The sequence below is a fragment of the Pseudomonas sp. UYEF17 genome (genome assembly GCF_040546125.1).
In the GTDB taxonomy this organism is placed as follows: domain Bacteria; phylum Pseudomonadota; class Gammaproteobacteria; order Pseudomonadales; family Pseudomonadaceae; genus Aquipseudomonas; species Aquipseudomonas putida_Z.
This window is the reverse complement of sequence record NZ_JBEPNE010000002.1, coordinates 452,108-507,092: the sequence shown is the minus strand read 5'-3', so window position 1 is coordinate 507,092 and position 54,985 is coordinate 452,108. Positions and strand designations below refer to the sequence as shown.

The 54,985-nt window shown below is 64.4% G+C and carries 57 protein-coding genes (2 of these 57 cut by a window edge); 18 read left to right on the top strand and 39 right to left on the bottom strand.

All coding sequences use genetic code 11. The annotated features are described in order from the left end of the window. A protein-coding gene (gene ppc, locus ABIB24_RS05180; RefSeq protein ID WP_274079230.1) for a phosphoenolpyruvate carboxylase crosses the window boundary here: on the bottom strand, positions 1–2,158 show its 5' portion. The gene continues 470 nt to the left of window position 1, outside the view; only the first 2,158 of its 2,628 coding nucleotides appear in the window; it begins with the start codon at positions 2,156–2,158; its stop codon lies off the left edge, out of view. A gap of 282 nt (positions 2,159–2,440) precedes the next feature. Between ppc and ABIB24_RS05175 the strand changes: the two genes are divergently transcribed. The 3 genes from ABIB24_RS05175 (at position 2,441) to lptF (ending at position 4,489) form a co-directional block, all read left to right on the top strand. Beyond that, the gene (locus tag ABIB24_RS05175; RefSeq protein ID WP_025337943.1) at positions 2,441–2,782 is read left to right on the top strand and encodes a pilin assembly protein; all 342 of its coding nucleotides are present in this window, start codon (positions 2,441–2,443) and stop codon (positions 2,780–2,782) included. Between the two features lie 451 nt (positions 2,783–3,233). Then, positions 3,234–3,647, top strand: coding sequence for a DUF4398 domain-containing protein (locus ABIB24_RS05170; protein ID WP_274079229.1), 414 nt, complete (start codon positions 3,234–3,236; stop codon positions 3,645–3,647). A gap of 50 nt (positions 3,648–3,697) precedes the next feature. Further along, entirely contained in the window at positions 3,698–4,489 is a 792-nt protein-coding gene (lptF, locus tag ABIB24_RS05165; RefSeq protein ID WP_025337942.1) for a lipotoxin F family OmpA-related lipoprotein LptF, read from the top strand. Positions 4,490–4,735: 246 nt separating this feature from the next. Here lptF and ABIB24_RS05160 read toward each other — a convergent pair whose 3' ends face one another. From ABIB24_RS05160 to ABIB24_RS05090, 15 genes are all read right to left on the bottom strand, one after another. Then, a complete protein-coding gene (locus ABIB24_RS05160) occupies positions 4,736–5,062 on the bottom strand; it encodes a PA3694 family proteiin (protein ID WP_003252219.1) in 327 nt (108 codons plus the stop codon). Then, on the bottom strand, positions 5,059–5,982 hold the full coding sequence (locus ABIB24_RS05155; RefSeq protein WP_354316182.1) for an alpha/beta hydrolase: 924 nt from the start codon (positions 5,980–5,982) through the stop codon (positions 5,059–5,061). Before ABIB24_RS05155 ends, ABIB24_RS05160 begins: the two co-directional genes overlap by 4 nt. Continuing rightward, complete coding sequence (locus ABIB24_RS05150) at positions 5,954–7,231, bottom strand: flavohemoglobin expression-modulating QEGLA motif protein (protein ID WP_354316181.1); 1,278 nt, start codon at positions 7,229–7,231, stop codon at positions 5,954–5,956. Before ABIB24_RS05150 ends, ABIB24_RS05155 begins: the two co-directional genes overlap by 29 nt. A gap of 131 nt (positions 7,232–7,362) precedes the next feature. Beyond that, complete coding sequence (locus tag ABIB24_RS05145; RefSeq protein WP_003258915.1) at positions 7,363–7,911, bottom strand: hypothetical protein; 549 nt, start codon at positions 7,909–7,911, stop codon at positions 7,363–7,365. Positions 7,912–7,940: 29 nt separating this feature from the next. Next, positions 7,941–8,645, bottom strand: coding sequence for a TetR/AcrR family transcriptional regulator (locus ABIB24_RS05140; RefSeq protein ID WP_025337938.1), 705 nt, complete (start codon positions 8,643–8,645; stop codon positions 7,941–7,943). 205 nt (positions 8,646–8,850) lie between these two features. Further along, positions 8,851–10,353, bottom strand: a complete 1,503-nt coding sequence (lysS, locus tag ABIB24_RS05135; RefSeq protein WP_013971217.1) for a lysine--tRNA ligase — start codon at positions 10,351–10,353, stop codon at positions 8,851–8,853. 93 nt (positions 10,354–10,446) lie between these two features. Next, positions 10,447–11,542, bottom strand: a protein-coding gene (gene prfB / locus ABIB24_RS05130) for a peptide chain release factor 2 (protein WP_354316180.1) whose coding sequence is annotated in 2 segments (ribosomal slippage) — positions 10,447–11,469 and positions 11,471–11,542 — 1,095 coding nt in all. Because the reading frame shifts where the segments join, the coding sequence is not laid out codon by codon here. A 237-nt stretch (positions 11,543–11,779) separates the two neighbouring features. Further along, a complete protein-coding gene (wspR, locus tag ABIB24_RS05125; protein ID WP_085618259.1) occupies positions 11,780–12,784 on the bottom strand; it encodes a Wsp signal transduction system regulator diguanylate cyclase WspR in 1,005 nt (334 codons plus the stop codon). Between the two features lie 51 nt (positions 12,785–12,835). Next, the gene (gene wspF / locus ABIB24_RS05120) at positions 12,836–13,849 is read right to left on the bottom strand and encodes a Wsp signal transduction system protein-glutamate methylesterase WspF (RefSeq protein ID WP_075043960.1); all 1,014 of its coding nucleotides are present in this window, start codon (positions 13,847–13,849) and stop codon (positions 12,836–12,838) included. Continuing rightward, entirely contained in the window at positions 13,846–16,149 is a 2,304-nt protein-coding gene (locus ABIB24_RS05115) for a hybrid sensor histidine kinase/response regulator (RefSeq protein WP_354316179.1), read from the bottom strand. The genes wspF and ABIB24_RS05115 overlap by 4 nt, the downstream gene beginning before the upstream one ends. Beyond that, positions 16,146–16,808 carry a chemotaxis protein CheW gene (locus ABIB24_RS05110; protein ID WP_137163114.1) on the bottom strand — a complete coding sequence of 221 codons (663 nt, stop codon included), beginning with the start codon at positions 16,806–16,808 and terminating at the stop codon, positions 16,146–16,148. Before ABIB24_RS05110 ends, ABIB24_RS05115 begins: the two co-directional genes overlap by 4 nt. Next, on the bottom strand, positions 16,805–18,082 hold the full coding sequence (locus ABIB24_RS05105; protein WP_274079226.1) for a CheR family methyltransferase: 1,278 nt from the start codon (positions 18,080–18,082) through the stop codon (positions 16,805–16,807). Before ABIB24_RS05105 ends, ABIB24_RS05110 begins: the two co-directional genes overlap by 4 nt. Then, complete coding sequence (locus ABIB24_RS05100; protein ID WP_137163112.1) at positions 18,079–18,585, bottom strand: chemotaxis protein CheW; 507 nt, start codon at positions 18,583–18,585, stop codon at positions 18,079–18,081. The genes ABIB24_RS05105 and ABIB24_RS05100 overlap by 4 nt, the downstream gene beginning before the upstream one ends. A 5-nt stretch (positions 18,586–18,590) precedes the next feature. After that, positions 18,591–20,213, bottom strand: a complete 1,623-nt coding sequence (locus tag ABIB24_RS05095; protein ID WP_274079225.1) for a methyl-accepting chemotaxis protein — start codon at positions 20,211–20,213, stop codon at positions 18,591–18,593. Positions 20,214–20,604: 391 nt separating this feature from the next. Further along, positions 20,605–21,297: a tellurite resistance TerB family protein gene (locus tag ABIB24_RS05090; RefSeq protein ID WP_354316178.1), complete on the bottom strand. Its 693-nt coding sequence runs from the start codon at positions 21,295–21,297 to the stop codon at positions 20,605–20,607. Between the two features lie 216 nt (positions 21,298–21,513). Here ABIB24_RS05090 and ydcS point away from each other — a divergent pair, with 216 nt between their 5' ends. The 7 genes from ydcS to ABIB24_RS05055 all read left to right on the top strand — a co-directional run bounded on the left by ydcS (position 21,514) and on the right by ABIB24_RS05055 (position 27,710). Next, positions 21,514–22,665, top strand: coding sequence for a putative ABC transporter substrate-binding protein YdcS (gene ydcS, locus ABIB24_RS05085; protein WP_354316177.1), 1,152 nt, complete (start codon positions 21,514–21,516; stop codon positions 22,663–22,665). A 150-nt stretch (positions 22,666–22,815) separates the two neighbouring features. Then, positions 22,816–23,847, top strand: coding sequence for an ABC transporter ATP-binding protein (locus tag ABIB24_RS05080; RefSeq protein WP_274079223.1), 1,032 nt, complete (start codon positions 22,816–22,818; stop codon positions 23,845–23,847). A 1-nt stretch (position 23,848) separates the two neighbouring features. Next, a complete protein-coding gene (locus ABIB24_RS05075; RefSeq protein WP_274079222.1) occupies positions 23,849–24,760 on the top strand; it encodes an ABC transporter permease in 912 nt (303 codons plus the stop codon). Continuing rightward, positions 24,750–25,556 (top strand): ABC transporter permease, encoded by an 807-nt coding sequence (locus ABIB24_RS05070; protein ID WP_025337926.1) that lies wholly within the window; start codon positions 24,750–24,752, stop codon positions 25,554–25,556. Before ABIB24_RS05075 ends, ABIB24_RS05070 begins: the two co-directional genes overlap by 11 nt. A 17-nt stretch (positions 25,557–25,573) precedes the next feature. Next, on the top strand, positions 25,574–26,998 hold the full coding sequence (locus ABIB24_RS05065) for a gamma-aminobutyraldehyde dehydrogenase (protein WP_137163108.1): 1,425 nt from the start codon (positions 25,574–25,576) through the stop codon (positions 26,996–26,998). 128 nt (positions 26,999–27,126) lie between these two features. Then, entirely contained in the window at positions 27,127–27,381 is a 255-nt protein-coding gene (locus ABIB24_RS05060) for a type II toxin-antitoxin system HicA family toxin (RefSeq protein WP_075043950.1), read from the top strand. Next, entirely contained in the window at positions 27,378–27,710 is a 333-nt protein-coding gene (locus tag ABIB24_RS05055) for a type II toxin-antitoxin system HicB family antitoxin (RefSeq protein WP_013971202.1), read from the top strand. Before ABIB24_RS05060 ends, ABIB24_RS05055 begins: the two co-directional genes overlap by 4 nt. Positions 27,711–27,874: 164 nt before the next feature. Here the strand turns inward: ABIB24_RS05055 and ABIB24_RS05050 are convergent, their stop codons facing one another. Further along, the gene (locus tag ABIB24_RS05050) at positions 27,875–28,981 is read right to left on the bottom strand and encodes an NADH:flavin oxidoreductase/NADH oxidase (protein WP_274079221.1); all 1,107 of its coding nucleotides are present in this window, start codon (positions 28,979–28,981) and stop codon (positions 27,875–27,877) included. 781 nt (positions 28,982–29,762) lie between these two features. Here ABIB24_RS05050 and ABIB24_RS05045 point away from each other — a divergent pair. Continuing rightward, positions 29,763–30,026 carry a DUF3077 domain-containing protein gene (locus ABIB24_RS05045; RefSeq protein ID WP_025337923.1) on the top strand — a complete coding sequence of 88 codons (264 nt, stop codon included), beginning with the start codon at positions 29,763–29,765 and terminating at the stop codon, positions 30,024–30,026. Positions 30,027–30,207: 181 nt separating this feature from the next. Here ABIB24_RS05045 and recJ read toward each other — a convergent pair whose 3' ends face one another. Both recJ and ABIB24_RS05035 read right to left on the bottom strand, forming a co-directional pair. Beyond that, positions 30,208–31,917 (bottom strand): single-stranded-DNA-specific exonuclease RecJ, encoded by a 1,710-nt coding sequence (gene recJ, locus ABIB24_RS05040; RefSeq protein WP_274079220.1) that lies wholly within the window; start codon positions 31,915–31,917, stop codon positions 30,208–30,210. An 8-nt stretch (positions 31,918–31,925) separates the two neighbouring features. Continuing rightward, positions 31,926–32,468 carry a YaeQ family protein gene (locus tag ABIB24_RS05035; RefSeq protein WP_013971198.1) on the bottom strand — a complete coding sequence of 181 codons (543 nt, stop codon included), beginning with the start codon at positions 32,466–32,468 and terminating at the stop codon, positions 31,926–31,928. 133 nt (positions 32,469–32,601) lie between these two features. Between ABIB24_RS05035 and ABIB24_RS05030 the strand changes: the two genes are divergently transcribed. Further along, complete coding sequence (locus ABIB24_RS05030) at positions 32,602–33,801, top strand: CaiB/BaiF CoA transferase family protein (protein WP_085587608.1); 1,200 nt, start codon at positions 32,602–32,604, stop codon at positions 33,799–33,801. Between the two features lie 20 nt (positions 33,802–33,821). Then, on the top strand, positions 33,822–34,697 hold the full coding sequence (locus ABIB24_RS05025) for a TIGR02285 family protein (RefSeq protein WP_274079219.1): 876 nt from the start codon (positions 33,822–33,824) through the stop codon (positions 34,695–34,697). A gap of 285 nt (positions 34,698–34,982) precedes the next feature. Here the strand turns inward: ABIB24_RS05025 and ABIB24_RS05020 are convergent, their stop codons facing one another. From ABIB24_RS05020 to ffh, 12 genes are all read right to left on the bottom strand, one after another. Then, complete coding sequence (locus tag ABIB24_RS05020; protein WP_025337919.1) at positions 34,983–35,264, bottom strand: DUF3509 domain-containing protein; 282 nt, start codon at positions 35,262–35,264, stop codon at positions 34,983–34,985. 79 nt (positions 35,265–35,343) lie between these two features. Then, positions 35,344–35,763, bottom strand: a complete 420-nt coding sequence (locus ABIB24_RS05015) for an ANTAR domain-containing protein (RefSeq protein WP_137163105.1) — start codon at positions 35,761–35,763, stop codon at positions 35,344–35,346. A gap of 216 nt (positions 35,764–35,979) precedes the next feature. Continuing rightward, positions 35,980–37,389: a threonine synthase gene (thrC, locus tag ABIB24_RS05010; protein WP_010952565.1), complete on the bottom strand. Its 1,410-nt coding sequence runs from the start codon at positions 37,387–37,389 to the stop codon at positions 35,980–35,982. Between the two features lie 58 nt (positions 37,390–37,447). Beyond that, entirely contained in the window at positions 37,448–38,752 is a 1,305-nt protein-coding gene (locus ABIB24_RS05005; RefSeq protein WP_046616085.1) for a homoserine dehydrogenase, read from the bottom strand. An 83-nt stretch (positions 38,753–38,835) separates the two neighbouring features. Further along, positions 38,836–39,579 carry a thioredoxin fold domain-containing protein gene (locus ABIB24_RS05000; RefSeq protein ID WP_025337916.1) on the bottom strand — a complete coding sequence of 248 codons (744 nt, stop codon included), beginning with the start codon at positions 39,577–39,579 and terminating at the stop codon, positions 38,836–38,838. A 152-nt stretch (positions 39,580–39,731) separates the two neighbouring features. Beyond that, positions 39,732–40,628 (bottom strand): site-specific tyrosine recombinase XerD, encoded by an 897-nt coding sequence (xerD, locus tag ABIB24_RS04995; protein WP_046616083.1) that lies wholly within the window; start codon positions 40,626–40,628, stop codon positions 39,732–39,734. Positions 40,629–40,786: 158 nt separating this feature from the next. Continuing rightward, positions 40,787–41,194, bottom strand: a complete 408-nt coding sequence (locus ABIB24_RS04990) for an acyl-CoA thioesterase (protein WP_025337914.1) — start codon at positions 41,192–41,194, stop codon at positions 40,787–40,789. A 94-nt stretch (positions 41,195–41,288) separates the two neighbouring features. Then, positions 41,289–41,639, bottom strand: a complete 351-nt coding sequence (gene rplS, locus ABIB24_RS04985) for a 50S ribosomal protein L19 (protein ID WP_003252148.1) — start codon at positions 41,637–41,639, stop codon at positions 41,289–41,291. Between the two features lie 42 nt (positions 41,640–41,681). Then, positions 41,682–42,434 (bottom strand): tRNA (guanosine(37)-N1)-methyltransferase TrmD, encoded by a 753-nt coding sequence (trmD, locus tag ABIB24_RS04980; protein WP_003252146.1) that lies wholly within the window; start codon positions 42,432–42,434, stop codon positions 41,682–41,684. A 3-nt stretch (positions 42,435–42,437) separates the two neighbouring features. Then, positions 42,438–42,974, bottom strand: coding sequence for a ribosome maturation factor RimM (rimM, locus tag ABIB24_RS04975; RefSeq protein ID WP_013971190.1), 537 nt, complete (start codon positions 42,972–42,974; stop codon positions 42,438–42,440). 5 nt (positions 42,975–42,979) lie between these two features. Next, on the bottom strand, positions 42,980–43,231 hold the full coding sequence (rpsP, locus tag ABIB24_RS04970) for a 30S ribosomal protein S16 (protein WP_003259424.1): 252 nt from the start codon (positions 43,229–43,231) through the stop codon (positions 42,980–42,982). Between the two features lie 258 nt (positions 43,232–43,489). Continuing rightward, positions 43,490–44,866, bottom strand: coding sequence for a signal recognition particle protein (gene ffh, locus ABIB24_RS04965; protein WP_013971189.1), 1,377 nt, complete (start codon positions 44,864–44,866; stop codon positions 43,490–43,492). A 324-nt stretch (positions 44,867–45,190) separates the two neighbouring features. Here ffh and ABIB24_RS04960 point away from each other — a divergent pair, with 324 nt between their 5' ends. From ABIB24_RS04960 to ABIB24_RS04950, 3 genes are all read left to right on the top strand, one after another. Continuing rightward, entirely contained in the window at positions 45,191–46,000 is an 810-nt protein-coding gene (locus ABIB24_RS04960; protein WP_025337912.1) for a cytochrome C assembly family protein, read from the top strand. Between the two features lie 9 nt (positions 46,001–46,009). Further along, on the top strand, positions 46,010–47,215 hold the full coding sequence (locus ABIB24_RS04955; protein WP_274079218.1) for a transporter associated domain-containing protein: 1,206 nt from the start codon (positions 46,010–46,012) through the stop codon (positions 47,213–47,215). Positions 47,216–47,489: 274 nt separating this feature from the next. Beyond that, a complete protein-coding gene (locus ABIB24_RS04950) occupies positions 47,490–48,791 on the top strand; it encodes an MFS transporter (RefSeq protein WP_054573205.1) in 1,302 nt (433 codons plus the stop codon). 114 nt (positions 48,792–48,905) lie between these two features. On the opposite strand, the gene purT is transcribed toward ABIB24_RS04950, so the two are convergent. The 5 genes from purT to ABIB24_RS04925 form a co-directional block, all read right to left on the bottom strand. Then, positions 48,906–50,087, bottom strand: a complete 1,182-nt coding sequence (gene purT / locus ABIB24_RS04945) for a formate-dependent phosphoribosylglycinamide formyltransferase (RefSeq protein ID WP_025337909.1) — start codon at positions 50,085–50,087, stop codon at positions 48,906–48,908. A gap of 76 nt (positions 50,088–50,163) precedes the next feature. Then, a complete protein-coding gene (locus ABIB24_RS04940) occupies positions 50,164–50,631 on the bottom strand; it encodes a 7-cyano-7-deazaguanine/7-aminomethyl-7-deazaguanine transporter (protein ID WP_003252131.1) in 468 nt (155 codons plus the stop codon). Between the two features lie 203 nt (positions 50,632–50,834). Continuing rightward, the gene (locus ABIB24_RS04935; RefSeq protein WP_274079244.1) at positions 50,835–51,020 is read right to left on the bottom strand and encodes a DUF1289 domain-containing protein; all 186 of its coding nucleotides are present in this window, start codon (positions 51,018–51,020) and stop codon (positions 50,835–50,837) included. A 1-nt stretch (position 51,021) separates the two neighbouring features. After that, on the bottom strand, positions 51,022–51,546 hold the full coding sequence (locus ABIB24_RS04930; protein ID WP_015269134.1) for a gamma carbonic anhydrase family protein: 525 nt from the start codon (positions 51,544–51,546) through the stop codon (positions 51,022–51,024). A gap of 44 nt (positions 51,547–51,590) precedes the next feature. Continuing rightward, positions 51,591–52,190 carry a CoA pyrophosphatase gene (locus ABIB24_RS04925; protein WP_085691720.1) on the bottom strand — a complete coding sequence of 200 codons (600 nt, stop codon included), beginning with the start codon at positions 52,188–52,190 and terminating at the stop codon, positions 51,591–51,593. A 125-nt stretch (positions 52,191–52,315) separates the two neighbouring features. On the opposite strand from ABIB24_RS04925, the gene ABIB24_RS04920 reads away from it, so the two are divergent. Together ABIB24_RS04920 and ABIB24_RS04915 are read left to right on the top strand one after the other, a co-directional pair. Then, entirely contained in the window at positions 52,316–52,867 is a 552-nt protein-coding gene (locus tag ABIB24_RS04920; RefSeq protein WP_274119697.1) for an NUDIX hydrolase, read from the top strand. Positions 52,868–52,889: 22 nt separating this feature from the next. Further along, positions 52,890–53,444: a L,D-transpeptidase family protein gene (locus tag ABIB24_RS04915; protein ID WP_025337906.1), complete on the top strand. Its 555-nt coding sequence runs from the start codon at positions 52,890–52,892 to the stop codon at positions 53,442–53,444. A gap of 126 nt (positions 53,445–53,570) precedes the next feature. Here the strand turns inward: ABIB24_RS04915 and ABIB24_RS04910 are convergent, their stop codons facing one another. The 3 genes in view from ABIB24_RS04910 to gspL are tightly spaced (each overlapping or abutting the next) and all read right to left on the bottom strand, a layout consistent with a single transcriptional unit that may run on beyond the window. Beyond that, entirely contained in the window at positions 53,571–54,230 is a 660-nt protein-coding gene (locus ABIB24_RS04910; RefSeq protein WP_274079217.1) for a general secretion pathway protein GspN, read from the bottom strand. Then, complete coding sequence (gene gspM / locus ABIB24_RS04905) at positions 54,227–54,613, bottom strand: type II secretion system protein GspM (RefSeq protein WP_274079216.1); 387 nt, start codon at positions 54,611–54,613, stop codon at positions 54,227–54,229. Before gspM ends, ABIB24_RS04910 begins: the two co-directional genes overlap by 4 nt. Further along, positions 54,610–54,985, bottom strand: partial view of a type II secretion system protein GspL gene (gene gspL, locus ABIB24_RS04900; protein ID WP_274079215.1) — the 3' end only. 701 nt of this gene lie beyond the right edge of the window; 376 of the gene's 1,077 nt are visible here — the last part of the coding sequence; the start codon falls outside the window, past its right edge; it ends in the stop codon at positions 54,610–54,612. Before gspL ends, gspM begins: the two co-directional genes overlap by 4 nt.

Genomic DNA, 54,985 nt, shown 5'->3' with positions numbered 1-54,985 from the left:
GGGTCTGGGTCCAGCCGAAGATCCACGGAATGGCCCGCAGGCTTTCGATGCCACCGGCGCGGCGCTTGGCCGGGCGGCTGCCCAGCGGCAGGCGCCCCAGTTCCTGCTCCGGGGTGGACTGGCGGAAGTACTCGACGAAATCGGGGTTCTCCCGCACCACGCCGCGGTAAGCCTTGACGCCATCGGCGGCCAGTTGGTCCATCACCTCGCGCCAGGCCGGCTGCGGTGGTGGCGGTGGCAACAAGGTGGCTTCCAGCACCGCAGCCAGGTACAGGTTCAGGTTCTGCTCGGCGATACCCGGCAAGCCGAACTTGAAGCGGATCATCTCGCCCTGCTCGGTGGTGCGGAAGCGCCCCGCCACCGACCCCGGTGGCTGCGACAGGATCGCCGCGTGGGCCGGGCCGCCGCCGCGGCCTACCGTGCCGCCACGGCCGTGGAACAGCAGCAACTCGACCTGGTGCTCGGCGCAGATACGCACCAGGTTTTCCTGGGCCCGGTACTGCGCCCAGGCCGCTGCCGTGGTACCGGCATCCTTGGCCGAGTCGGAATAGCCGATCATCACTTCCTGCGGGCCGCGCAGGTTGGCGCGGTAGCCTGGCAGGCCGAGCAGGCGCTGCATCACCGGGCCGGCATTGTCGAGGTCGGCCAGGGTCTCGAACAGCGGCACCACGCGCATGGGGCGAGTCAGGCCGGCCTCCTTCAACAGCAGCTGCACCGCCAGCACATCCGAGGCAGCACCGGCCATGGAGATGACGTAGGAGCCCAGCGAGGCGGCTGGTGCAGCGGCAATTTCTCGGCAGGTGGCCAGTACCTCGGCGGTATCGGCCTGCGGCTTGAAGTGCGCGGGCAGCAGTGGCCGGCGGTTTTTCAGCTCGGCCTGGAGGAACTCGATGCGCTGCTCTTCATCCCAGTCGGCATAGCGCCCCAGGCCCAGGTAGTCGGTAATCTCGCTCAACGCATCACGGTGGCGGGCGGCGTCCTGGCGCACGTCCAGGCGGACCAGGAACAGGCCGAAGGTCACGGCGCGGCGCAGGCAGTCGAGCAACGGGCCTTCGGCGATCACACCCATGCCGCAGGCGTGCAGTGACTGGTAGCACAGCTCCAGCGGCGCGATCAGGTCGCGGTTGTCCACCAGCACCTCGGCACTGGCCGGCTGGCTGCTGGTCAATGCCGAATGCGCCCAGGCGCGCGTCGCCCGCAGGCGATCGCGCAGTTGCTTGAGCAGCGAACGGTAGGGTTCGGCACTGTCGCCGACCCGCTCGCGCAGGGCATCGTCGGCCTGCTGCATGGACAACTCGGACGCCAGCGCATCGATGTCGCGCAGGAACAGGTCGGCAGCCATCCAGCGCGCCAGCAGCAGGACTTCGCGGGTGACCGCTGCGGTCACGTTGGGGTTGCCATCACGGTCACCGCCCATCCACGAGGCGAAGCGGATCGGCGCCGCCTCCAGCGGCAGGCGCAGGCCGGTAGCCTCCAGCAGGGCCTTGTCGACCTTGCGCAAGTGGCTGGGGATGGCGTGCCACAGCGAATGCTCGATCACCGCAAAGCCCCACTTGGCTTCGTCCACCGGCGTCGGTCGGGTGCGGCGGATTTCTTCGGTGTGCCAGGCCTCGGCGATCAGCCGGCGCAGGCGCTCGCGCACCTGCTGGCGTTCGCCCGGGGTCAGGTCGCGGTGGTCCTGGGCTGCCAGTTGGCCGGCGATGGCGTCGTACTTCTGGATCAGGGTGCGGCGGGCCACTTCGGTGGGGTGAGCGGTGAGCACCAGCTGGATGTCGAGCTTGGCCAATTGCCGGGCCAGGGCATCATTGCTGTGCCCGGCCTGCTTCAGGCGCGCCAGCAGCTCGGGCAGCACCCGGGCCTCGAACGGCTCGGGCTGGTCGGCGTCGCGGCGGCGGATCAACTGGTACTGCTCGGCCATGTTGGCCAGGTTAAGGAACTGGTTGAAGGCCCTGGCCACGGGCAGCAAGTCTTCATCAGCCAGGTCCGCCAGGGTCGAGCTCAGTTGCTCGCCGGCAACCCGACGGTCGGCCTTGGCACTGTGGCGGATGTCCTCGATCTTCTGCAGGAACGCCTCGCCATGCTGCTGGCGAATGGTGTCGCCGAGCAGCTCACCCAACACATGGACATCTTCACGCAAACGCACATCGATATCGGTCATTGGCCCTCTCTCCGGCGCGGCTCTGGCGCATTGCATCCCTTTTCAGCCTTTACGCGAGCCCCTGTGGGAGCGGGTTCACCCGCGAAGCATCCAGCGCGGTGCCTGGCACCGGCTGCGCCGGTGTTCGCGGGTGAACCCGCTCCCACAGGGGTGCGCGGTATTCGCCTCAAGAGTGCCCACAGCCAGGCGCCGATGGCAAGCCGTGATCGGCCAAAGCAAACTAAAGTGAAAGCACGACACTCCCATGCATTGCAGCCCTTTCAGGCGTCAATAGAGGTCATCATGAAAATCCGTGAACTCGCCCAGCACTGGGAACAGAATGCCGCCGGTACCCTCAGCCCCACGGGCCATGTCCTGCATCTGGACCTTGAGTCCGAAGCGCGCCTGGCCGCGCTGATCGACATGTACCCCAAGCGCACCGCCGAGGAACTGCTCGGTGAGCTGGTCGCGGCAGCCCTCGAGGAACTGGAAGCCAGCTTCCCCTATGTGCAAGGCCGCCAGGTCATTGCCACCGACGAGGAAGGCGACCCGCTGTACGAGGACATCGGTCCTACTCCGCGCTTTCTGTCACTTTCGCGACAGCATCTGCACGCGCTGAGCAACCCTGGGGCCGATAGCGAATAGCGAAGGTGTAGGTCATAAGTTTTGTAGCGCCCGGGAGATCGAGCGCCGCCCGCGCGGCGCTTCGCAGCGCAAGGCTGCTCCTACATCTGTTTCGGGCCAGTAACGCCTGTGCCAGTGCACGCGACCGCCTTTTTCGTACAACGCAATATCGAGCCATGCGCCAAAGCGTTCGCGCACAGACCTCACAGGAATAATTGGCCCGAAACAAATGTAGGAGCAGCCTTGCGCTGCGAAGCGCCGCGCGGGCGGCGCTCGATCTCCCAGGCGCCACAAACCCCAAACATGATCAAATTTTTCTGAACTATCCGAAAAACGCGCCAGTCACAGCCAATAGCCATCACGCTAAAACCCTGCACACCTGCCGTTGTGCACCGTTGAGCTGAAGCGCGTGCACGTGTCAGGGAACGAGCGATGGACTGCTACGGACAACGTCGTAAACAGGAGTGATCCAATGGAACTGACCACCAAGAACACCCGCATCTACAAACCCTCATCCACTCATGTACGCGGGTTCAAGCTGGCAGCGCTGGCCCTGGGCAGCAGCCTGATCCTGGCCGGCTGTGCGGGCAACCCGCCCACCGAGCAGTATGCAGTCACCCAGTCCGCCGTGAACTCCGCCGTCAGCGCTGGCGGCACCGAGTTCGCCGCCGTGGAAATGAAAGCGGCACAGGACAAGTTCAAGCAGGCCGAGATCGCCATGCATGACAAGAAATACGACGACGCCAGGCGCCTGGCCGAACAGGCCGAGTGGGACGCCCGCCTCGCCGAACGCAAGGCCCAGGCGGCCAAGGCCCAGAAGGCCGTGCAGGATGCCCGCCAGGGCGTTCAGGACGTACGTGAGGAAGGCCTGCGCAGCGCTCAGTGAGCCCTGCCCCGCCCACCTCGGCCTTCGCACACGATCAAAGGATGAACACTATGCGCAACTACGTCATGATTCCCGCCCTGCTGGCCCTGAGCGTCGGCCTTGCTGCCTGCTCGCACGACCCTAACGCCAACCTCGAATCGGCCCGCACCAACTTCTCCTCGCTGCAGAGCGACCCGCAATCGAGCAAGGTTGCCGCACTGGAGACCAAGGACGCCCAGGACTGGCTGAACAAGGCCGACAAGGCCTACATGGACCGTGAAGACGAGAAGAAGGTCGACCAGTTGGCCTACCTGACCAACCAGCGCGTCGAAGTGGCCAAGCAGACCATCGCCCTGCGCACAGCCGAAGGCGAACTGAAGAACGCCTCGGCCCAGCGCGCCCAGGCCAAGCTGGACGCCCGCGACGCACAGATCGCCAAGCTGCAGGACAGCCTCAACGCCAAGCAGACCGACCGCGGCACGCTGGTCACCTTCGGTGACGTGCTGTTCGACTTCAACAAAGCCGAACTCAAGAGCAACGCCTACCCGAACGTCACCAAGCTGGCGCAGTTCCTCCAGGAAAACCCGGAACGCAAGGTGATCGTCGAGGGTTACACCGACAGCGTCGGCTCGGCCAACTACAACCAGGGCCTGTCGGAGCGCCGCGCCAACAGCGTGCGCATGGCACTGGTACGTGCCGGCGTCGACCCGGCGCGCATCGTCGCCCAGGGCTATGGCAAGGAGTACCCGGTAGCGGACAACTCGAGCAATTCGGGGCGTGCGCAGAACCGTCGGGTGGAGGTGACCATCTCCAACGACAACCAGCCGGTGGCGCCGCGCTCGGTGAGCCAGGTACAGCAGTAAGGCTGGCTAGCTGAACTGACAAGCCCCGCGATCGAAGCGGGGCTTTCTTTTGCCTGTTCCGGCCTCTTCGCGGGCACGCCCGCTCCCACAGGTACGGCGCCCGTTTCGAGCTTTGCGCGATCCCTGTGGGAGCGGGCGTGCCCGCGAAGAGGCCAGTTCAGGCAGCAGATATCTTGAGCTTTGCACAGTCCCTGTGGGAGCGGCTTCAGCCGCGAAAGGGCCAGCACAGGCAGCAGAGATAATGGTTCACTGCACCTGCTGCGGGGTTTCCTCGCCCATGCAACGCACCGCGCGCTTGCGGTTGTCCACCAGCACCCCGGTCAGGCCTTTCTGCTGGGTGTCGAACAGCACCAGCACGCCATCGACGCACTGGGCCACTTGTGGTGCCGGGTCCAGCGAGACCTTGTAGTCCTCGCCGGGGATGGTCTTGAGCATGGTGAAATCCTGCAGCAACAGGGCATCCTCGGGCTTGGCGAAATGCAGGTAACCGTAGTACCACAAGGCCCCCACCGTCACGATGATGCTGCCGACACCGGTCAGGATCAGCGGGATGGCGTTGCGTTCTTCACTCATTGCTTGTTCTTCTCGTCAGGGTAATTGGGCACTTCGGCCAGCCGCCGCAGGCCGTTGAAATGGCTGGGGTCGTCGAGGAAACGCAGCATCACCTGGCGCCAGGTCGGGTCGGCGAAGGTCTGCACGTGGCCACCACGGGTCAGTTGCAGCACCCGCGGCGCTGGCGCGTGCTGGTACAGGCGGATGCCGTTGTCCATCGGCACCAGGGTGTCGTCGATGCTGTGGAAGAACAGCTTGGGCGGGCTGCTCAGCTGCTCGATCGAGCGGATCGCGCTGTCACCGTCCGGCACCAGCCACGACAGCGGCACCTGCAGCGGCCAGGTCATCCACGAGGTGCTGAGGGCAAAGCGCCCGACCGCACGGTAACTGGCCGGCACACCGTCGAACACCAGGGCACTGAAACGCTGGCGCTGCTCCGGGTGGGCCGCCAGGTAGTGAATGGCCATGGCCCCGCCAAGGCTCTGCCCCAGCAGTACCAATGGCTTGCCCTTGACCTCGGGAGCCTGCTCCAGCCAGGCCATGGCCGCGGCGATGTCCTGGTACACCTCGGGCAGGCTCGGCTCGCCCTGGGACAGGCCATAGCCGCGGTAATCGATCATCAACACCTGGTAGCCCTGCTCCGGCAGCCAGTAGCTGCCGCCCAGGTGCCCAGGCAGGTTGCCGCCATTGCCATGCAGGTGCAGCACCGTGCCCTTGACCTCGACCCCGGCCTTGGCCGGCAACCACCAGCCGTGCAGGCGGATGCCATCAGCAGTGGTCAGGGTGACATCGCGGTACTCGAGCTTGGCCCGCTCGGGCGTGAACGGCTGGCCGCGCTCGGGATAGAACAGCAGGCTGCTGCAACCGCCCAGGCCCAGCAGGATCAAACCCAGGGCCAGCAGGCGGCAGCACTCAGAGAATGTTCGCGTAGTCGGCTTCAATGCGGTCCAGGCTCAGGTGGTTGAGGAAGTTGGAGAAGCACATCCAGGCCGACAGCGCATTGAGGTCGCGGAACTGCTCGGGCAGGTACTTGGGCGGCTCGACCAGGCCTTCCTCTACCAGCTGTCGCAGGGTACGCATGTCTTCCAGGGTGGTCTTGCCACAGAACAGCAACGGGATCTGTTCGAGCTTGCCCTTCTTCACGGCCAACTGAATGTAGTTGTAAACCATGATGAAGCCTTTGAGGTAGGACAAGTCCTTGGTAAATGGCAGGCCATTGGGCACCGACCCACGGAACACCCGGCTGGCGTTGCTGTAGCTCTGCGCCATCTCGAACCCCTGCTCGCGGAAGAAGTTGTAGATCTGCATGAAATCGGCACCCTCCTCGACCATGTGGATGGCGCGGGTGCGATTGGTGAGCTTGCGCAGGCGGCTGGGGTAGGAGGCGAAGGCGATCACCTCCATGAGGATGGCCAGGCCTTCCTGGGTCACCGTCGACGAGGGCGGGCCCTTGGCCAGGAAGGTACAGATCGGCTGGTTCAGGCCGTTGAGCGTGGTGCCAACATGCACCAGCCCTTCGTGCACCTCCAGGGCGCGCACGTCACGGGCGTTGAACATGGCGTCGGCACGCACCTTGATGTAGTCGGCCCCGGCCGCGGCATCGGCGACGATGCCGTCGGACTCGAACACACGGATGGTCTCCTCGGCCTCGCCGAACACCTTGTTCAGCCGGTGCTGGAGGATTTCCACGGCCTCCTTGGCCGTGAGGTTCTTCGGTTCGTCCTTGAGGTCGCCACGGCCATCGATGTTGTTCAGGTAGTCCGACAGCATCAGGCCGAGGTCGGCCAAGGTCGGATCACCAGCGTGGAAGGCATCCGAGGCAGCGCCGTACAGTTCCTGGGAGATCAGCCCGAAATCCTCGGTGCCGCGCGCTTCGAGCATGCGCACCACCATGCGGTATTCGCGGCACATGCGCTTCATGATCTGCCCGACCGGGTTGAACTGGCCGAGCTGGCGAATGATGTCGCGCTCGATGCCCTGGAACTCGGCCTTGACCGCGCTGGAGTCGAACGCCAGCGGGCGCGACTGGTAGTAGGCACGGTCGACGGCCGGCGGCTCATTGCCCTTGGCCTTGAGGAAGCCCTGGCGGATGTTGTCGTCCCACTTCACCGCGTCCAGCACCCGGATCGGGGTCTGGGCCGCGACGATGCGGTCGGACAGGGCACGGATGGTTTGCTGGTATTCGTCCACCGGGGGACTCCTTATTGGAACAAAGTGCCAAGCCTTGCATTGCCTGAACCGCCCTCTTCGCGGCTAAAGCCGCTCCTACAGGTACTGCAATCCCTGTGGGAGCGGCTTCAGCCGCGAAGAAGCCAGCGCGGTCATTTGCCGGAACGCTGGAACCGCGCCACTTCAACGAACAGGTCGGAGTTGGCCGGGTCGTCCAGGTACGCCAGCACCCGCGCCGACGGGCTGTCGATCAGCACGCCGTCGCCGTTGTCCTCCGGCACCTCGGTGCTGCGCCCGGTCAGCTCCTTCTTGTCCACCGCCTGCTGCACCTGCTCGACATCCAGGTTGTAGACCACCAGTTCCTTGCCATCGACGATATCGAAACCGCCGATCAGGAAGTTGCCACCCAGGCGCTTCGGCACGCCAGCCGACAGGTACCAGCGGTTGCCGTGGCGCGACACGGTGAACACGTATTCCTCGGGGGCCTTGCCCTTGGCCGTGGCCACTGCCTTGTAGGCATCGCCGCCGCTACGGCTGATCACCAGCTTCAGCGGCTCGCCCCAGGCGTCCTTGCTGCTCCACTTGCCCAGCAGGGCCTTGGGCGCCGCCTGGTTGCTCGGCAAGGGCTCGTGGAAGGTCACCAGACAACCGCCCAGCAGCAGGAATGACAAAGTCAACAACACCACACGCCAGGCTTTCATCAGGTTCTCCTTGAAAAGTCGGTCTCGGCTCAGGCCGATGCCAGCACCAGCTGCAGGTATCGGCTAAGCATAGCGAGCATCTGCCCATCGGCTTGCGCGTTCGCATCCTTGAGCAGGCCCTGATATTCCATCTGCTCGATAATCGCCGTCAACATTTGGGCGTCCTGTTCCGGTTGCTGCGAGCCCACCACCTGCAGCAATTGGCGGGTGCCATGCAGCAGGATCTGTTCATGGGCGCACACCAGTTGAGCCAGGCGCGGGCAAAGCAGCGCCTCCTGGCGGAAGGCCTGCTCGGCCATCAGGAAGTCGCGGCGGTTCAACAGTTGCCGCTGTACGTAGTCGGCTGTCATGCGCGCTACCTCGTCAGCCAGGCGTGCCCGCGCCTGCGGGCTGCCGTCACCCTCGGCCAGCAACTGGCGCAACACCACCTCGGTATTGGCCCACAGCTTGGCCATGTAGGCGGCGCTGCGTTCGACGTACTGGGCAAAGGTATCGGTGAGCAGGTCCTCGATATCCTTGAAGTAGTAGGTGGTGGCCGACAATGGCACACCGGCCTCGGCGGCGACGGCGCGATGGCGCACACCGCGTACGCCATCGCGCACGACAATGCGCATGGCGGCGTCGAGGATCAGTTGGCGACGCTGCTCGCTGCCCTGGCGGGCAGTCTTGCGGCCTTGGTATTGCACGCTTTCGGCGACGGCGGTGGCGATGCCGGCGGCGCCCTGGTGAGGCATTGCGGGTGTCACGGGGTGTACCTCATGGACAGTGTTTCGTCAGTGCCGGCCTCTTCGCGGCTAAAGCCGCTCCCACAGGGACCGCACCAGCCTGAGGGTAGTGGGGTCCCTGTGGGAGCGGCTTTAGCCGCGAAAGGGCCGGTACAGGCAATTCAAGTGTACGGGCAAGAAAAAGCCGCCTCGAAAGGCGGCTCATTCAATTCACTCAGGCCTGCGGACGCATGTGCGGGAACAGGATCACGTCGCGGATCGACGGCGAGTTGGTCAGCAGCATCACCAGGCGGTCGATGCCGATGCCTTCACCTGCAGTCGGCGGCATGCCGTACTCCAGGGCGCGAACGAAGTCGGCGTCGTAGTGCATGGCTTCGTCGTCACCAGCGTCCTTCTCGGCCACCTGGGCCAGGAAGCGCTCGGCCTGGTCTTCGGCATCGTTGAGCTCGGAGTAGGCGTTGGCGATCTCGCGGCCACCGATGAACAGCTCGAAACGGTCGGTAACAGCCGGGTTGTCGTCGTTGCGACGGGCCAGCGGCGACACTTCGAACGGGTACTCGGTAATGAAGTGCGGCTGCTCCAGCTTGTGCTCGACCAGCTCTTCGAAAATCATCACCTGCAGCTTGCCCAGGCCTTCGTGGCCCAGCACCTTGGCGCCGGCCTTTTTGGCGATGTCGCGGGCGCGGTCGACGTCCTGCAGGTCGGCAGCGGTCAGCTCCGGGTTGTACTTGAGGATCGAGTCGAATACCGACAGGCGGGCGAACGGCTCGCCGAAGTGGAACACCTTGTCGCCGTACGGCACGTCGGTAGTGCCCAGTACCAGCTGCGCCAGCTCGCGGAACAGTTCCTCGGTGAGGTCCATGTTGTCGCGGTAGTCGGCGTAGGCCTGGTAGAACTCGAGCATGGTGAATTCAGGGTTGTGACGAGTCGAAACGCCTTCGTTACGGAAGTTGCGGTTGATCTCGAACACCTTCTCGAAGCCACCAACCACCAGGCGCTTGAGGTACAGCTCCGGCGCGATACGCAGGAACATGGCCATGTCCAGGGCGTTGTGGTGGGTTTCGAACGGCTTGGCCGCAGCACCACCCGGGATGGTTTGCAGCATCGGCGTCTCGACTTCGAGGAAGTCGCGCTCGATGAGGAACTTGCGAATGTGCGAGATCACCTGCGAACGCACACGGAAGGTGTGGCGGGTTTCTTCATTGACCATCAGGTCGACGTAACGCTGGCGGTAGCGCTGCTCGGTGTCGGTCAGGCCGTGGTGCTTGTCGGGCAGCGGGCGCAGCGACTTGGTCAGCAGGCGCACGTTGGTCATTTCGACGTACAGGTCGCCCTTGCCGGAACGGGCCAGGGTGCCTTCGGCGCTGATGATGTCGCCCAGGTCCCAGGTCTTGACCGCGGCCAGGGTTTCTTCCGGCAGGGTCTTGCGGTTGACGTAGACCTGGATACGGCCAGTCATGTCCTGAATGACCATGAACGAGCCGCGGTTGAGCATGATGCGGCCGGCAACCTTGACCGGAATCGCTGCAGCTTCCAGTTCTTCCTTGGTCTTGTCCGCATACTGCTTCTGCAGGTCGTTGCAGTAGCTGTCGCGACGGAAGTCATTGGGGAAGGCATTGCCCTTCGCGCGCTCGGCGGCAAGCTTTTCCTTGCGCAGGGCGATCAGGGCGTTTTCTTCCTGTTGCAGGTCTTGCGCTTCGGTCTTGAGGTCGCTCATTTCGTCATTCTTTCCATCAGGTGTTCGGTGCCCCTTTCGGGCAGGGCACGCGATACCGGCCCCAGGCCAGGTACCGCGGCGGTTGTGTGCGGTTTACAGCCCCTGCTTGAGGCTCGCTTCCAGGTACTGGTCGAGGTCGCCGTCCAGCACCTTCTGGCAGTCGCTGCGCTCGACACCGGTACGCAGGTCCTTGATACGCGAGTCATCCAGCACGTAGGAGCGGATCTGGTGGCCCCAGCCGATGTCCGACTTGCTGTCTTCCAGCGCCTGCGAGGCGGCATTGCGCTTCTGCATTTCCAGCTCGTACAACTTGGCCCGCAGCATTTTCATGGCGGTGTCCTTGTTGGCGTGCTGGGAGCGTTCGTTCTGGCAGGCCACCACGGTGTTGGTCGGTACGTGGGTAATACGCACCGCCGAGTCGGTGGTGTTCACGTGCTGACCACCGGCACCGGAGGAACGGTAGGTGTCGATACGCAGGTCGGCCGGGTTGATCTCGATCTCGACCTTGTCGTCGATCTCGGGCGACACGAACACCGCCGAGAACGAGGTGTGGCGACGGGCACCGGAGTCGAACGGGCTCTTGCGCACCAGGCGGTGCACGCCGATCTCGGTGCGCAGCCAGCCGAAGGCGTACTCGCCCTTGATATGCACGGTGGCGCCCTTGATGCCGGCGACTTCACCTTCGGAAAGCTCGATGATGGTGGCATCGAAACCACGCTTGTCGGCCCAGCGCAGGTACATGCGCAGCAGGATGTTGGCCCAGTCCTGCGCCTCGGTACCACCGGAGCCGGCCTGGATGTCCAGGTAGGCGTTGTTCATGTCCATCTCGCCGCTGAACATGCGACGGAACTCGAGCTGGGCCAGTTTTTCTTCCAGGCCTTCCAGTTCGGTCACGACGTCGCCGACGGCGCCTTCGTCATTTTCCTCGACGGCCATGTCGAGCAGGTCCTGGCAGTCGGCCAGGCCGTCGGACAGCTTGTCCAGGGTCTCGACGACCTGTGCCAGCATGGCACGCTCGCGGCCCAGGGCCTGGGCGTACTCGGGCTTGTTCCAGACGTTGGGGTCTTCCAGCTCGCGGTTGACTTCGATCAGGCGGTCATGCTTGTGATCGTAGTCAAAGATACCCCCGAATGGACTGGGAACGCTCGGTGAGGTCCTTGATGGTGTTCAGGATCGGTTGGATTTCCATGGGCTGGCTACTCGCACGAATTCGGTGAAAAGCCTGCGAGTATAACCGAGTCCGCCGCAGGGCGGCAGACCCGCCGGGCGCCCGAATGGCCGCAATTACTCGTGTAGGAGCGGCCTTGTGTCGCGATGGGGCGCGCAGCGGCCCCTTGCAGTATCTGCTGCGAAGCTGAATTCCGGGGCCGCTGCGCGCCCCATCGCGACACAAGGCCGCTCCTACAAGGGTACGGTGCAGGCCCTGTCAGGCGATACCAACCTGGTTGCGCCCACCATTCTTGGCCTGGTACAGGCCTTTGTCCGCAGCCGAGATCAGTTGCCGGCTATGGCTGCCGATGGACGGAGTCTGGGTGGCCAGGCCAATGCTCACGGTCAGATACGAGTCGGGCACCGGCGCGGTGTGCGGGATGCCCAGGCCGAGCACGGTCTGGCGCAGCTTCTCGGCCACCAGCCGTGCCCCGCCCGGCGTGGTGTTGGGCAATACCAGGACGAATTCCTCGCCACCATAGCGCGCCGGCAGGTCGGTTGGCCGCGAGCACGAGCCGCGGATCGCCTCGGCCACCTGGCGCAAGGCCTCGTCACCGGCCAGGTGGCCAAAGCTGTCGTTGTAGGCCTTGAAGTAGTCCACGTCGATCATCAGCAGCGACAACTGCTGCTGCTCACGCATGGCCCGGCGCCACTCCAGTTCCAGGTACTCGTCGAAGTGGCGGCGGTTGGACAACCCGGTCAGGCCATCGGAGTTCATCAGCCGCTGCAGCATCAGGTTGGTATCGAGCAGTTGCTGCTGGCTGACGCGCAGGGCGCGGTAGGCCTCGTCGCGCTGCAACAGGGTCAGGTAGGAACGCGAGTGATAGCGGATGCGCGCCACCAGCTCGATGGTATCCGGCAGCTTGACCAGGTAATCGTTGGCCCCGGCAGCAAAGGCCGCGCTCTTGACCAGCGGGTCTTCCTTGGTCGACAGGACGATGATCGGGATATCCTGGGTCGCCGGGTTGTTGCGGTATTCACGCACCAGGGTCAGCCCGTCCAGGCCAGGCATGATCAGGTCCTGCAAAATCACCGTGGGCTTGATGCGCACGGCCTGGGCCACCGCCTGGTGCGGGTCGGCGCAGAAGTGGAAGTCGATGTTCTCTTCATGGGCCAGGCCACGCCGCACCGCCTCGCCGATCATGGCCTGGTCGTCGACCAGCAGCACCATCGCCGAGTTCTCGTTGGGGGTCGTGAAACCTTCGATCGGTAAATCATTCATACCTGTTCACCCGATCACTGCCGGCCTGGCGGCGTGATTCAATACACTTCGTCATTTTGCGAAAAATTCCATCAAGCGCCCGGCTATGCGTTCCAGCGGGCGGATTTCCACTGCGGCATCGATGGCCGCAGCGGCCTTGGGCATCCCGTACACCGCACTGCTGGCCTGGTCCTGGGCAATGGTCAGGAAGCCCTGCTGGCGCATCAGCTTCAGGCCCTGGGCACCATCGCGGCCCATGCCGGTAAGCAACACGCCCACCGCATCGCCGGTCCAATAGCGCGCCACACTCTCGAAGAACACATCGATCGAGGGCCGGTAAATTTCATTGACAGGTTCGGCAGTGTAGGCCAGTTGGCCGTTCTGTAGCAGGCGGATGTGGTGATTGGTGCCTGCCAGCAACACCTGCCCCGGCTGCGGCGGCTCGCCTTCCCGGGCCAGGCGCACCGGCAGCCCGGCAGCGCTGCTGAGCCATTCGGCCATGCCCGCGGCAAACACCTGGTCCACATGCTGGACCAGCACGATGGCCGCCGGAAACGCCGCCGGCAGACCCTGCAGCAACACTTCCAGCGCCGCAGGGCCACCTGCCGACGAGCCGATCGCCACCAGGCCGCGGCGCTGGGAAGCCTCGCGCAGCGGCGTGGCCACCGGGCGGGCGGCAGGCGCACGCTGCTGGCCGATCAGCCAGCCGATATTGAGGATTTTGCGCAGCAGTGGCGCCGCCGCTTCACGGGGATCGCCCGCGCCCAGCGCCGGCGTGTCTACCACGTCGAGGGCGCCGTAGCCCATGGCTTCGAACACCCGGTGCACGTTCTGCTTGCGGTCGACCGTGACGATGACGATGGCGCATGGGGTTTCGGCCATGATCCGCCGGGTGGCCTCGACGCCATCCATGACCGGCATGATCAGGTCCATGAGGATCAGGTCTGGCTGCTGCTCGGTGCAGCGCTGCACCGCCTCGGCGCCATTGCTGGCCACCCATACCACCTCATGCGCCGGCTCCAAGGCGACCGCCCGGCGCAGCGCCTCCACGGCCATGGGCATGTCGTTGACGATGGCGATCTTCATCCCTGAGCACCTCCGATCAGCTCAACTACAGCATCCAGCAACGCATCGTCATGGAAACTGGCCTTTGCCAAATAGTAGTCGGCGCCGGCATCCAGGCCACGCCGTCGGTCTTCCTCACGGTCCTTGTAGGACACCACCATCACCGGCAGCGATTGCAGGCGCTGGTCGCGGCGCACCAGGGTGACCAGCTCGATGCCGTCCATGCGCGGCATGTCGATGTCGGTGATCAGCAGGTCGAAGTCTTCGCCACGCAAGGCATTCCAGCCATCCATGCCATCCACCGCCACGGCCACGTCGTAGCCACGGTTGCCGAGCAGCTTGCGCTGCAGTTCACGCACGGTCAGCGAATCGTCGACCACCAGGATGCGCTGGCGCGCCACGCCACGGGCGCCGCTGCTGCCGCGTTCGATGCGTTCCAGGCTGCCGGTGCTGAGCAGCTTCTCCACAGAGCGCAGCAGGTCCTCGACATCGACGATCAGCACCACCGAGCCATCGTCGAGCAAGGCGCCGGAAGAAATGTCCTGCACCTTGCCCAGCCGTGGGTCGAGCGGCATCACCACCAGCACCCGCTCGCCCACCAGCCGCTCCACGGCCACGCCGTACAGTTGCTCGCGCTCGCGGATCACCACTACCCGCAGGCTGCTCTCCTGCGTTTGCCCGGCCGGGCGGTTGAGCAGTTGGCTGGCCGCCACCAGGCCGATGTGCCGGCCTTCGTGCCAGAAGTGCTGACGCCCCTCGATCTGCACGATCTCTTCGGCGCTCACTTCCAGCGTGCGTTCGATATGGGCGAGCGGGAAGGCATAGGCCTCGCCGCCCACCTCGACCACCAGGCTGCGCACCACCGACAGGGTCAGTGGCACCTGCAGGTGAAAACGGCAGCCCTGCCCGGCCAGCTGGGTCAGCTCGATAGAACCGCGCAGTTCACGGATCATGTGCTGCACCGCATCCAGGCCCACGCCGCGCCCGGACACCTCGGTGACCTTGTCGCGCAGGCTGAAACCGGGCAGGAACAGGAACGTCAGCAACTCTGCCTCGCTCATCCGCGCCACTGTGTCGGCGGGCGACAGTGCACGCCCGACAATGCTGCTGCGCAGGCGCTCGAGGTCGATGCCGGCACCGTCGTCGATCAGTTCCAGGCTTAGCATTCCGGCCTGGTGCGAGGCCCGCAGGCGGATCACCCCCTCCTCCGCCTTGCCCGCCAGCAGGCGCCGCTCGGGCAGCTCGATGCCGTGGTCGACCGCATTGCGCAACAGGTGGGTCAGCGGTGCTTCGAGCTTTTCCAGCACATCGCGGTCGACCTGGGTCTTTTCCCCTTCCACCAGCAGCCGCACCGGCTTGCCCAGCGAACGGCCAAGGTCGCGCACCATGCGGCTCTGGCCGGTCAGCACATCGGCAAACGGCCGCATCCGGCAGGCCAGCGCGGTGTCGTACAGCAGTTGTGCGCGCTGGCTGGCCTGCCAGCCGAACTCGTCCAGGTCGGCAGCCTGCTGCTGCAGGATCTGCTGGGTTTCCGCCAGCAGGCGCTGGGTCTGTGCCAGGGCTTCGAGCACCTCGCTGCTCTGGCCACTGTCCTCCAGTTGCATGCGCAGGCCATCAAGCGCCTGCATGCCCTGGCCGTGCATGCGCTTGAGGCGCTGCAGGGTGGTCAGGTAAGGCTTGAGCCGCTGGGTTTCCACCAGCGACTTGCTGGACAAGTCGAGCAGGCTGTTGAGGCGATCGGCGGTGACCCGCAGCACCCGCTCCGTACCTTCGCCGGTGCGCTTGCCGGTCTTGCGACGTGGGGCCTGCTCGGGCTCGGGCTCAGGCTCCAAGGGTTCGACAGGCAGCGGCAAAGGTTCCGCTTGCACGGTTTGCACCGGCGCCTCCGGCAGCGCTGGCACGGCTGGTGGCGCGGGGGGCACGGCTGCCGCCCCCGGGTCGAGCAGGTTGGCCATTTGCGCAAGGAACACCGGCAGGGTCGCCTGCGCCCCGGCATCGCCAGGCGTGGCGATGCGCATCAACAGGTCGGTGCCTTGCAACAGGGCATCGATATGCTCGGCACTCAGCCGCAGGCGGCCCTCCTGAGCGGCCACCAGGCAGTCCTCCATGACGTGGGCGACGCTGACGCCAGCGTCCACCCCGACAATCCGCGCCGCGCCCTTCAGCGAGTGGGCCGCGCGCATGCAAGCCTCGAGCTGGTCGGCCTGCGTGGGATTACGCTCCAGCGCCATCAGGCCGACGCTGAGCACCTGGGTCTGCGCCTCGGCCTCCAGGCTGAACAGTTCGAGCAACGATGCGTCGCGCATTTGCTCTGGGGTCATGACAGGCTCCGCTGCACGGCAGACAGTAAGTGTTGATCGTCCAGCACCCGCACGCTGCGGCCACGCCATTGCAGGACCGCTGCGGTGAAGTGGGAGGCGTCCTGGCCGCTGCCCAGCAACAGCGGGTCGAGCCGGTGAATGCCGTCGATTTCCTCGACCGCCATCACCACCGGCCCGCCATCCGCAGCCAGGATCAGCATGCGTGGCATCGCCCGGCCGCTACGTTGCTCGGCAGCGCTGGCCTGCACACCCAGCAGGTCGGCCAGTGACAGGCACGGCACCAGCGCACCGCGCACGTTGGCCACCCCCTGCAACACCCGCGAGCGCTGGTGCGGCAGCGAATGCACCGCCTGCAGCGGGGCAATTTCGGCCAGGCAGGCGGTGGCCAGCGCCAGCCACTCTTCGCCCAGGCGGAACAGCAGCATGGAGCGGCCGGTGTTTTCCTCGACCGGTGGCGCCGCGGCAGCCTGGTGGTCCTGCATCAGCGCGTAGCGGTCGAGCAGGCGTGTGGCCGCTGCGGCATATACCTCGCAGTTGCGGCAGTGAACGTGACGTTCCAGCAGCGGGCACTGCTTGTCGCCGTGCACGCCAATGCGGTTCCAGCAGTCGTCGATGTGCGCGTCATCCTCGGCGAGCAATTGCATCGCGGATTCCTTCATCGTTCAGACTCCCTGCCAACCCGTGCGGCGCGCTCCTGCAGGCGCCGGGCACCGGCAAGGTCGCCCTGGGCCGCCAGCAAGGCCGCCAGGTGCACCAGCGCCTCAGGGTGCTGCGGTTCCAGGTACAGGGCTTTGCGATAGTGGGTCAGTGCCTGCTGCGCATCGCCTTCGGTATCGCTGAGCAGCCCCAGCCAGTAGTAAACCTGCGCCGAAGGCGCGAACTGGCCCAGGTAGCGCTGGCATTCGGCACGGGCTTGCTCGCTGGCGCCGGCATTGGCAAGCCGGGCAATGCTGGCCAGCAACTCGCTTGCCTCCTCGCGCTTGTGCTCGCGCGCCGGCGCTGGCTTGACGGCCACGGGCAGCACTCGCAGTGGGCGCGGTGACGACGCTGCGCTCGGTAACGGATAGCCTGGCTTGGCCGGTGCTGGCGATGTGCGCCGCAAGGGCTGGACCGGGGGCGTAGCCAGCGCAGCGCCGCCACCCTCCTGGCGCACGTAGGCGAACGACTGGGCAATCCCCAGCGGGCGCATGCCCAATCGCGCCAGCAAGCTGCCTTCGGCCGGGCCGATGAACAGCACACCCTGTGGGTGCAACAAGCGCTTGAGCACTTCGAACACCCGTTGTTGGGTCGGCACGTCGAAATAGATCAGCAGGTTGCGACAGAACACGAAGTCGTACAGGCCATCGCGGCTGGCCAGCGCCGGATCGAGCACGTTGCCCACCTGCAGGCTGACTTGCTCGCGCACCCGCTCATGCAGGAGGTGGCCTTCTTCGAGGGCATCGAAGTAACGCTCGCGAAAGCCCAGGTCGCTGCCACGGAAGGCATTGCGCCCGTACACGGCCTGCCCGGCCTTGGCCACGGAACTGGGGCTGATGTCCATGCCGTCGATCATGAACGCCCCCGGCGCGATACCGGCATCGAGCAAGGCCATGGCCAGCGAATAGGGTTCCTCGCCTGTCGAGCAAGGCAGGCTGAGCAGGCGCAGCGGGCGCGCCCCGGCCAGCTCGGCCAGGCGCTTGTGCGCCAGGCTGGCCAAGGCGGTGAAGGACTCGGGGTAACGGAAGAACCAGGTTTCCGGGACGATGACCGCTTCGATCAGCGCCTGTTGCTCATCCATCGACTGCTGCAGGTGCAGCCAGTAATCATCCAGGTCCGCAGCGTTCACGGCCACGCAGCGCTGGCGCAGCGCACGCTCGACCATGGGCGCGCCCACCGACTCCACGTCCAGGCCGATGCGTTCGCGCAGGAAGCGGAAAAAATGCTGTTCGTTCATGTCGGCATCCCTGTCGGATCATCCGCGTACAGCAACTCGTGCACGGCATCGGGCAGCAGATCGTTGACTTCGATGCGCTGCAACAAGCCCTGCTCGTCCTGACGCACCGGCCCCAGGTACGGGGCTTCACCGCTGTCCACGCCATACGGCTGGAACTCCTCGGGGTGGCAACGCAGGGTTTCGGTGGCCTGTTCCAGGATCAGGCCAAGCTGCAGGCCGCCTCGGTAGTGCACCAGCACCAGGCGGGTACTGGTGCGCTGCGCCGCCGGCTGGCCGAAGCTCAATGCCGCCAGGTCGACCACCGGTACCAGCAGGCCCCGGTGTGCAAGGATGCCTGCGACCCAGGCAGGCGCCTTGGCGATCGGCTTGAGCGGCTGGCGCGGCAGCACCTCGATCACTTCGTGCACGCTCAGGGCAAAGCGTTGCTCCCGGATGCGAAACTGCAGGTACAACGCCCCCTTGGCGTTGACCGCCCGCGCGGCGCGCGGTTGCAAGTCGTTCATCGCAGTCAGACTTTGAAGCGCGACACGCCGCCACGCAGGCCAGCGGCCACCTGGCTCAGCTCATCGATGGCGAAACTGGCCTGGCGCAGCGACTCCACGGTCTGGGTGCTGGCATCGCTGAGCTGGGCCAGCGCCTGGTTGATCTGCTCGGCACCGGTGGCCTGTGCCTGCATGCCTTCGTTGACCATCAGCACTCGCGGTGCCAGGGCCTGCACCTGGTGGATGATCTGGCTGAGCTGTTCGCCCACCTGCTGCACTTCGAACATGCCGCGGCGCACTTCTTCGGAAAACTTGTCCATGCCCATGACCCCGGCCGACACCGCCGACTGGATCTCGCGCACCATCTGCTCGATATCGTAGGTGGCCACGGCGGTCTGGTCGGCCAGGCGGCGCACTTCGGTGGCTACCACGGCAAAGCCGCGGCCGTACTCGCCGGCCTTTTCCGCTTCGATGGCAGCGTTGAGCGACAGCAGGTTGGTCTGGTCGGCGACCTTGACGATGGTCACCACCATCTGGGTGATGTTGCTGGCCTTTTCGTTGAGGATGCCCAGCTTGGCGTTGACCAGGTCGGCGGCGCCCATCACCTGGTGCATGGTTTCTTCCATGCGTGCCAGGCCCTGCTGACCGGAACCGGCCAGGCTGGAGGCCTGGTCGGCGGCCGAGGTGACCTCGGTCATGGTGCGCACCAGGTCACGAGAAGTGGCGGCGATTTCCCGCGAGGTGGCGCCGATTTCGGTGGTGGTGGCGGCCGTTTCGGTGGCGGTGGCCTGCTGTTGCTTGGAGGTTGCGGCGATTTCGGTCACCGAGGTGGTCACCTGCACCGACGAACGCTGGGCCTGGGCCACCAGGTTGGCCAGGGCCTCGGCCATTTCGTTGAAGCCGCTTTCGATGGCGCCGAATTCGTCCTTGCGGTCCAGGCTCAGGCGCATGCTCAGGTCGCCCGAGCGCAGTTTGTCGAGGGCATGGACAATGCGCTGCATGGGCGCGGTGATGGCGCGCATCAGCAACAGGCCGCAGATACCGGCGGCGATGATCGCCAGCAGCAGCGAAACTATCATGCTGCCTTTGGCCGTGCTTACGGCGCCGACGATCTCGTTGGTGTCGGTGTCGGCGGAGGCGCGGTTGTGCTCGATCACTTCGTTCAGGTGCTTGCGGCCTTCGAGCCAGGCTGGGGTGAGCACATCGGTGATCAACCGCTGGGCTTCCGCATAGTTGCGCTGTCGATAGGCTTCCAGCACCTGGTCGACGATCTTGAGGTAGGCAACTTCCATCTGGATGAAGGCGTCGAAGCGCGCCTGGTCGTCATCATCCTGAATGGTGCCCTGGTAGCTGGCCATGTGCTCTTTCAGGCGGTCCTGGAAGCTCTTGAACAGCTCCGCGTCGGCCGAGGTGAATTCGCGGTGATTGGACAGCCCCACCAGCTGCTGGCTGGTGACGTAACTGTCGACCCAGGCACTGCGGATCATCGAGCTGTAGTAGAGGCCGGGAATGCTGTCGGTCCCCACTGCCTGCTCGGCGGATGCGATGGTCACCAACCGCGAGTAGGCGGCCACGATCATCAGCAGCATGATGGCGATGATCACGGCGAAACTTGCCAGGATCCGTTGGCGCAAGGTCCAGTTCTTCACATTCAGCCCTCAGGAATTCACAACGAGCGGGAAAAATCGCCGAAGTATAGCCCAGGCGCCCAGCGCTCATGCGGCTGAAATGTGGGAATGGAGTAAAAGCTACCGGGTGCTTGTCGCGATATTTTCAGCGCCTGTGAGATCGAGCGCCGCCCGCGCGGCGCTTCGCAGCGCAAGGCTGCTCCTACATCTGTTTCGGGCCAATCATTCCTGCACCGTAGGCGCGCGTCCCCTTGGCGTCCACCCCGATGTCATGCCGGACAAACAAGGCGGTCGCGTGCATTGGTACAGGCGTTACTGGCCCGAAACAGATGTAGGAGCAGCCTTGCGCTGCGAAGCGCCGCGCGGGCGGCGCTCGATCTCACAGACGCTGAAAATGTCGTGACAAGCGCTGCTACTGCACTACCGCCTGCCTTGCCTGGCTTTCCAGTTCCTGACGCAGGGCCGGGTCCAGGCGCAGCTGGCGGGCCAGTTCGTCCAGGTAGGCGCGCTCCATGAAGTTTTCCTGGTCGACCATCATCACGCTGGCCAGGTACATCTCGGCGGCCATTTCCGGCGTTTGCGCGGCACGGGCCACTTCGGCCGGGTCCAGCGGCTTGTTCAGCTCGGCATGCAGCCAGTGCTGCAACTCGCGGTCGTTGTCCAGGCGGGTGAATTCACCCTCGATCAGCGCACGCTCGCGTTCGTCGATATGGCCATCGGACTTGGCCGCCGCCACCAGCGCCCGCAGTACCGCCTGGCTGTGCAGCTCGGCCTGGGCCGGCGGCAGGCGGTCGACGGTCTGTGGCTCGGTGGCGGCCACCTGCTGGCGCGCCTGCCAGTTGCCGTAGGCCTTGTAGGCCAGCACACCGAGCGCGGCCAGGCCGCCATAGGTGAGGGCCTTGCCGCCATATTTGCGGGCCTTCTTGTTGCCCAGCAGCAAACCCATGGCGCCCGCCGCCAGGGCGCCGCCACCGGCACCGGAAAGCAGGCTGCCAAGGCCGCCGGCACTGGTGCCTGGCTTGCCAGCGCTGCCCTTGCCGGCCTGGCTGGCGAGCAAGTCCTGGCCGGACTTGAGCAACTGGTCGAGCAATCCCCGGGTATTCATCAAACGGTCTCCACGTTGGCCAAGGGAGCCGTCAGGTTAAGCCCTGCCCGCCCGATCGCCATGGGGGGATTTGCTTCCGGATGTTGCATTGGCTGGCAAAAAGCCAACTAGACTCGATATCGCCAATACCGCGCTAACCGCACCACGCTCATGACGATCGCTTCACGGCTTGCTTGATGACTGCCCCGACCAAAATCTCCAAGAAGAGGGAACACCATGTCAGTGCACAAGACCGCATTGCTCGGCGCAACCGCCTGCGCCGTGCTGGCCAGCGCCAGCCTGCAGGCTGCCGAACCGCCCAAGGCCCTGGGGCCCGGCGAGGGCCGCCTGGACATCGTCGCCTGGCCCGGCTACATCGAGCGCGGTGAAAGCGACAAGGCCTACGACTGGGTGACCGGCTTCGAGAAGGAAACCGGCTGCAAGGTCAGCGTCAAGACCGCCGCCACCTCGGACGAGATGGTCAGCCTGATGACCAAGGGCGGCTACGACCTGGTCACCGCCTCGGGCGATGCCTCGCTGCGGCTGATCGCGGGCAAGCGGGTACAGCCGATCAACACCGCCTTGATCTCCAACTGGAAGAACATCGACCCACGGCTGCAGAACGGTGGCTGGTACGTGGTCGACAAGCAGGTCTACGGCACCCCTTACCAATGGGGGCCGAACGTGCTGCTGTACAACACCGACGTGTTCAAGCAGGCGCCCACCAGCTGGGGCGTGCTGTTCGAGCCGCAGAACCTTCCCGACGGCAAGCCGAACAAGGGCCGCGTGCAGGCCTACGATGGGCCGATCTACATCGCCGATGCGGCGTTGTACCTGAAGGCGGCCAAGCCGGAGCTGGGCATCCAGGACCCGTACGAGCTGAGCGAAGCGCAGTACAAGGCCGTGCTGGAGCTGCTGCGCCAGCAGCAACCGCTGATCCACCGCTACTGGCATGACGCCACGGTGCAGATGAGCGACGTGAAGAACGAAGGCGTGGTTGCCTCCAGCTCCTGGGGCTACATGGTCAATGGCCTCAAGGCCGAGAAGCAGCCCGTGGCCTCGACCATTCCCAAGGAGGGCGCGACCGGCTGGGCCGACACCACCATGCTGCACAGCGAGGCCAAGCACCCCAACTGTGCCTACAAATGGATGGACTGGTCGCTTCAGCCGAAAGTACAGGGTGATGTGGCGGCCTGGTTCGGTTCGTTGCCGGCGGTGCCGGCGGCCTGCACCGGCAGCGAGCTGCTGGGGGCCGAGGGCTGCAAGACCAACGGTTTCGACAACTTCGACAAGATCGCCTTCTGGAAAACCCCGCAGGCCCAGGGCGGCAAGTTCGTGCCGTATAGCCGCTGGACCCAGGATTACATTGCGATCATGGGCGGGCGCTGAGGTTACCTGAATGCCTGTGCCGGCCTCTTCGCGGGTGAACCCGCTCCCACAGGTAAAGCACCACCCTTACAGGCGGTGATGAACCTGTAGGAGCGGGTTCACCCGCGAAGAGGCCAGCACAGGAGTAAGCCAGTTGTCCGGAGCCTATGCATGCCCCTAGCCGTCCAGTTCACCCAGGTTTCCCGCACCTTCGGCGAGGTCAAGGCCGTCGACCAGGTCAGCATCGACATCATCGATGGCGAATTCTTCTCCATGCTCGGCCCCTCTGGTTCGGGCAAGACCACCTGCCTGCGCCTGATCGCAGGCTTCGAGCAACCCACCAGCGGTTCGATCCGCATCCACGGTGTCGAGGCTGCGGGCGTACCGCCCTACCAGCGCGACGTCAACACCGTATTCCAGGACTACGCCCTGTTCCCGCACATGAACGTACTGGACAACATCGCCTACGGCCTGAAGGTAAAAGGCGTGGCCAAGGCCGAACGCCACAGCCGCGCCGAAGAAGCCCTGGCGATGGTGGCCCTGGCTGGCTACGGCGCACGCAAGCCAGCGCAGTTGTCCGGTGGCCAGCGCCAGCGCGTGGCGCTGGCCCGCGCGCTGGTCAACCGGCCACGGGTACTGCTGCTGGACGAGCCGCTTGGCGCGCTGGACCTTAAGTTGCGCGAACAGATGCAGGGCGAGCTGAAAAAGCTGCAGCGCCAGCTGGGCATCACCTTCATCTTCGTCACCCACGACCAGACCGAGGCGCTGTCGATGTCCGATCGCGTCGCAGTGTTCAACCGCGGCCGTATCGAGCAGGTCGACACCCCGCGCAACCTGTACATGCAGCCTGCCACCACCTTCGTCGCCGAATTCGTCGGCACCTCCAATGTGGTGCGTGGCGAACTGGCCATGGCCCTCAATGGCAGCCCGGCGCCCTTCTCCATCCGCCCCGAACACATCCGCCTCGGCGACCCGGCCACAGCCGGCCAGCACGTCCAGGTCAGCGGCCAGCTGCGCGATATCCAGTACCAGGGCAGTGCCACCCGCTACGAGCTGCAACTGGACAGCGGCCAGCTGCTGGCGGTGAGCCAGGCCAACGACCGCTGGCAGGCGCAAGCACAGGCCTGGCAACCCGGGCAACGGATACAGGCGCACTGGCCCCGCGAAGCCATGACGGTGCTGCAGGAAACCGAGGGCCGCTGACATGAGCACACTGCGCGGCCTGTCCAACCTGCTTTACCGGCGCCCCAACCTGTACCTGGCCCTGCTGCTGATCCCACCGCTGACCTGGTTCGGCGCGATCTACCTGGGTTCGCTGCTGAACCTGCTGTGGCAGGGCTTCTATACCTTCGACGACTTCACCATGGCGGTGACCCCGGACCTGACCCTGGGCAACTTCGCCGCGCTGTTCAACCCGTCGAACTTCGACATCATCTTGCGCACCTTGGGCATGGCGCTGGCGGTGTCGCTGGCCAGTGCGGTACTTGCCTTCCCCATCGCGTACTACATGGCGCGCTACACCAGCGGCAAGACCAAGGCGTTTTTCTATATCGCGGTGATGATGCCGATGTGGGCCAGCTACATCGTCAAGACCTACGCCTGGACCCTGCTGCTGGCCAAGGGTGGCGTGGCCCAATGGTTCGTCCAGCAACTGCACCTGGATACCCTGCTGCAAACGGTGCTGGCGGTGCCGGGCGTGGGCGGCAGCACGCTGTCGACTTCGCACCTGGGGCGCTTCATGGTGTTCGTGTACATCTGGCTGCCGTTCATGATCCTGCCGATCCAGGCCTCGCTGGAACGCTTGCCGCCATCGCTGCTGCAAGCCTCGGCAGACCTCGGCGCCCGGCCCGGGCAAACCTTCGTGCAGGTGATACTGCCGCTGTCGATCCCGGGCATTGCCGCCGGCTCGATCTTCACCTTCTCGCTGACCCTGGGCGACTTCATCGTGCCGCAGCTGATCGGCCCACCCGGCTACTTCATCGGCAGCATGGTCTATGCCCAGCAAGGGGCGATCGGCAACATGCCGATGGCCGCCGCGTTCACCCTAGTGCCGATCGTGCTGATCGCGGTGTACCTGTCCATCGTCAAGCGACTGGGGGCCTTCGATGCACTCTGAAAAAGCCTCGACCGGGCTGCGCCTGGCGGCCTGGGGCGGCTTGCTGTTCCTGCACTTCCCGATCCTGATCATCTTCCTGTATGCCTTCAACACCGAAGACGCGGCGTTCAGCTTCCCGCCCAAGGGCTTTACCCTGAAGTGGTTCGCCGTGGCCTTCGCCCGGCCCGATGTGCTGGAAGCGATCAAGCTGTCACTGCAAGTGGCCTGCCTGGCCACGCTGATCGCCCTGGTGCTCGGCACGCTGGCCTCGGCGGCGCTGTACCGGCGCAGCTTTTTCGGCAAGGAGAGCATTTCGCTGATGCTGATCCTGCCCATCGCCCTGCCCGGCATCATCACCGGTATCGCCCTGCTCTCGGCGTTCAAGACCCTGGGGATCGAGCCCGGGGTGTTCACCATCGTGGTCGGCCACGCCACGTTCTGCGTGGTGATCGTCTACAACAACGTGATCGCCCGCCTGCGGCGTACTTCGCAGAGCCTGATCGAAGCCTCGATGGACCTGGGCGCCGACGGCTGGCAGACCTTCCGCTACATCATCCTGCCCAACCTCGGCTCGGCGCTGCTGGCCGGTGGCATGCTGGCCTTTGCCCTGTCGTTCGACGAAATCATCGTCACCACCTTCACTGCCGGCCACGAACGCACCCTGCCGATCTGGCTGCTCAACCAGCTCAGCCGCCCGCGCGACGTGCCGGTGACCAACGTGGTCGCCATGCTGGTGATGCTGGTGACCATGCTGCCGATCCTTGGCGCCTATTACCTGACCCGTGGCGGTGAAAGCGTCGCGGGCAGCGGCAAATGACCCTGGAGGAGTCCCCGATGCAAACGCAGATGCTGATCAATGGCCAGCTGGTCGCTGGCGAAGGCCCGGCCTGGACCGTGCTCAACCCGGCGCTGGGCAGTGCCCTGGCGCAGATCAACGAAGCCAGCGAGGCCCAGGTGGACAGCGCCGTGCGCGCCGCCGACCAGGCCTTCGACAGCTGGTCGCAAACCAGCCCCAAGGAACGCTCGCAAGCCTTGCTGGCGCTGGCCGACGCTATCGAAGCCCATGGCGATGAACTGGCCCGACTGGAATCGCAGAACTGCGGCAAGCCGCTGAGCGCCGCGCTGAATGACGAGATCCCGGCAATTGCCGACGTGTTCCGCTACTTCGCCGGTGCGGCGCGCTGCCTGGGCGGCTCGGCAGCCGGCGAATACCTGCCGGGGCATACTTCGATGATCCGCCGCGACCCGCTGGGCGTGGTGGCCTCGATCGCACCGTGGAACTACCCGTTGATGATGCTGGCGTGGAAGATCGCCCCGGCCCTGGCTGCCGGCAACACGGTGGTGATCAAGCCCTCCGAGCTGACCCCGCTGACCGCCCTGCGCCTCGGCGAACTGGCCCAGGACCTGCTGCCACCGGGGGTGCTGAACATCCTCTTCGGCCGTGGCCAGACGGTCGGCAACCCGCTGGTCAACCACCCCAAGGTGCGCATGGTGTCGCTGACCGGCTCGATCCCCACCGGCGCTCACATCATCAGCGCCACCGCCGACAGCGTGAAACGCATGCACATGGAACTGGGCGGCAAGGCCCCGGTGCTGGTGTTCGACGATGCCGACATCGATGCCGCCATCGACGGCATCCGTACCTTCGGCTTCTACAACGCCGGCCAGGACTGCACCGCCGCCTGTCGGCTGTACGTGCAGGATGGCATCTATGATCGTTTCGTCGAACGCCTGGGGGCCGCAGTGGCCAGCCTAAAGCCAGGCCTGCAGGAAGCCGAGGACACCGAACTGGGGCCACTGATCAGTGCCCAGCACCGCGACAAGGTCGCAGGGCTGGTGCAACGGGCCATCGCCCAGCCGCACATTCGCCTGGTTACCGGTGGCAAGGTGATTGATGGCGACGGTTTCTTCTTCGAACCGACAGTGCTGGCCGATGCCCTGCAGGATGACGAAATCGTGCGCAACGAAGTATTCGGCCCGGTAGTGTCGGTGACCCGCTTCAACGACGAAGCGCAGGCACTGGAATGGGCCAACGACTCCAACTACGGCCTGGCCTCATCGGTATGGACCCGCGACACCGGCCGCGCCCACCGCCTGGCGGCGCGCCTGCAGTATGGCTGCACGTGGGTGAACACCCACTTCATGCTGGTCAGCGAAATGCCCCATGGCGGGCAGAAGCATTCGGGGTATGGCAAGGACATGTCAATGTATGGGCTGGAGGACTACACCTGTGTGCGGCATGTGATGATCAAGCATTAAGCGGTCGTGTTGACCGAGGGGCTTTGCATCCCCTCGGTCAACATCTCAGACGTTTCCTTCAAGCACGATCCCCTTCATCCTACTACTCATCCATTGAGCCCCTCTCATTGGTATCATAATCTGATACCATGAATAACCATCAGCAAGCCACACTCGAAGCAGTACTGAAAAAGCCGGTTCCCAGGACGCTGGAATGGGTGCGACTGGAGTCAATGTTGGTATCACTGGGTGCCCGGGTCATCGAAGGAAGAGGGTCACGGGTTCGCTTTGAACTCAATGGCGCTGTAGCAACCTTCCATCGCCCTCATCCGGACAGGCACGCCAAGCCCTATCAACTAAGAGACGCCCGCCAGTTCCTCGAGCAGGCAGGAGTAATACCATGAATGTCATGACCTACCGCGGCTACGCCGCTCGTATCGAATACAGCGACGAAGACCAGTTACTGATCGGCCATGTCGCAGGTATTCGCGATGTGATCGGTTTCCATGGCGAATCGATCAGTGAGCTGCGCCAGGCATTTGAAGACGCCGTGGACGATTATCTTGAGACTTGCCAACGCCTGGGCCGTGAGCCACAGAAAACCTACTCCGGCAAGCTCAGCCTGCGCCTGGAGCCTACCCTTCATGCCAGTGTGGCGGCCAAGGCCGAGCTGGCCGAGAAGAGTATCAACCAGTGGGTAAGCGATATTCTCAGCAAGGCTGCCTATAGCTGAATTGAGATGCCGACGCGGTCGTTGTAGGAGCGGCCTTGTGTCGCGAAAGGGCCGCAAAGCGGCCCCGGCAATATCAGCGGCAGAGCTGGAAACCTGGGGCCGCTTCGCAGCCCTTTCGCGACACAAGGCCGCTCCTACAACGACCGCGTAATGCTTGGGTCAGGTCAATCCCGCAGGTCCGACTCGTGAATCGGGTTGGCCCGGCTGGTGGCGCGCTGGTATTGCGCAGGCCAGGTAGCTTTGTTGCCGCCCAGGTCGTCGTCGGCATGCAGCGGCCAGTATGGGTCGCGCAGCAGCTCGCGGGCGAGGAAGATTATGTCGGCCTGGCCGGTGCGCAGAATGTGCTCGGCCTGGGCCGGTTCGGTGATCATGCCCACGGTGCCGGTGGCAATTTCCGATTCCTTGCGCACACGCTCGGCGAAGCGGGTCTGGTAGCCGGGCCCTGTGGGGATTTCGGCATTGACCGAGGTGCCGCCGGAGGACACGTCGATCAGGTCGACGCCCAAGCCACGCAGGCGGCGGGCCAGTTCGACGGTTTCATCCGGATTCCAGCCGTCCTCGACCCAGTCGGTCGCCGATACCCGCACGAACAGCGGTAACTCGGCAGGCCAGACCTTGCGCACGGCCTCGACCACCTCCAGGGTCAGGCGGATGCGGTTTTCGAAGCAACTGCCGTACTCGTCGCGACGCTGGTTGCTCAGCGGCGACAGGAACTGATGCAACAGGTAGCCATGGGCGGCGTGGATCTCGACCACCTTGAAACCGGCCTTCAGGGCGCGCTCGGTCGAGGCGACGAAGGCGGCGATCACCTGATCGATTTCATCCTTGGTCAATTCACGCGGCGCGGTGTGCTGCGGGTCGAAGGCGATTTTCGACGGGCCCACCGGCTGCCAGCCGCCCTCTTCGAGCTTGACGCTGCCTTGCTTGCCCAGCCACGGGCGATAGGTGCTGGCCTTGCGCCCGGCGTGAGCCAGCTGGATACCGGGCACGCTCCCCTGGGCGGTGATGAAACGGGTGATGCGTTGCAGCGGGGCGATCTGAGCGTCGTCCCACAGGCCGAGGTCTTCAGCGGTGATGCGGCCATCGGCGGTCACCGCCACGGCTTCAGTGATTACCAGGCCAGCGCCACCCACGGCGCGGCTGCCTAAATGGACGAGGTGCCAATCGTTGGCCAGGCCATCGACGGCGGAATACTGGCACATCGGCGAAACGGCGATGCGGTTGGGCAGGGTCAGCTGACGCAGGGTGTAAGGCTCGAGCAGCAGGCTCATGAGGGCACCTCCCAAGGACTCCAATGGTGATCCGGCCCGGACACTCAATTGCACGTCCCTGGCCCAGGTCCGGTCATAACTTCAGACTAGACCAGAATGGTTGGGGGGGAGGTTCCATGGGATTTCGGGTGGGATGCGAGGGGGGGGTTGGATCGAGAGTGGTGGCGCCTACGAGATCAAGCGCCGCCCGCGCGGCGCTTCGCAGCACAAGGCTGCTCCTACATCTGTTTCGGGCCAGTAACGCCTGTACCTGCGCACACGACCGCCTTGTTTGCCCGACGCAATATCGAGGTGGACGCCAGGGGGCGCGCGCCTTTGCCTCAGGATTAACTGGCCCGAAACAGATGTAGGAGCAGCCTTGTGCTGCGAAGCGCCGCGCGGGCGGCGCTTGATCTCCTAGGCGACATCACTCTCAAGGCAGGCACATGGCAGCCCTGACCGTCGCTAAAGGCAAGCCCTCTGACAGGCATTTCAGATATCCCCTACGAGTCGGATCTGGTGATACCTAGCCTGAGGAAATACCCTACATGTTCTGTCGACAGGCGTCTGATTGTTCCTGGAAACACTGCCACTTAGTCTTTTCAGGTCGCTGAAATCCAGCGATGCGGGTGTGGAAACCCGGTCAACCTTCAAGTTCCTGTCGTAATGGCAGCTGTGTGCGGGAGGCCTTTTGGCCTACCGGGTTCCTTGAAGGCCGGTTTTCCACCCTGCATACAGTTGCCGCCCTTCGTGTGGAAACGGCGGTGGCAACTCCTTTAACCTTCAAGGAATTGCTAGAAAAATGACTACAGAAGACACCCAGTTCACCGTCGGCAAGACCACTTTCTTTCAGGGTGAAAACCAGACCCACCCATTATTTCGCATCGAAGCGGGCATTCCGTGCCGAGACGCCCGTGATCAGGCTTCGGAATTGATGGGCTATGTGCGGGAGTTGACCATCGTCGGGCTGATGGATGAGAAGCCCATGATGATCTGGGCTGCGCACTATCTCAGTGCAATGGCCAAGGCGCTGATGGATGATGCCGAGTTAGGTATGGCGCGCTGAGTTTGATGTGATCATCGATCGCACATGGAGCACATTCGCCAGCCCGCCGCAGAGCCTTGTGGGCGGGTTTACCCGCGAAGCAGGCGACGCGGTGGATGGCACCGGCTTCGCCGGTGTTCGCGGGTGAACCCGCTCCCACAACGGGCCAACGCCAGGCCGTCAGCAGCGGCGGTATCTACCGTCAACGCGGCTCCATGTGGGCAATCATCAACTGCACACTTTCATTGCCACGAAACTCGTTCACATCCAGCTTGTACGCCAACTCGACCCAACGCACCGTCGGGTTCGGCCACACTTCGCGGTCAATGCCAAAGGCAATGCCGTCCAGCCGCACCGAGCCGCACTCGCTCTTGAGCACCACCTTCAGGTGCCGCTCGCCCACCACGCGCTGCTCCACCAGCTGGAACACGCCATGGAACAGCGGCTCGGGGAAGTGCTGCCCCCAGGGCCCGGCATGGCGCAGGGCCTTGGCCAGGTCGAGGTGGAACTCCTCCACCGCCAGGCTGCCGTCGGACAACAGCCGACCGGTCAGGTCCTCTTCGCGCAGCTGGCGTCGCACTTCTTCGTCGAACGCCTCGGCAAATGCCGGGAAATTGGCCTCAGGCAACGACAACCCCGCCGCCATCGCGTGGCCGCCGAACTTGCTGATCAACTGCGGGTGGCGCGCCGCCACGGCATCCAGCGCATCGCGAATATGGAACCCCGGCACCGAACGCGCCGACCCTTTGAGCATGCCCTCGCCAGCGTCGGCGAAAGCGATGGTCGGCCGGTGGTAACGCTCCTTCAGGCGCGAAGCCAGAATACCGATAACCCCCTGGTGCCAGTCGGCATCGAACAGGCACAGGCCATATGGCATCGACTCGACAGGCAGGTCCTTGAGCTGGGCCAGGGCCTCGCGCTGCATGCCCTGTTCGATGGACTTGCGGTCCTGGTTCAGGTCGTCCAGCTGCTGGGCCATGTCCTGGGCCAGGGCCGCGTCTTCACACAGCAGGCATTCGATGCCCAGGCTCATGTCGTCCAGGCGCCCGGCAGCGTTCAGCCGCGGGCCCAGGATGAAGCCAAGGTCGGTCGAGGTGATGCGCCGGTGATCGCGCCGGGCCACTTCAAGAATGGCCTTGAGCCCCGGCCGGGCGCGGCCGGCGCGAATGCGCTCGAGGCCCTGGTGCACCAGGATGCGGTTGTTGGCATCCAATGGCACCACGTCGGCGACGCTGCCCAGGGCAACCAGATCGAGCAATTCGCCGATGTTCGGCTGCGGCTGCGTATCGTAGCGCCCCAGGCTGCGCAGGCGCGCACGCAGGGCCATCAGCACGTAGAAGATCACCCCTACCCCGGCCAGCGCCTTGCTCGGGAAACTGCAGCCCGGCTGATTGGGGTTGATGATGGCGTCGGCGTCGGGCAACTCCGCACCCGGCAGGTGGTGGTCGGTGACCAGCACCTTGAGCCCGGCGGCCTTGGCGGCGGCCACACCGTCGACGCTGGAAATGCCGTTGTCCACGGTGATCAGCAGCTGCGGCTGGCGTTGCAGCGCCACCTCGACGATTTCCGGGGTCAGGCCGTAACCGTATTCGAAGCGGTTGGGCACAAGGTAGTCGACGTGGGCCGCGCCCAGCAGGCGCAGGCCCAGCACGCCGACAGTACTGGCAGTGGCGCCGTCGGCATCGAAGTCGCCGACGATGAGGATGCGCTGGCGCTGGTCGATAGCCTCGACCAGCAGATCCACACCGGCCTCGATGCCCTTCAGCTGCTGGTACGGCAGCAGGCGCGCGAGGCTTTTGTCCAGCTCGGCCTCGCTCTGCACGCCGCGCGCGGCGTACAGGCGGGTCAGCAAGGGTGGCAGGTTACCCAGGAATGGCAGGGTCGGCGGCAGCGGGCGAGGTTCGATACGCATGGGGTGCTTCAGCCGCGCTCACCAAGCAGCCACTCCAGCTGCACTTCGTGCTGGCCACGGTCGTCGGTGACGAACAAGGTGCCTTCACTGATCATCACGTCCCACTTGATGGTGCGGGGCATGTCGGTGGCGAGGGTTTCCAGCACCTCCTGCGGCACGGCGGCAATGCTCAGGTTCTTCAAGCCCTTGACCGCGTCCACCACCTTGTTCTGCCATACGCGCAGGCTGCCGTAGGCCAGCAGGCTGGTACGCTCGGTGCGGCGCGAGCACCAGGTCAGTCGGTCGGCGTCCGGCTGGCCCACTTCGATCCAGTGCAGGATGCGATCGTCCAGGCTCTTTTCCCACAGCGCCGCTTCGTCCACATCAGACAGGCCACGGCCGAACGACAGGTTCTCGTTGTACCACAGGGCGTAGGCCAGCAGGCGTACGGCCATGCGTTCTTCGGTTTCCGAAGGGTGGCGGGCGATGGTCTGACGGACGTTTTCGTACACGCCGCGGTCGAGGTCGGTCAGGTTCAGTTCGAATTTGTAGGTGGTGGACGGCTGGGCCATGGTCGACGGGCTTCTTGCGCAGAGAAAAAGTGACACAGTCTAACCGATACTGCCCTTCGTTGCCCCGCAGCAGTATCTGCCGCTTCGGACCTATGATAAAACCACGCATCTGCCCAGCTGCCACGGATGCCCCATGACTACGCCCAGCAAACCCCTCGCCGGTCTAAAAGTTGTCGAACTCGGCACCCTCATCGCTGGCCCGTTCGCCTCGCGCATCTGTGCCGAATTCGGCGCCGAGGTAGTCAAGGTCGAATCGCCCGATGGTGGCGACCCGTTGCGCAAATGGCGCAAGCTGTACGAGGGCACCTCGCTGTGGTGGTTCGTGCAGGCTCGCAACAAGCAGTCGCTCACCCTCAACCTCAAGCACCCAGAGGGCCGCGAGATTCTCAAGCGCCTGCTGGCCGACGCCGACATCCTGATCGAGAACTTCCGCCCGGGCGTGCTGGAAAAACTCGGCCTGGGCTGGGACGTGCTGCACGCGCTCAACCCGCGCCTGGTAATGGTGCGCCTGTCGGGCTTCGGCCAGACCGGGCCGATGAAGGACCAGCCGGGCTTCGGCGCCGTGGGCGAGTCGATGGGCGGCCTGCGCTACATCACCGGCTTCGACGACCGCCCACCGGTGCGCACGGGCATTTCCATCGGTGACTCGATTGCTGCCCTGTGGGGGGTGATCGGCGCACTGATGGCGCTGCGACACCGTGAAGTCAACGGCGGCCAGGGCCAAGTGGTGGACGTGGCCCTGTACGAAGCGATCTTCGCCATGATGGAAAGCATGGTCCCGGAGTTCGATGTGTTCGGTTTTATCCGCGAACGCACCGGCAACATCATGCCGGGCATCACGCCCTCCTCCATTCACACCAGCGCCGACGGCAAGCATGTGCAGATCGGCGCCAACGGCGATGCGATCTTCAAGCGCTTCATGCAGGCCATTGGCCGCACCGACCTGGCCGACGACCCGACCCTGGCCACCAACGATGGCCGCGACCTGCGCCGTGACGAGCTGTACGGGGTAATCGACCGCTGGGCCAACAGCCTGCCGCTGGAGCAACTGATACAGGTGCTGAACACCGCCGAAGTGCCGGCCAGCCGCATCTATTCGGCCGAGGACATGTTCAACGACCCGCAGTACCTGGCACGCGAAATGTTCCTGCAGGCCAAGCTGCCGGACGGCAAGCCATTCCGCATGCCGGGCATCGTGCCCAAGCTGTCGGACACCCCAGGCTCCACCGAGTGGGTAGGCCCGGCGCTGGGCGAACACACCGAAGCGCTGCTCGGCAACCTGGGCTACGACGCGGCGGCCATCGCCAGCCTGCGCGCAGCAGGCACGGTCTGACCCTGGCGCGGCCCTGGTCCATGCGCGCTGCCCGTTGCCTACGTCACCTGGTCCTGCTGTGCGGGCTGCTGCCCGCATTGCTGTTGCAGCCTGTCAGCGCCAAGGAGCGCCTCTTCTGGCTGGTACGCGACCTGCCGCCGTTCACCATTCTGGAAGGGCCGGAGAAAGGCCAAGGGGTGATCGACCAGCTGTTGCCCCTGCTGATCAGGCAGATGCCCGAGTACGACCACAGCATTCTGCGGGTCAACCGCGCCCGCGGCCTCCAGATGCTGCAGGACCCGAAAAGCTTCACCTGCGACCCGACCCTGCTGTGGACGCCGGAACGCGCCGAATATGTGAGGTTTTCCGTGCCTTCCCTGGGCGTACTCAGTGGCGGCCTGGTGCTGCGCAAGGACAGCGAGGCGCTGGTGGCGCCTTACCTCGACGGCCAGGAGGTAGACCTGCATGGCCTGCTGAGCAAGACCCCGCTGAAGCTGGGGGTTGTCGCCGAGCGCAGCTATGGCACGCAGATCGACGCCATCCTGCGCCAGTTGCCCGACACCGCGTTCAGCCGCCACTACGGCAACGACGCCACCGCCAACCTGCTACAGATGCAACAGCTCGGGCGCCTGCGCATGGTGCTCGGTTACTGGCCCGAAGTGCGCTACCTGGTGGAGCAGCAAGGCGGGGCACTGGCTGACTACCGGTTTCATCCTGTGCAAGGGGTGAACCGCTACCAGTTTCTGCATGTAGGTTGTTCGAACAGCGAGCTGGGGCGTGAAGCGATTGCGCACATCGACCAACTGCTGCCTGCCTTGCGCCGGGATGTGTTGCCGGGGTTGTATGCACGCTGGCTGGACCCGGCGTTGCAGGAAAGCTACCTGGAAGAGAGCAAGCGCTTCTTCGAAGACCACTAGCTGCCCGATCGGCCCCTGTAGGAGCGGCCTTGTGTCGCGATGGGGCGCGTAGCGGCCCCACATTTTCAGCTTCGCCGCGAAGATTGCCGGGGCCGCTTTGCGGCCCGTCGCGACACAAGGCCGCTCCTACAAGGATATGTGCCTGTCCCCCCAAAAAAAGAAACCCCGGGCGCTGGGGAAACACGCCCGGGGCCAAGCGAAAGCCCTTGGGGCTTCCCGTGACAGCCTTGCCAGCGCCGGAGCAAAGCACTGGCCCGGCTGCCCCTACAGTGTCTGATAAACCACTCAGGCAAAGGTTCCATGGGGTTGCTGGCGCTGCTGCAATGCCGCGATCACACAGGGCTGCAAACGCCCTTCGGCGATCTGCAGGTCGCGGTGCAGGCCATCCACCAGGTCGATCAACAGGCTTTGTTCCTGCAACTGGCGCTCGCTCACCGTGCGCCGCAGGGTGATGCCGGCGAGGCGGTCGTGAATGGTCAATTGGCGATTACCCTGGGCATCGGCGACGCCGAGGTGGGTCTGATAGGGGGTCAGGGCTTCGTTGAGCAGTCTGCAGATTCTTTCCATCCGGATCACTCGCTGCGTGGTGGGATATAGAGGAACTGACCAACAGACGCAGCGGAAAGTTCGTTACACCGCGGCTGCTTCAGTGAGCATGCGGGGCGGACGTGACAGTTTGAATACGCCGCCACGGGCGCGCCTGCAGTGCTTGCAGGGCACGCTGCAGGCTTGGCATCGACAGCGGCCAGGGCAGTTCGGCGAGCACCCACAGGCCCCGGTTTCTGGCCTCTTGGGCAAGGTTGTGGCGCTTGGGGGTAGCCTGGCCGACGAACAGCAAAGCGCGGGTTCGGTGCTGGTGTTCGAGCAAGGCAAGGCCGGCACGGGTTGGCATCGCGTGGTCGAGGATCAACAGATCGGGGCGGTGATCGGCGTTCAGGCAGGCGTCGAGGTCTGCGCTGGTTTCGCTGATGCGCACATGGAACATGCCTTGGGCGTTGAGGGCCTGGTGCAGGAGGATCTGATGGGATGGGCGAGCCTGGTGGATCAACACGTAGGGCTGGTGCATGAGCCGCTCCTGATGGGAGGACCGGCTAATTTAGGCTTTGCGCTGGGCGGGCCGAATAGGAAGTTTCTGATGGAGATGTGGGAAAAGGCCTAGATTTTGGGGCCGCTTTGCGGCCCATCGCGACACAAGGCCGCTCCTACAGGGGAACGCGATTCTCCTGTGGGAGCGGCCTTGTGTCGCGAAAGGGCTGCGTAGCAGCCCCGGAAAGCAACGCCGTTACAGTGGCTTGCCGCGGTTGCCATGCTGGCTGACAAAGCCCTGCACGGCCTTCAGGTCATTGGCCAGCACCGTGCAACGCTCTTCACGGCTGAACAGGTCGCTGAGGTGCGCCGGCAGCTCCAGCGCCTTGCCAACACCGGCCTTCTCCACCGCTTCCGGGAACTTGACCGGGTGCGCGGTACCCAGCACCACCATCGGCGTGTCCAGGCTACGGCGGCACTCGCGGGCGGCCTTGACGCCGATTGCGGTGTGCGGGTCGAGCACTTCGCCGGTAGCGGCGAACACTTCGGCGATGGTTTCGCAGGTCTGCTCGTCGCTTACAGCCAGCGAGTCGAACAGCTTGCGCGCTTCGGTCCAGCGGTCTTGCTCGACACTGAAGCCGCCACCTTGCTTGAAGTTGGCCATCAGTTCGGCAATGGCGCCGCCGTTGCGGCCGTGCAGGTCGAACAGCAGGCGCTCGAAGTTGGACGAGACCATGATGTCCATCGACGGCGACAGGGTCGCGTGCAAGGTTTCCTTGACGTACTGGTTGCCGCTCATGAAGCGGTGCAGGATGTCGTTGCGGTTGGTGGCGACGATCAGCTGGCTGACCGGCAGGCCCATGTTACGTGCCAGGTAGCCGGCGAAGATGTCACCGAAGTTGCCGGTCGGCACCGAGAACGCCACGGAACGCGCCGGGCCACCCAGCTGCAGGGCAGCGTGGAAGTAGTAGACGATCTGGGCCATGATCCGCGCCCAGTTGATCGAGTTGACCGCAACCAGGCGGGTGCCCTTGAGGAACGACTGGTCGGCGAAGCTGGCCTTGACCATTTCCTGGCAGTCGTCGAAGTTGCCTTCGATGGCGATGTTGTGGATGTTGTCGCCGAAGATGGTGGTCATCTGCCGGCGCTGCACTTCCGACACGCGCTGGTGCGGGTGCAGGATGAAGATGTCGACGTTGTCGCAACGGCGGCAACCTTCGATGGCGGCGGAACCGGTGTCACCGCTGGTGGCGCCAATGATCACCACGCGCTCGTTGCGCTTGGCCAGCACGTGGTCCAGCAGGCGGCCGAGCAGTTGCAGGGCGAAGTCCTTGAACGCCAGGGTCGGGCCGTGGAACAGCTCCAGCACCCACTCGTTGCTGTTCAGCTGACGCAGCGGGGCAACCGCGGCGTGGGCGAACTCGCCGTAGGTTTCTTCGAGGATCTTCTTGAAGTCGGCGTCGGCGATGCTGCCTTCGACGAACGGGCGCATCACCCGGAAGGCAAGTTCGTGGTACGGCAGGCCGGCCCACGAGGCGATTTCTTCCTGGGTGAAGCGTGGCAGGTTTTCCGGGACGTACAGACCGCCGTCGCTGGCCAGGCCAGCCAGCAGGACGTCTTCGAAATTGAGGGCCGGAGCCTGGCCGCGGGTACTGATATAGCGCATGGGTGCAAACCTTCGATGCTGGGGCCGGGGCCGCACTGGCGGCCCGCCGGCACTATTGTTAGTTGAGCTGCTCGACGCGAATGCGCACGACCTTGCCGACCACGTCCTGCAGGGCTTCCAGGGCGACGATGGCGTCGTTGATACGCTGCTCGACCACGCGATGGGTCAGCAGGATCATCGGCACCAGGCCGTCCTGTTCCTCGGCTTCCTTCTGCATGATCGACTCGATGTTGATGCCACGCTCCGAGAGGATGCTGGCCACCTGGGCCAGTACGCCCGGGTGATCCTTGGCCTGGATGCGCAGGTAGTAGGCGCTTTCACAGGCCTCGATCGGCAGGATCGGGTGGGCCGACAGCGAATCCGGCTGGAAGGCCAGGTGCGGCACGCGGTTTTCCGGGTCGGAGGTCATGGCACGGACCACATCGACCAGATCGCCGACCACCGACGAAGCGGTAGGCTCCATGCCGGCACCGGCGCCGTAGTACAGGGTGGAACCGGCGGCGTCGCCGTTGACCATGACGGCGTTCATCACGCCGTTGACGTTGGCGATCAGGCGGTCGGCCGGGATCAGCGTCGGGTGTACGCGCAGCTCGATACCTTCGGCAGTGCGGCGAGCCACACCCAGGTGCTTGATGCGGTAGCCCAGGGCCTCGGCATAATTCACGTCAGCAGTGGTCAGCTGGGTGATGCCTTCGGTGTAGGCCTTGTCGAATTGCAGCGGGATGCCGAAAGCGATCGAAGCCAGGATGGTCAGCTTGTGCGCGGCATCGATGCCTTCCACGTCGAAAGTCGGGTCCGCTTCGGCGTAACCCAGCGCCTGGGCTTCGGCCAGCACGTCCGGGAAGGCGCGGCCCTTCTCACGCATTTCGGTGAGGATGAAGTTGCCGGTGCCGTTGATGATGCCGGCCAGCCAGTTGATGTGGTTGGCCGACAGGCCTTCGCGGATGGCCTTGATCACCGGGATGCCACCGGCCACGGCCGCTTCGAAGGCGACGATCACGCCCTTCTCGCGGGCCTTGGCGAAGATTTCATTGCCGTGCACGGCAATCAGCGCCTTGTTGGCGGTGACCACGTGCTTGCCGTTTTCGATGGCCTTGAGCACCAGCTCGCGGGCCACGGTGTAGCCACCGATCAGCTCGATGACAATGTCGATTTCCGGGTTGCTCGCAACTTCGAACACATCAGCGGTAATGGGGGTACCGGTAATCTGGCAGTTCGGGTTCTGCGAGCGCATGGCAATCTGTGCCACTTCAATACCGCGCCCGGCACGGCGGGCGATCTCCTCGGCGTTGCGCTGAAGTACATTGAAGGTTCCGCCACCGACGGTCCCCAACCCACAGATGCCTACTTTGACCGGTTTCACTGTGAACTCCCCATTGAACGGCCGACACCTATGCCGACCGTGAAACATGCCGTCACCCCATGACGACGGCGTACTGAATTGGATTACTTGGCCAGCGCCAGCTTGGCGACCTGCGGTGCCGGCTGGTAGCCCGGAATGACCTGGCCGCTTTCAAGGACGATCGCCGGCGTGCCGTTGACGCCGATCGACTGGCCCAGCTGGAACTGCTTGCTGACCGGGTTGGCGCACTTGGCGGCCTTGATTTCCTCACCCTCGACCATCTTGTCCATCGCCGCACGGCGGTCGCTGGAACACCAGACAGCCTGCAACTGCTGGTCACCCGGCGAACCGAGACCCTGTCGCGGGAAGGCGACATAGCGCACTTCGATACCGCGGCGGTTGAGCTCGGGCACCTCGGCGTGCAGCTTGTGGCAGTACGGGCAGGTGGTGTCGGTGAACACGGTGATGTGCGACTTGGTCTCGCCCTTGGCAGGATAAACCACCATCTCGGCGGCTGGAATGCCGTTGATGAGCTTGGCAATGCCCAGGCGCTCGGTCTTCTCGGTGAGGTTGACCGGCTTGCCGTCCTGGATCTGGAACAGGTAGCCCTGCATCACGAACTGGCCGTCGCCGCTGGCATACAGCACGCGGCCGCCCTGCAGCTTGACTTCATACAGGCCACTGACCGGGCTGCTGGCCACGCTTTCGACGGGCACTTCCAGCTCGAGGTTCTGCAACGACTTACGGATGGCCTGCTCGGCAGTGGCATTGCTGTCGGTTGCCGCAGCAACGGCAAAGGTACTGGCCAGCGCCAACGCGGCGGCGGCGAAAAACTGGGTCACGCGCATGGGAACTCCTGAAGGCGGACAGGGGCCGGAGGGCGCCACCTGCGGAAATACGCGGTGACCGTGCGGCCCTTGGTGCAAACCGCCCAAGCCTACCACATCACACCGCCGGTGAAGGGCCTTGCAAGGACCGGTCGGCGGAACATGAAAAACATTCATCCACGCGGGTGGTGCTGGGCGTGCAATTGCTGCAGGCGGGCCTTGGCGACATGGGTGTAGATCTGCGTGGTCGACAGGTCACTGTGGCCCAGCAGCATCTGCACCACGCGCAGGTCGGCGCCATGGTTGAGCAGATGAGTAGCGAAGGCATGGCGCAGGGTGTGCGGCGACAGCGGTTTGTCGATGCCGGCGACCCGGGCATGGTGCTTGATGCGATGCCAGAAGGTCTGGCGGGTCATCTGCTCGCCACGCTGGCTGGGGAACAAGACATCGCTGGGGCGGCCATTGAGCAGTTCGGCGCGGCCATCGCGCAGGTAGCGTTGCAGCCACACCACCGCCTCTTCGCCCATGGGCACCAGGCGCTCCTTGCTGCCCTTGCCCATCACCCGCAGCACGCCCTGGCGCAGGTTGACCTGGTCGAGGGCCAGGCTGACCAGCTCGGTGACCCGCAGGCCGCAGGCGTAAAGCACTTCGAGCATGGCGCGGTCACGCTGGCCGATGGCTTCGCCCAGGTCCGGGGCCTGCAGCAAGGCTTCGACGTCGGCTTCAGACAACGACTTGGGCAGCGGCTTGCCCAGTTGCGGCATGTCCACTTGCAGGGTCGGGTCGATGGCCACCAGCTTTTCCCGCAGCAGGTAGCGGAAGAAGCCGCGCAGGCCGGACAGGAAGCGTGCGGTGGAGCGTGGCTTGTAGCCCTGGTCGAGGCGCCAGGCCAGGTGGTCGAGAATCAGGTCGCGGCCGGCGTCGGGCAAGCTGACGCCGTGTTCCTGCAGCCAGCCGTTGAACAGAGCCAGGTCGCTGCGGTAGGACATGCGGGTGTTGTCGGACAGGCCCTTTTCAAGCCACAGGGCGTCGAGGAACTGGTCGATCAGGGGGTGGTCTAGGGCGGGCATTCGGGGCTGCTGGGTGTTGGAGGTGCGGCTAGTGTTTCACAGCAGCTTGGGGGTTGTCTGTACCGGCCTCTTCGCGGGCACGCCCGCTCCCACAGGACCTTCACAGTGCAGTACCTGTAGGAGCGGGCGCGCCCGCGAAAAGGCCGGTACAGGAGAACTCAGGCCTGGGGCAAGACTGGCACCGGCCGCTTGTCCTCGTCGATGGCGACGAAGCTGAACACCCCATGAATCGCTCGCTCGCGCCCGTCCAGGTACATGTTCTCGACGAACACATCCACCTGCACCTGCAAGCTGGTATTACCCACCTTGATGACCGACCCCACCAACTCGACGATCGAGCCCGCCGGGATCGGGTGCTTGAAGTCGATGCGGTCAGTGGACACAGTCACCAGCGGCAGGCGGCAGAAGCGCGTGGCGGCGATGAACGACACTTCGTCCATCCAGGCCAGGGCGGTTCCGCCGAACAGGGTGTTGTGGTGGTTGGTGGTATTGGGGAACACCGCCTTGGTCACGCGGGTCACCGACAGCTCGGTGCGGCGCAGGATTTCCTGGTCTCGGGTAGTCATGGCAATCACATCTTCGGGGGGTCAAAACGCAAAAAAGCAGCCCGAAGGCTGCTTTTTTCTCGCTAGGCGGCCTTGGCCACCGGGCAAACTGCACTCAGGACAGTTTTTCCTTGATGCGAGCGGCTTTGCCGGACAGGTCGCGCAGGTAGTACAGCTTGGCTTTACGCACGTCACCACGACGTTTCACGGCCAGGCTGTCGATTTGCGGGCTGTAGGTCTGGAAGGTACGCTCTACACCAACGCCGCTGGAGATCTTGCGCACGGTGAAGGCGCTGTTCAGACCGCGGTTACGCTTGGCGATAACGACGCCTTCGAACGCCTGCAGACGGGAACGCTCACCTTCCTTCACTTTAACCTGAACGACAACAGTGTCGCCTGGTGCGAAGGTCGGGATTTCCTTGCTCATCTGCTCGGCTTCGAGCTGCTGGATGATCTTGTTGGTCATGCTGTGCTCCTAAGATGGATACGTGATCCACCATCGATACGTTTAACTATCGTCCCGCTCGCGGAGATATTCCTCGAGCAGCTTCTTCTCTTCTCCAGAAAGCGAGCGACTTTCCAGAAGATCGGCGCGTCGTTCGAAGGTCCTACCAAGGGACTGCTTCATTCTCCAACGCCGGATGTGTGCATGGTTGCCACTTAGCAACACGTCGGGAACACGCTGATCCGCATACACCTCAGGCCGGGTGTAGTGCGGGCAATCGAGCAGACCGTCGGTGAAGGAATCTTCTTCCGCCGAGTCCACATGCCCTAAAGCTCCGGGCAGCAGCCGTGTAACCGCATCGATCAGTACCATGGCCGGCAGCTCGCCACCGGAAAGCACATAGTCGCCAATCGACCACTCCTCATCGACATGAGCCTCGATAAAGCGCTCGTCGATGCCTTCATAACGACCGGCGATCAGGATCAACGATTCCTGTTCGGCCAGGCCCTTGACCGCCTGCTGAGTCAGCTTGCGGCCTTGTGGCGAAAGGTAGATCACCTTCGCCGCTGCTCCGGTCGCTTGCCTGGCACTAACCAGGGCGTCTTCCAGAGGCTTGATTTTCATCACCATGCCCGGACCACCGCCAAACGGCCGATCATCCACCGTGTGGTGACGATCTGTGGTGTAGTCCCGCGGGTTCCAGCAAGTCACCTGAAGCAACCCCTGTTTCACCGCGCGGCTGGTAATGCCGTACTCCGTGATGGCCGAGAACATCTCGGGGAACAACGTGATGACGTCTACGCGAAGGTTACCCATCGTTTAGAAGTCCGCGTCCCATTCAACCCGCATCACGCCTGCTTCCAGGTCGACGTCGAGCACGCATTGCGCCGTATAGGGCAACAGACGCTCGCGATCATCCAGGCTGCCTGCGCAGGGCTTGACCACCATTACATCGTTCGCACCGGTCTCCAACAGGTGATCGACCTTGCCGAACAGTTGTTCGTCCTGGTTGATGACCTTCAGGCCCACCAACTGGTACCAGTAGTACTCGTCAGCAGCCAGGTTGGGCAAAAGGCTCCGCGGAATGCAGATTTCGTAACCGCTCAGAAGACGTGCTTCATCACGATCATCGAGGCCTTTCAGCTTCACGACCAGGCCCTTCTGGGAGCCACGACCGTTGACCAGCTCGACCTGCTTTACCTTGCCTTCGTGCCGAAGCGTCCAGCGCGGATAATCCAACAGGTTTTCAATCGGATCGGTAAAGGAATACACCTTCACCTCGCCGCGAACGCCGTGAACCGAAAAAATCTTGCCAACGACGATGAGGTCGTCAGCCTTTTCTGGCGTCGCGTTCATACTACTCAGGCAGCAGCCTTGGCAGCGTCCTTCAGCAGCTGAGCAACGCGCTCAGACGGCTGTGCACCCTGGCTCAGCCAGTAGTTGACGCGCTCTTGGTTGACCGACAGCTTGACTTCGGCGCCAGCAGCGATCGGGTTGAAGAAACCTACGCGCTCAACGAAACGGCCGTCACGGGCGTTACGCGAGTTGGTCACGGTCAGGTGGTAGAATGGGCGCTTTTTCGAGCCGCCACGGGCCAGACGAATGGTTACCATGTGAACATCGTTCCTATAGTCGGTGCTGCAGTTGATACAGCAGCTGGTACTGCAAATCTGAATGCCAAATAGGCACACGGGTGCCCAAAAGGCCGCATATTCTCGGGGAATACACGGACATTTGCAAATGACTTTTTCGGCAAGGCCCTGCCCTGCCGTCCAGATCTGCCGGTTGAGCCGCGAAATCCGCGGCCATTGCCCCGCTACAGCGGGGGTTCTGGGCACCTGCCGGACAAACGGCAGGCCCCCGGATAGGGGTTACAGCTTCGGCATGCCGCCGCCCGGCAGCATCCCGCCCAGGCCGCGCATCATCTTGGCCATGCCGCCCTTGGCGGAGAATTTCTTCATCATCTTCTGCATTTGCTTGTGCTGCTTGATCAGGCGGCCGACGTCCTGCACCTGGGTACCGGAACCGATGGCGATACGGCGCTTGCGCGAGCCGCTGATCAGCTCCGGATCACGGCGCTCGGCCGGGGTCATGGAGTTGATGATCGCTTCCATCTGCTTGAACTGCTTCTCGGCGGCACCCTGGGCGTTGCCCATCTGCGACAGGTTGACCCCGCCGATGCTCGGCAGCTTGTCCATCAGGCCGCCGAGGCCGCCCATGTTCTTCATCTGCTGCAGCTGGTCGCGGAAGTCTTCGAGGTCGAAGCCCTTGCCCTTCTTCAGCTTCTTGGCCAGCTTGTCGGCCTTGGCCTTGTCGATGTTCTGCTCGGCCTGCTCGATCAGGCTGAGCACATCACCCATGCCGAGGATGCGCGAGGCGACGCGGTCGGGGTGGAACGGTTCGAGGGCTTCGGTCTTCTCGCCCATACCGATGAACTTGATCGGCTTGCCGGTGATGGCACGCACCGACAGCGCGGCACCGCCACGGGCGTCACCGTCGACCTTGGTCAGCACCACGCCGGTCAGCGGCAGCGCCTCGCCAAAGGCCTTGGCGGTGTTGGCGGCGTCCTGGCCGGTCATGGCGTCGACCACGAACAGGGTCTCGATCGGCTTGACCGCGGCATGCAGCGCCTTGATCTCGTCCATCATGTCGGCGTCGATGTGCAGACGGCCGGCGGTGTCGACGATGACCACGTCGATGAACTTCAGCTTGGCTTCGCGGATGGCCGCTTCGGCGATGGCCACCGGCTTCTGGCTGATGTCGGACGGGAAGAAGGTGACGCCGATGTCGTTGGCCAGGGTTTCCAGCTGCTTGATCGCTGCCGGGCGGTAGACGTCGGCGGACACCACCATCACGCTCTTTTTCTTGCGCTCCTTGAGGAAGCGCGCCAGCTTGCCGGCGGTGGTGGTCTTACCGGCGCCCTGCAGGCCGGCCATCAGCACCACGGCGGGCGGGGCGGCGTTCAGCGCGAGGTCTTCGTTGGCCGCGCCCATCAGGCTTTCCAGCTCGGCCTGGACGATCTTCACGAACGCCTGGCCCGGGGTCAGGCTGCGCGACACTTCGGTGCCGACTGCACGGTCCTTGACGCTGTTGACGAAATCCTTGACCACCGGCAGGGCAACGTCGGCCTCGAGCAGGGCCATGCGCACTTCGCGCAGCGTGTCCTTGATGTTGTCTTCGGTCAGCTTGGCCTTGCCGGTGACATGGCGCAGCGTCTGTGACAGGCGGTCGGTCAGGTTTTCGAACATGGTGATCCTTTCAGGCCCAGTAAAAGCCGAGGTTTGTCAGGCGCCCAGGGGGGAATGCATACCCGCCGGGCACAGCAAGGCGGCGATTATAGCGAAGTGCGGCGGCGGCGCACACCTTGCTGGCGGCCTGGTAGATATTCGGTGGCTGTGCCGGCCTCTTCGCGGGCAAGCCCGCTCCCACAGGTACACCACCACCCTGAAGAGCGGCGCGATCCCTGTGGGAGCGGGCGTGCCCGCGAATGCCCCGACACAAGCGTGCAGTCTTCCTAGAGCGGCGCGATCTATGCCAAACTCCGTCTCTTTAAGGCTCGCCAACCAGGACTTATGTTCTCCTCACCCAGCCTCATCCCCAACCTGATCGCCGCCGGCCTATATATAGCTGCGGCAATCTACCAGGGCTCTTACCTTGCCCAGAACCGCAAGGCCGACAAGCGCCTGCTTGCCCTGCTGGGTGCCTTCGCGGTACTCGCCCAGGCCGGTGCACTGTTCTTCCAGCTGATCACCCCGCTGGGCCTGAGCCTGGACTTCTTCAGTGCCGCCAGCCTGATCGCCGTGGCGGTCATCGCCCTGACTCTGCTGGCCTGCTTGCGCATACCCGTGGAAAACCTGCTGGTGCTGCTGTTCCCGCTGGGCGCAGTGACCGCGCTGCTGGCCCAGTTCGCGCCACCCGGCACAGTGCCGCTGGTCAACGAAGAGCCGGGCATCCTCGCGCATATCCTGCTGTCGATCCTGGCCTACGGGCTGTTCACCATCGCGGTGTTCCAGGCACTGCTGTTGCTGCTGCAGGACCGCCAGCTGAAGAACAAGCACCCGTCCGGGCTGATCCGCAACTTCCCGCCGCTGCAAACCATGGAAAGCCTGCTGTTCGGCTTCCTCTGGGCCGGCTGGTGCCTGCTGTCGCTGTCGCTGATCTCCGGCTGGCTGTTCCTCGACAACCTGTTCGCCCAGCACCTGGCACACAAGACCCTGCTGGCCTGTGTCGCCTGGGTGGTGTTCAGCGTGCTGCTGTGGGGCCGCACCCGCCTGGGCTGGCGTGGCCACAAGGCCATCCGCTGGACGCTGGCCGGTTTCTGCCTGCTGATGCTGGCCTATTTCGGCAGCAAGCTGGTTCGCGAATTCATCCTGCATATCTGACGGCCGCCCATGGATACCCTGCCGTACGCACCGCTATTCGGCACCCTGGCACTGGCGCTGTTGTGGTCGGCGCTGTTCACCGCGGTGGATGCCGCCCGCCTGCAACTCAATGGCGCGCTGCGCACCGGCGAGGATGGCCAGCCCGTGCTGCCGGCCCAGGCCCTGGTGCTGTGCGCCAGCCTGGGCAAGCTGCTGGTGCTGGGCCTGGCCTGCCTGGTTGGCCAGCGCCATAGCGGCGAGCACGGCTTCTGGCTGGCCGGGTTGGCCGCCACCCTCGTCCTGCTGGTGTTTGCCGAATACCTGCCGCGGCGCCTGGCCCGGCGCAACCCGCAGGCGTTCGTCAGCCTCGGCACCAGCCTGCTGAAAGCACCCCTCGCCCTGTTGCAACCGCTGGCCTACCTGCTGGATGGCATTGCCAAACTGATCCTGCGTCCGTTCCGCGTGCAACCCACGGCCGTGGCCCTGCACCCGCAGGAAGCCGACGAGTTCGACGAGGATGAGGAACACGAAGCACCGCGCCACGGCCTGCTCGACGGCTTGCAGTCACTGGACAAGATGACCGTCAACGACATCCTGGTACCGCGCAACGAAGTGGACGGCATCAGCCTCGACGAGCCGATCGAGCGCATCATCGAGCAACTGATCGTCAGCCGCCACACCCGCCTGCCGGTGTACCACAGCGACATCAACCAGGTTGAAGCAATCCTCAATACCAAGCTGATCAGCCACCTGCTGCCCAAGGCCGAGCTGACCTTGGAGATGCTGCTCGGCGCCTGCTACGAGCCCTATTTCGTGCCCGAGAGCACGCCCCTGCAAATGCAGCTGCTGAACTTCCACAAACAGCAGCGCCGCATGGGCGTGGTGGTGGACGAGTACGGCGAAGTGCTGGGGATCGTCACCCTGGAAGACATCCTCGAGGAGATCGTTGGCGAGTTCGAGGATGAACACAGCCTGGACAACCCTCACGTGCACCCGCAGCCCGATGGCACCTTTGTCATAGACGGCACCGCTTCGCTGCGCGAGATCAACCGCAGCCTGGGCTGGCACCTGCCCTGCGACGGCGGGCCGAAAACCCTCAACGGGCTGGTCACCGAAGCGCTGGAAAGCATCCCGGAAAGCGCCGTTTGCCTGAAGATCGGCCGCTATCGCCTGGAAATCCTCGAAACAGAGGACAATTGTGCCAGCAAGGTACTGGTGTGGACCGTGACCCGATAGCTATACTCGGGTCACGCTTACCCAGCCCCGCCGTCCCGCCTGCTACCCGCACCCGGCGCTCCACGGCCAGTCCGCTCCACTGACACGCCCTGCGGTCCTGCTTCAACACCCCGAACAGTGCCCGCCCCCGCCCCTATCCCCCTTGGGCTATCGTCAGTCGGGCGCACACAACAACAAAACGCTCCGGCGCCCGCGCCACCGTGCCTGCCTTTTGCATTGCACGCCGCGGGGCTTATCCCAATGGAGCCGGACCAGACTGTCAGGGACCTATTCAATGACAACCAGCAGCACCTATGCCGAAGCGCCTGCCGCACCGGTCAACTCGCCCGCGCGGGTAGCCACCGCCAGCTTCATCGGCACCGCCATCGAGTTCTACGATTTCTACGTCTATGCCACTGCCGCCGCCCTGGTGATCGGCCCGGTGTTCTTCCCGTCCGGGTCAGGCACCGCGCAGATGCTGGCGGCCTTCCTCACCTTCGGTATCGCCTTCCTGGCGCGCCCGCTGGGCTCGGCACTGTTCGGCCACTTTGGCGACCGTATCGGCCGCAAGTCGACCCTGGTCGCCTCGCTGCTGCTGATGGGCGTGTCCACCACGGCCATCGGCGTGCTGCCAGGCTACGACAGCATTGGTGTATGGGCGCCGATCATCCTCTGCCTGTTGCGCTTTGGCCAAGGCCTGGGCCTGGGTGGCGAATGGGGTGGCGCGGCCTTGCTGGCCACCGAGAACGCGCCGGAAGGCAAGCGCGCCTGGTTCGGCATGTTCCCGCAGCTGGGTCCGTCGATCGGCTTTTTGGCCGCCAACGGCCTGTTCCTGACCCTGGCCCTGGTACTCAGCGACGAGCAGTTCCGCGAGTGGGGCTGGCGCATTCCGTTCCTGCTCAGCGCCGCGCTGGTACTGGTGGGCCTGTATGTGCGCCTGAAGCTTGAAGAAAGCCCGGTGTTCGCCAAGGCCGTCGCCCGCCACGAGCGAGTGAAAATGCCGGTGGTCGACCTGTTTTCCAGATACTGGCTGCCGACCCTGCTGGGCGCAGCGGCGATGGTGGTGTGCTACGCGCTGTTCTACATCTCCACCGTGTTCTCGCTGAGCTATGGCGTGACCACGCTGGGCTACAGCCGCGAGACGTTCCTTGGCCTGTTGTGCTTCGCGGTGGTGTTCATGGCCCTGGCCACACCACTGTCGGCCTGGCTCAGCGACCGCTACGGGCGCAAACCGGTGCTGATCGTCGGCGGCCTGCTGGCAGTGGCCTCGGGCTTTACCATGGAGCCGCTGCTGACTTCGGGGTCGACCGCAGGTGTGGCGCTGTTCCTGGCCATCGAACTGTTCCTGATGGGCGTGACCTTTGCGCCGATGGGGGCACTGCTGCCTGAACTGTTCCCGACCCACGTGCGTTATACCGGCGCTTCGGCGGCGTATAACCTGGGCGGCATCGTCGGCGCATCGGCGGCACCGTTCTTTGCCCAGAAGCTGGTGAGCATGGGTGGGTTGAGCTGGGTGGGGGGTTATGTGTCGGTGGCGGCGGTGATCAGCTTGATTGCCGTGCTGTGCCTGAAAGAGACCCGCAATACGCAGCTGTAAGTAATTGGGGCCGCGTTGCGGCCCTTCGCGGGCACGCCCGCTCCCACAGGGGTAGCGCCGAAACCTGTGGGAGCGGGCGTGCCCGCGAAGGGCTGCAACGCAGCCCCAATCGGATCAGAACTCGACCTTGACCGCCTGCGAAGCACGGGTCGCCTTGGCACGCGCCGCTTCGACCGACTCGTCACGCGCCAGGCACACGCCCATGCGGCGGGTACCGTTGATTTCCGGCTTGCCGAACAGGCGAATGGCGGTATCCGGCTCGCTCAGCGCCGCGCCCAGGTTGGCAAAGCTGGTCTGCTGCGACTGCCCCTCGGGCAAGATCACCGCCGAAGCCGAAGGGCCGAACTGGCGCACTACCGGAATCGGCAGGCCAAGAATGGCCCGGGCATGCAGGGCAAACTGCGACAGGTCCTGGGAAATCAGGGTCACCAGGCCGGTGTCATGCGGGCGTGGCGAGACTTCGCTGAACCACACCTGGTCGCCCTTCACGAACAGTTCCACGCCAAACAGGCCACGACCGCCCAGGGCATCGGTGACTGCCTTGGCCACCCGCTGCGACTCGGCCAGCGCCTTCGGGCTCATGGCCTGCGGCTGCCACGATTCCTGGTAGTCGCCCTTCTCCTGGCGGTGGCCGACTGGCTCGAGGAAGGTGGTGCCGCCAACGTGGCGCACGGTCAGCAGGGTGATTTCGTATTCGAAGTCGATGAAGCCCTCGACGATGACCCGGCCTTTGCCGGCGCGGCCGCCTTCCTGGGCGTAGTCCCACGACTTCTGCAGGTCGGCATCGCTGCGCAGCAGGCTCTGGCCCTTGCCCGACGAGCTCATCACCGGTTTGACCACGCATGGGTAGCCAACATCGGCCACGGCCTTGGCGTAGTCTTCGTAGGTGTCGGCGAAATGGTACGGCGAGGTTGGCAGGTCCAGTTCTTCGGCGGCCAGGCGGCGGATGCCTTCACGGTTCATGGTGAGCTGGGTGGCGCGGGCGGTCGGCACCACGTTGAAGCCTTCGTTTTCCAGCTCGACCAAGGTGGCGGTGGCGATGGCTTCGATTTCAGGGACGATGTAGTGCGGCTTCTCGGCCTCGATCACCGCGCGCAGGGCCACGCCATCGAGCATGTTGACCACGTGGCTGCGGTGCGCCACCTGCATTGCCGGGGCATTGGCGTAGCGATCGACGGCGATCACTTCGACGCCCAGGCGCTGCAGCTCGATCACCACTTCCTTGCCCAGCTCGCCACAGCCGCAGAGCAGTACACGGGTCGCGGTGGGCGACAAGGGGGTTCCGATACGGGTCATTTCAGGTCCTCGAAGGCGTCCGGGGCCGCACCAGGCTTGGCGCCGCCCGCTGAAAAAGGACCGCTATTCTACACCATCAACCCGCCACGGCGGCCCGCCGGGCGCGAAATGCCATGGCCAGCCACACGGCGGTGACACCGGCGAATTTCGAGGCCATGGCGGTGCCAATCACGGCTGGGGTCAGGGCGCCGATCATGCCGAAGAAGATGAAGGTGTCCACCGGGATGCTCAGCGCCGAACTCAGCCACAAGCGGTCGCGCAGCGGCCGGCGGGTGATGCTGAACACCAGCCAGTCGATCAGTTCGGAAATGAAGAACGCGGTGGCGCTGGCCAGGGCGATGGCCGGCTCCGAAGTGACATAGGACAGCACCAGTGCTGCCAGCATGGCGACCAGGGCGCCATGGCCGAAGCGGGTCTGCACCATGTCGCGCAGGATGAACACCAGGCCGCCCCACGCGGACCAGATGATGTCCAGGTGTGGCGCGCTGGAGAAGGCGTAGTTGATCAGCACTACGCTGCTGATGTAGGCAATCAGATAGAACATGGCGGGTAGTCTGTGGGCAAGCCGCACAGATTACCGCTGGCTGGTTCGCGGGTAAACCCGCGCCCGCAGGTACAGTATCAGGTTCGAGGGCTGCGCAGTTCCTGTGGGAGCGGGCATGCCCGCGAACACCGGCAAAGCCGGTGCCATGCACCGCGGTGTCTGTTTCGCGGGCACGCCCGCTCCCACAGGGTTCGTGTCGGTCCTTAAAGAATGAGCCCCGCAGCCACTGCCCTTTCATGGCAACGCCTGAGCACCGCCCGGCGCTCGTCGTTGTCCATCCGCCCCCAGCGGCCGATCTCGGCCACGGTTCGCTGGCAACCTGTGCAGATATCCTGCTCGTCCAGCGCACAGATACTCACGCACGGCGAGGCCACCGGCCGCTCCACCACATCACTCATCGTCAACCACCAACTCCCGTGCATAACGCTGGGCATTGTGCACGTAATGCGCGGCACTGGCTTCGAGCATGCGCTTCTGCTGTTCGGTCAGCTCGCGCACCACCTTGCCCGGCGAGCCCATCACCAGCGAACCGTCAGGGATCTCCTTGCCCTCTGCAATCAGCGCATTGGCGCCGATGATGCAATGCTTGCCGATGCGCGCTCCATTGAGGATCACTGCATTGATACCTACCAGGCTGTAGTCGCCCACCGTGCAACCATGCAGCATGGCGTTGTGGCCAACGGTCACGCCCTTGCCCAAGGTCAGCGGCGAGCCCATGTCGGTGTGCATCACCGTGCCATCCTGCACATTGCTGCCCTCGCCAATGTCGATCAGCTCGTTGTCCCCGCGCAGCACCGCGCCAAACCACACGCTGGCATCGGCCTGCAGGCGCACCTTGCCGATCAGCGTGGCGTTGGGTGCGGCCCAACTGGTAGGGTGGCTCTCGACCCGCAGGTCGCCCAGGCGGTATTTCATGCTTGCTCCTCAGGCTGCAACGCAGACGACGGGGTTGGCCCCGCTCAGTTTTCGATGTAACGCTCCGGGGGCTGGTGCAGGCTGATGCCGGCATCGAACAGCAGGTTGACCAGTTCGACGATCATGATCGCCGACAACCCCCAGATCTTGTATTCGCCATAGCGATAGCTGGGCACATACCAGCTGCGCCCCTGGTAATCGATACGGTGGGTATGGTCGCGCGGGTCCTGGCGGAAGAATTCCAGGGGCACGGTGAATACTGCCGCGATCTCGGCATCATTGGCACGGTATTCGACAAAATCGGGGATGATCCCGACGAATGGCGTCACTTTCAGGCCGTGCAGCGAAATAAGCGGGCTGAGTGGGCCGATCACTTCCACAAGGCCTGGCGGCAGGCCGATTTCTTCTTCGGCTTCACGCAGCGCGGTGAACACCAGGTCCGGGTCTTCCGGGTCGCGGCGGCCACCGGGAAAGGCCACTTCGCCGCCGTGGGTGGACAGGCCCTTGGCGCGCAGGGTCAGGACCAGTTCGGGCGCTTCGCTGCGGGTAATGGGCAAGAGGACCGCCGCTTCGGGGAACCGCCGGTCGGTTTCCAGTGATGCGGGTTGGTGGTTGCTCATTCGGCGAAGTAGCTCGTCCAGCATTGCGCACGCTCGTATCCAAGGCCTGCCTTGCATGATGCACCAAAGGCGCGAAGCACCCAAGCCCCGTGCGCTTGCGGCAGCACGGCCGGCGCGCCAAGATAGCCCAGAGCAAAAAGGAACGACACATGAAATTCTGCAGCGCGTGCGGCCAGCCGGTCACTCAGCGGATCCCCGATGGCGACAGCCGCCTGCGGTATGTCTGCGAGTCTTGTCAGACCATCCATTACCAGAACCCCAACATCGTAGCCGGCGTGTTGCCGACCTGGGGCAGCCAGGTGCTGCTGTGCCGGCGCGCCATTGAGCCACGCCGCGGTTTCTGGACCTTGCCTGCCGGTTTCATGGAAAACGGCGAAACCCTGGACCAGGCCGCCCGTCGCGAAACCGTCGAGGAGGCCTGCGCCCAGGTCGGCAGCATGAACCTGTACCAGCTGTTCGACCTGCCACACATCAACCAGGTGCACGTGTTCTTCCGCGCCGAGCTGGCGGACCTTGATTTCGCGGTCGGTGTCGAAAGCCTGGAGGTGCGACTGTTCGAGGAACATGAGATACCGTGGGGCGAGCTGGCTTTCCGCACCGTCACTCGCACACTAGAATGCTACTATCGCGATCGCATCGGGCAGCACTACCCCATAGGCCATGAATACCTGCCGCCGATGAACGTCTCGCCCACCACCTAGAAGCCTTCAGGGATACCGTTACATGCGCTGGTTGCTTGCCCTTTTCTGCCTTTGCGTTACCTCGGTGTCCCAGGCGGCCTTCACCGAGACCATCATCCGCAAGCCCCAGCCGGCAGCGCAAACCCCATCGCCTTCGCAGCAGGCCATGCAACCGCTGATCGACAAGGTACTGGTGATCAAGTCCGAGCGCCGCCTGCAGCTGATCAGCCGTGGCGAACCGCTGAAGACCTACCGTATCTCGCTGGGCAAGCAGCCAAAGGGCGCCAAGGAGCGCGAAGGCGACAAGAAAACCCCCGAGGGCCTGTACTGGCTGGACTGGCGCAAGCAGAGCGACCGCTTCAACCTGGCCATGCACATCAACTACCCGAACATCACCGATGCCGCCCGTGCCACCCGCGAAGGGGTGAGCGCCGGCAGCATGATCATGATCCATGGCACGCCGATCAACGACGAGTATCCGGAGTGGTACTTCCACACCCTGGACTGGACGGACGGCTGTATTGCCATGCGTAACCGCGACATGCAGGAAGTGTGGGACCTGGTGCGGGATGGCACGTTGATCGAAATTCGGCCCTGAGGTTTGTCGGGGCATTTCAGGCGTCTGCCCGATCGAGTGCCGCCCGCGCGGCGCTCGATATGCGCCCCACTCAAGACTCAAACCGATCACCTCCCAGCCTTACATGCAATCTCCACGCATTTCCCCTTACCAACGCAAGTCTTGCTGCCCTGCCAATGCCTGCGGCCCAAGCCACTGCACCCCACGCAACAAAGGCGTCAGCGCCGCCTCCGACTGCAACTCGAACACTACCTGCACCCGGCGCCCTGGCAGGTCGGCATCCACGGCCAGTTGATGCTGCCCCTGCTGCACCAACTGCCCGCGCAGGCGCCAGCCGCTTTGGCAGTCCATTTCCAGCCAGCCCTGCCCCAGGCCCAGTGACCAGGGCTCGCTCAGGGCAAGGTCGGTTACCGTCATGCGGCCTTCGCTGGCAAGGCATTGGCGCCCTGCCCCCTGAATTCGCAATGCCCCCTGCCACTGTCCCGCCAGGCGGTAATCCGTCGGAACGGTCGCCTGGGCGCCCACCGCAGAGGCGTCGAGCCGCCAGCGCCACGGCCAGCCTTCGGCGCGCAACTGCCAGGCCTGGCCCTGAAAGCCCAGCTGCGCATTCGCCTGCAAGCGCCAAGGCTGGACCGTCCAGTGCAAAGGCCCGACGGGGCCCAACTGTTGGGCCTGGCCTTGCCACAGGCTGCCACTGGCGTCACGCATTGGCAGGCCGAATGCACGCACCACCCAATTGGCCGGAAGCTCAACCAATACCGACACCACGAACACCAGCACAACCCACGCCATGCCCTTGCGGCTCATGGCTGCATCACCAGATTGAAGCGCAGGCCCTTGCCATCCTGCTCCAGCCCCCATTGCAGTAGCTGTGCACCTTCTGCACGCAGGCTTTGCAACCAGCCTTGCAGTACGCGCTCGTCTGCCACCTGCCCACGCAGTTGCCAGGTCTTGCCCTGCGCATCGACCTCGGCCAGTTCGATCTGCCGCGCCTGGGCCGACTGTCGGAGCCGCTCCAGGTTCAGCCCCGGGCCGCCTTGCAGGCTGGCGGCCTGTTCGGCCAGCCCGCGCCACTGGCTGAGCTCGCGCCATTGCGCAAGGCCTGCGCGCAGGGCCAGGAAGGTCAGCAACAGGGCAATCAGTGCCCAGGCGAACTTCAAGCGATGACGCTGTACCCAGTCCCGGTTCATGAGGCTGCTCCCAGGTCGAACACCACTTGGCCGTCCTGCACCTGGACCGAGGCCCCGGCAGCTGTTGCCATGTCGCTCCATGGCGGCGCACTGCCTTCACCCTCCAGACGCAGGTGCCAGCGCTGGCCATCGAAGCGCACCGCTTGCAGGCGCCAGCCGGGGTGGTCACGCAGCCAGGCCTGCAACGCCGCCTGCAGGTCTTCAAGCTGGCGCGTGCGCAGCTGCTGTTGCAATTCATTTTCGCGCAGGCGCTTGAGGGCCTGCGCGGCTTGCCGGGGGCTGGCCTGCTCACCAGTCACGGCGATGACCTGGCTGCGCCAGAATTGCGCCTGGGCCCATTGCTTGCTCAACCACAGCCCGCCCCAGACGGCA

What these genes read in the sequence shown, in the direction of transcription:
- thrC (WP_010952565.1), bottom strand. Translation starts at nt 37,389, where the DNA reads ATGCGCTATATCAGTACCCGCGGCCAGGCTCCGGCCCTCAATTTCGAA.
- ABIB24_RS04925 (WP_085691720.1), bottom strand. Translation starts at nt 52,190, where the DNA reads ATGCTGGACGAGCTACTTCGCCGAATGAGCAACCACCAACCCGCATCA.
- wspR (WP_085618259.1), bottom strand. Translation starts at nt 12,784, where the DNA reads ATGAATGATTTACCGATCGAAGGTTTCACGACCCCCAACGAGAACTCG.
- ABIB24_RS05070 (WP_025337926.1), top strand. Translation starts at nt 24,750, where the DNA reads ATGCACTCTGAAAAAGCCTCGACCGGGCTGCGCCTGGCGGCCTGGGGC.
- ABIB24_RS05030 (WP_085587608.1), top strand. Translation starts at nt 32,602, where the DNA reads ATGACTACGCCCAGCAAACCCCTCGCCGGTCTAAAAGTTGTCGAACTC.
- gspM (WP_274079216.1), bottom strand. Translation starts at nt 54,613, where the DNA reads ATGAACCGGGACTGGGTACAGCGTCATCGCTTGAAGTTCGCCTGGGCA.
- ABIB24_RS04960 (WP_025337912.1), top strand. Translation starts at nt 45,191, where the DNA reads ATGTTCTCCTCACCCAGCCTCATCCCCAACCTGATCGCCGCCGGCCTA.
- ABIB24_RS05075 (WP_274079222.1), top strand. Translation starts at nt 23,849, where the DNA reads ATGAGCACACTGCGCGGCCTGTCCAACCTGCTTTACCGGCGCCCCAAC.
- ABIB24_RS05145 (WP_003258915.1), bottom strand. Translation starts at nt 7,911, where the DNA reads ATGAAAGCCTGGCGTGTGGTGTTGTTGACTTTGTCATTCCTGCTGCTG.
- ABIB24_RS05015 (WP_137163105.1), bottom strand. Translation starts at nt 35,763, where the DNA reads ATGCACCAGCCCTACGTGTTGATCCACCAGGCTCGCCCATCCCATCAG.
- ABIB24_RS05170 (WP_274079229.1), top strand. Translation starts at nt 3,234, where the DNA reads ATGGAACTGACCACCAAGAACACCCGCATCTACAAACCCTCATCCACT.
- ABIB24_RS05045 (WP_025337923.1), top strand. Translation starts at nt 29,763, where the DNA reads ATGACTACAGAAGACACCCAGTTCACCGTCGGCAAGACCACTTTCTTT.
- lptF (WP_025337942.1), top strand. Translation starts at nt 3,698, where the DNA reads ATGCGCAACTACGTCATGATTCCCGCCCTGCTGGCCCTGAGCGTCGGC.
- ABIB24_RS05025 (WP_274079219.1), top strand. Translation starts at nt 33,822, where the DNA reads ATGCGCGCTGCCCGTTGCCTACGTCACCTGGTCCTGCTGTGCGGGCTG.
- ffh (WP_013971189.1), bottom strand. Translation starts at nt 44,866, where the DNA reads ATGTTCGAAAACCTGACCGACCGCCTGTCACAGACGCTGCGCCATGTC.
- ABIB24_RS05175 (WP_025337943.1), top strand. Translation starts at nt 2,441, where the DNA reads ATGAAAATCCGTGAACTCGCCCAGCACTGGGAACAGAATGCCGCCGGT.
- ABIB24_RS05060 (WP_075043950.1), top strand. Translation starts at nt 27,127, where the DNA reads ATGAATAACCATCAGCAAGCCACACTCGAAGCAGTACTGAAAAAGCCG.
- recJ (WP_274079220.1), bottom strand. Translation starts at nt 31,917, where the DNA reads ATGCGTATCGAACCTCGCCCGCTGCCGCCGACCCTGCCATTCCTGGGT.
- purT (WP_025337909.1), bottom strand. Translation starts at nt 50,087, where the DNA reads ATGACCCGTATCGGAACCCCCTTGTCGCCCACCGCGACCCGTGTACTG.
- ABIB24_RS04940 (WP_003252131.1), bottom strand. Translation starts at nt 50,631, where the DNA reads ATGTTCTATCTGATTGCCTACATCAGCAGCGTAGTGCTGATCAACTAC.
- ABIB24_RS05050 (WP_274079221.1), bottom strand. Translation starts at nt 28,981, where the DNA reads ATGAGCCTGCTGCTCGAGCCTTACACCCTGCGTCAGCTGACCCTGCCC.
- ABIB24_RS05100 (WP_137163112.1), bottom strand. Translation starts at nt 18,585, where the DNA reads ATGAACGACTTGCAACCGCGCGCCGCGCGGGCGGTCAACGCCAAGGGG.
- rimM (WP_013971190.1), bottom strand. Translation starts at nt 42,974, where the DNA reads ATGAACGCGACGCCAGAAAAGGCTGACGACCTCATCGTCGTTGGCAAG.
- ABIB24_RS05055 (WP_013971202.1), top strand. Translation starts at nt 27,378, where the DNA reads ATGAATGTCATGACCTACCGCGGCTACGCCGCTCGTATCGAATACAGC.
- ABIB24_RS04910 (WP_274079217.1), bottom strand. Translation starts at nt 54,230, where the DNA reads ATGAGCCGCAAGGGCATGGCGTGGGTTGTGCTGGTGTTCGTGGTGTCG.
- ABIB24_RS05110 (WP_137163114.1), bottom strand. Translation starts at nt 16,808, where the DNA reads ATGAAGGAATCCGCGATGCAATTGCTCGCCGAGGATGACGCGCACATC.
- ABIB24_RS04955 (WP_274079218.1), top strand. Translation starts at nt 46,010, where the DNA reads ATGGATACCCTGCCGTACGCACCGCTATTCGGCACCCTGGCACTGGCG.
- ABIB24_RS05000 (WP_025337916.1), bottom strand. Translation starts at nt 39,579, where the DNA reads ATGCGCGTGACCCAGTTTTTCGCCGCCGCCGCGTTGGCGCTGGCCAGT.
- ABIB24_RS05090 (WP_354316178.1), bottom strand. Translation starts at nt 21,297, where the DNA reads ATGAATACCCGGGGATTGCTCGACCAGTTGCTCAAGTCCGGCCAGGAC.
- ABIB24_RS05020 (WP_025337919.1), bottom strand. Translation starts at nt 35,264, where the DNA reads ATGGAAAGAATCTGCAGACTGCTCAACGAAGCCCTGACCCCCTATCAG.
- ydcS (WP_354316177.1), top strand. Translation starts at nt 21,514, where the DNA reads ATGTCAGTGCACAAGACCGCATTGCTCGGCGCAACCGCCTGCGCCGTG.
- trmD (WP_003252146.1), bottom strand. Translation starts at nt 42,434, where the DNA reads ATGGGTAACCTTCGCGTAGACGTCATCACGTTGTTCCCCGAGATGTTC.
- xerD (WP_046616083.1), bottom strand. Translation starts at nt 40,628, where the DNA reads ATGCCCGCCCTAGACCACCCCCTGATCGACCAGTTCCTCGACGCCCTG.
- ABIB24_RS05080 (WP_274079223.1), top strand. Translation starts at nt 22,816, where the DNA reads ATGCCCCTAGCCGTCCAGTTCACCCAGGTTTCCCGCACCTTCGGCGAG.
- lysS (WP_013971217.1), bottom strand. Translation starts at nt 10,353, where the DNA reads ATGAGCGACCTCAAGACCGAAGCGCAAGACCTGCAACAGGAAGAAAAC.
- ABIB24_RS05140 (WP_025337938.1), bottom strand. Translation starts at nt 8,645, where the DNA reads ATGCCTCACCAGGGCGCCGCCGGCATCGCCACCGCCGTCGCCGAAAGC.
- ABIB24_RS05105 (WP_274079226.1), bottom strand. Translation starts at nt 18,082, where the DNA reads ATGAACGAACAGCATTTTTTCCGCTTCCTGCGCGAACGCATCGGCCTG.
- ABIB24_RS04930 (WP_015269134.1), bottom strand. Translation starts at nt 51,546, where the DNA reads ATGAAATACCGCCTGGGCGACCTGCGGGTCGAGAGCCACCCTACCAGT.
- ABIB24_RS05115 (WP_354316179.1), bottom strand. Translation starts at nt 16,149, where the DNA reads ATGACCCCAGAGCAAATGCGCGACGCATCGTTGCTCGAACTGTTCAGC.
- ABIB24_RS04990 (WP_025337914.1), bottom strand. Translation starts at nt 41,194, where the DNA reads ATGACTACCCGAGACCAGGAAATCCTGCGCCGCACCGAGCTGTCGGTG.
- ABIB24_RS05160 (WP_003252219.1), bottom strand. Translation starts at nt 5,062, where the DNA reads ATGAGTGAAGAACGCAACGCCATCCCGCTGATCCTGACCGGTGTCGGC.
- ABIB24_RS04915 (WP_025337906.1), top strand. Translation starts at nt 52,890, where the DNA reads ATGCGCTGGTTGCTTGCCCTTTTCTGCCTTTGCGTTACCTCGGTGTCC.
- rplS (WP_003252148.1), bottom strand. Translation starts at nt 41,639, where the DNA reads ATGACCAACAAGATCATCCAGCAGCTCGAAGCCGAGCAGATGAGCAAG.
- rpsP (WP_003259424.1), bottom strand. Translation starts at nt 43,231, where the DNA reads ATGGTAACCATTCGTCTGGCCCGTGGCGGCTCGAAAAAGCGCCCATTC.
- ABIB24_RS05035 (WP_013971198.1), bottom strand. Translation starts at nt 32,468, where the DNA reads ATGGCCCAGCCGTCCACCACCTACAAATTCGAACTGAACCTGACCGAC.
- ABIB24_RS04920 (WP_274119697.1), top strand. Translation starts at nt 52,316, where the DNA reads ATGAAATTCTGCAGCGCGTGCGGCCAGCCGGTCACTCAGCGGATCCCC.
- ABIB24_RS05065 (WP_137163108.1), top strand. Translation starts at nt 25,574, where the DNA reads ATGCAAACGCAGATGCTGATCAATGGCCAGCTGGTCGCTGGCGAAGGC.
- ABIB24_RS04950 (WP_054573205.1), top strand. Translation starts at nt 47,490, where the DNA reads ATGACAACCAGCAGCACCTATGCCGAAGCGCCTGCCGCACCGGTCAAC.
- wspF (WP_075043960.1), bottom strand. Translation starts at nt 13,849, where the DNA reads ATGAAGATCGCCATCGTCAACGACATGCCCATGGCCGTGGAGGCGCTG.